General features: G+C 33.8%; 57 protein-coding genes and 2 pseudogenes (2 of these 59 only partly in view). 37 read left to right on the top strand and 22 right to left on the bottom strand.

What is annotated here, in order from left to right; translation table 11 throughout:
• From Q1A01_RS04035 to Q1A01_RS04060, 6 genes are all read left to right on the top strand, one after another.
• A protein-coding gene (locus tag Q1A01_RS04035) for an ATP-binding protein (protein WP_299676351.1) crosses the window boundary here: on the top strand, positions 1-117 show its end. It extends 2,424 nt beyond the left edge of the window; only the last 117 of its 2,541 coding nucleotides appear in the window; its start codon lies off the left edge, out of view; the stop codon is at positions 115-117.
• Positions 107-1,183: an ATP-binding protein gene (locus Q1A01_RS04040; protein ID WP_299676354.1), complete on the top strand. Its 1,077-nt coding sequence runs from the start codon at positions 107-109 to the stop codon at positions 1,181-1,183. Before Q1A01_RS04035 ends, Q1A01_RS04040 begins: the two co-directional genes overlap by 11 nt.
• Positions 1,184-1,252: 69 nt before the next feature.
• Positions 1,253-3,310: an ATP-binding protein gene (locus Q1A01_RS04045; RefSeq protein WP_299676357.1), complete on the top strand. Its 2,058-nt coding sequence runs from the start codon at positions 1,253-1,255 to the stop codon at positions 3,308-3,310.
• A gap of 150 nt (positions 3,311-3,460) precedes the next feature.
• Positions 3,461-4,282 carry a hypothetical protein gene (locus Q1A01_RS04050; RefSeq protein WP_299676360.1) on the top strand — a complete coding sequence of 274 codons (822 nt, stop codon included), beginning with the start codon at positions 3,461-3,463 and terminating at the stop codon, positions 4,280-4,282.
• A 413-nt stretch (positions 4,283-4,695) separates the two neighbouring features.
• Positions 4,696-5,526: a hypothetical protein gene (locus Q1A01_RS04055; protein ID WP_299676363.1), complete on the top strand. Its 831-nt coding sequence runs from the start codon at positions 4,696-4,698 to the stop codon at positions 5,524-5,526.
• A gap of 101 nt (positions 5,527-5,627) precedes the next feature.
• Positions 5,628-6,155, top strand: coding sequence for a lecithin retinol acyltransferase family protein (locus Q1A01_RS04060; RefSeq protein WP_299676366.1), 528 nt, complete (start codon positions 5,628-5,630; stop codon positions 6,153-6,155).
• Between the two features lie 5 nt (positions 6,156-6,160).
• On the opposite strand, the gene Q1A01_RS04065 is transcribed toward Q1A01_RS04060, so the two are convergent.
• Both Q1A01_RS04065 and Q1A01_RS04070 read right to left on the bottom strand, forming a co-directional pair.
• On the bottom strand, positions 6,161-6,454 hold the full coding sequence (locus tag Q1A01_RS04065) for a type II toxin-antitoxin system RelE/ParE family toxin (RefSeq protein ID WP_299676369.1): 294 nt from the start codon (positions 6,452-6,454) through the stop codon (positions 6,161-6,163).
• A gap of 6 nt (positions 6,455-6,460) precedes the next feature.
• Complete coding sequence (locus Q1A01_RS04070; protein ID WP_299676371.1) at positions 6,461-6,721, bottom strand: hypothetical protein; 261 nt, start codon at positions 6,719-6,721, stop codon at positions 6,461-6,463.
• A 167-nt stretch (positions 6,722-6,888) separates the two neighbouring features.
• On the opposite strand from Q1A01_RS04070, the gene Q1A01_RS04075 reads away from it, so the two are divergent.
• Positions 6,889-7,911, top strand: a complete 1,023-nt coding sequence (locus tag Q1A01_RS04075; protein ID WP_299676373.1) for an RHS repeat-associated core domain-containing protein — start codon at positions 6,889-6,891, stop codon at positions 7,909-7,911.
• A gap of 3 nt (positions 7,912-7,914) precedes the next feature.
• Positions 7,915-8,364 carry a hypothetical protein gene (locus tag Q1A01_RS04080; RefSeq protein ID WP_299676375.1) on the top strand — a complete coding sequence of 150 codons (450 nt, stop codon included), beginning with the start codon at positions 7,915-7,917 and terminating at the stop codon, positions 8,362-8,364.
• Between the two features lie 250 nt (positions 8,365-8,614).
• Here Q1A01_RS04080 and Q1A01_RS04085 read toward each other — a convergent pair whose 3' ends face one another.
• From Q1A01_RS04085 to Q1A01_RS04095, 3 genes are read right to left on the bottom strand one after another with little or no spacing between them, the layout of a single operon-like run.
• A complete protein-coding gene (locus Q1A01_RS04085) occupies positions 8,615-9,028 on the bottom strand; it encodes a hypothetical protein (RefSeq protein ID WP_299676377.1) in 414 nt (137 codons plus the stop codon).
• A complete protein-coding gene (locus tag Q1A01_RS04090) occupies positions 9,003-9,698 on the bottom strand; it encodes a hypothetical protein (protein WP_299676379.1) in 696 nt (231 codons plus the stop codon). Before Q1A01_RS04090 ends, Q1A01_RS04085 begins: the two co-directional genes overlap by 26 nt.
• Positions 9,699-9,736: 38 nt before the next feature.
• Positions 9,737-10,249: a DNA adenine methylase gene (locus tag Q1A01_RS04095; protein ID WP_299676381.1), complete on the bottom strand. Its 513-nt coding sequence runs from the start codon at positions 10,247-10,249 to the stop codon at positions 9,737-9,739.
• Positions 10,250-10,474: 225 nt separating this feature from the next.
• Between Q1A01_RS04095 and Q1A01_RS04100 the strand changes: the two genes are divergently transcribed.
• The 16 genes and pseudogenes from Q1A01_RS04100 to Q1A01_RS04175 all read left to right on the top strand — a co-directional run bounded on the left by Q1A01_RS04100 (position 10,475) and on the right by Q1A01_RS04175 (position 22,569).
• Positions 10,475-10,636: a DUF1328 family protein gene (locus Q1A01_RS04100; protein ID WP_299676383.1), complete on the top strand. Its 162-nt coding sequence runs from the start codon at positions 10,475-10,477 to the stop codon at positions 10,634-10,636.
• A gap of 174 nt (positions 10,637-10,810) precedes the next feature.
• On the top strand, positions 10,811-10,945 hold the full coding sequence (locus Q1A01_RS04105) for a hypothetical protein (RefSeq protein WP_299676385.1): 135 nt from the start codon (positions 10,811-10,813) through the stop codon (positions 10,943-10,945).
• 101 nt (positions 10,946-11,046) lie between these two features.
• Entirely contained in the window at positions 11,047-11,202 is a 156-nt protein-coding gene (locus Q1A01_RS04110; protein ID WP_299676386.1) for a hypothetical protein, read from the top strand.
• A gap of 41 nt (positions 11,203-11,243) precedes the next feature.
• Positions 11,244-11,708, top strand: coding sequence for a hypothetical protein (locus Q1A01_RS04115; RefSeq protein ID WP_299676388.1), 465 nt, complete (start codon positions 11,244-11,246; stop codon positions 11,706-11,708).
• A 32-nt stretch (positions 11,709-11,740) separates the two neighbouring features.
• The gene (locus Q1A01_RS04120) at positions 11,741-12,211 is read left to right on the top strand and encodes a hypothetical protein (protein ID WP_299676390.1); all 471 of its coding nucleotides are present in this window, start codon (positions 11,741-11,743) and stop codon (positions 12,209-12,211) included.
• 315 nt (positions 12,212-12,526) lie between these two features.
• A complete protein-coding gene (locus Q1A01_RS04125; protein ID WP_299676392.1) occupies positions 12,527-12,985 on the top strand; it encodes a lipocalin family protein in 459 nt (152 codons plus the stop codon).
• Positions 12,986-12,992: 7 nt separating this feature from the next.
• Entirely contained in the window at positions 12,993-13,691 is a 699-nt protein-coding gene (locus tag Q1A01_RS04130; RefSeq protein ID WP_299676395.1) for an OmpA family protein, read from the top strand.
• A 197-nt stretch (positions 13,692-13,888) separates the two neighbouring features.
• Positions 13,889-14,571: pseudogene (locus Q1A01_RS04135) on the top strand (type 1 glutamine amidotransferase domain-containing protein).
• A gap of 26 nt (positions 14,572-14,597) precedes the next feature.
• The gene (locus Q1A01_RS04140; protein WP_299676398.1) at positions 14,598-14,897 is read left to right on the top strand and encodes an HPF/RaiA family ribosome-associated protein; all 300 of its coding nucleotides are present in this window, start codon (positions 14,598-14,600) and stop codon (positions 14,895-14,897) included.
• An 82-nt stretch (positions 14,898-14,979) separates the two neighbouring features.
• A complete protein-coding gene (locus tag Q1A01_RS04145; RefSeq protein ID WP_299676401.1) occupies positions 14,980-15,132 on the top strand; it encodes a hypothetical protein in 153 nt (50 codons plus the stop codon).
• 139 nt (positions 15,133-15,271) lie between these two features.
• The gene (locus Q1A01_RS04150) at positions 15,272-15,859 is read left to right on the top strand and encodes a hypothetical protein (protein WP_299676404.1); all 588 of its coding nucleotides are present in this window, start codon (positions 15,272-15,274) and stop codon (positions 15,857-15,859) included.
• Between the two features lie 160 nt (positions 15,860-16,019).
• On the top strand, positions 16,020-16,907 hold the full coding sequence (locus Q1A01_RS04155; RefSeq protein ID WP_299676408.1) for a M20/M25/M40 family metallo-hydrolase: 888 nt from the start codon (positions 16,020-16,022) through the stop codon (positions 16,905-16,907).
• Between the two features lie 436 nt (positions 16,908-17,343).
• Positions 17,344-18,330: a ribonucleotide-diphosphate reductase subunit beta gene (locus Q1A01_RS04160; RefSeq protein ID WP_299676411.1), complete on the top strand. Its 987-nt coding sequence runs from the start codon at positions 17,344-17,346 to the stop codon at positions 18,328-18,330.
• Positions 18,331-18,535: 205 nt separating this feature from the next.
• Entirely contained in the window at positions 18,536-21,145 is a 2,610-nt protein-coding gene (locus Q1A01_RS04165) for a ribonucleoside-diphosphate reductase subunit alpha (RefSeq protein WP_299676414.1), read from the top strand.
• A 141-nt stretch (positions 21,146-21,286) separates the two neighbouring features.
• Complete coding sequence (locus Q1A01_RS04170; RefSeq protein WP_299676417.1) at positions 21,287-21,796, top strand: hypothetical protein; 510 nt, start codon at positions 21,287-21,289, stop codon at positions 21,794-21,796.
• Positions 21,796-22,569: a CPBP family intramembrane glutamic endopeptidase gene (locus Q1A01_RS04175; protein ID WP_299676420.1), complete on the top strand. Its 774-nt coding sequence runs from the start codon at positions 21,796-21,798 to the stop codon at positions 22,567-22,569. The genes Q1A01_RS04170 and Q1A01_RS04175 overlap by 1 nt, the downstream gene beginning before the upstream one ends.
• A gap of 117 nt (positions 22,570-22,686) precedes the next feature.
• Here the strand turns inward: Q1A01_RS04175 and chrA are convergent, their stop codons facing one another.
• Together chrA and Q1A01_RS04185 are read right to left on the bottom strand one after the other, a co-directional pair.
• Positions 22,687-23,838 (bottom strand): chromate efflux transporter, encoded by a 1,152-nt coding sequence (gene chrA, locus Q1A01_RS04180; protein ID WP_299676423.1) that lies wholly within the window; start codon positions 23,836-23,838, stop codon positions 22,687-22,689.
• Positions 23,839-23,908: 70 nt separating this feature from the next.
• Positions 23,909-26,149, bottom strand: coding sequence for an inorganic phosphate transporter (locus Q1A01_RS04185; protein WP_299676427.1), 2,241 nt, complete (start codon positions 26,147-26,149; stop codon positions 23,909-23,911).
• 350 nt (positions 26,150-26,499) lie between these two features.
• Here Q1A01_RS04185 and Q1A01_RS04190 point away from each other — a divergent pair, with 350 nt between their 5' ends.
• The gene (locus tag Q1A01_RS04190; RefSeq protein WP_299676430.1) at positions 26,500-26,865 is read left to right on the top strand and encodes a nicotinic acid mononucleotide adenyltransferase; all 366 of its coding nucleotides are present in this window, start codon (positions 26,500-26,502) and stop codon (positions 26,863-26,865) included.
• 102 nt (positions 26,866-26,967) lie between these two features.
• Here the strand turns inward: Q1A01_RS04190 and Q1A01_RS04195 are convergent, their stop codons facing one another.
• Entirely contained in the window at positions 26,968-29,796 is a 2,829-nt protein-coding gene (locus Q1A01_RS04195) for a TonB-dependent receptor (protein ID WP_299676433.1), read from the bottom strand.
• Between the two features lie 93 nt (positions 29,797-29,889).
• A complete protein-coding gene (locus Q1A01_RS04200; protein ID WP_299676436.1) occupies positions 29,890-31,158 on the bottom strand; it encodes a hypothetical protein in 1,269 nt (422 codons plus the stop codon).
• 244 nt (positions 31,159-31,402) lie between these two features.
• On the opposite strand from Q1A01_RS04200, the gene Q1A01_RS04205 reads away from it, so the two are divergent.
• Both Q1A01_RS04205 and Q1A01_RS04210 read left to right on the top strand, forming a co-directional pair.
• A complete protein-coding gene (locus Q1A01_RS04205) occupies positions 31,403-32,731 on the top strand; it encodes a deoxyguanosinetriphosphate triphosphohydrolase (protein ID WP_299676629.1) in 1,329 nt (442 codons plus the stop codon).
• A 337-nt stretch (positions 32,732-33,068) separates the two neighbouring features.
• On the top strand, positions 33,069-35,699 hold the full coding sequence (locus Q1A01_RS04210) for a T9SS-dependent M36 family metallopeptidase (protein WP_299676439.1): 2,631 nt from the start codon (positions 33,069-33,071) through the stop codon (positions 35,697-35,699).
• Positions 35,700-35,751: 52 nt separating this feature from the next.
• Here Q1A01_RS04210 and dxs read toward each other — a convergent pair whose 3' ends face one another.
• Entirely contained in the window at positions 35,752-37,506 is a 1,755-nt protein-coding gene (gene dxs / locus Q1A01_RS04215; protein WP_299676442.1) for a 1-deoxy-D-xylulose-5-phosphate synthase, read from the bottom strand.
• A 53-nt stretch (positions 37,507-37,559) separates the two neighbouring features.
• Here dxs and Q1A01_RS04220 point away from each other — a divergent pair, with 53 nt between their 5' ends.
• Entirely contained in the window at positions 37,560-38,009 is a 450-nt protein-coding gene (locus Q1A01_RS04220) for a nucleoside deaminase (protein WP_299676445.1), read from the top strand.
• A 61-nt stretch (positions 38,010-38,070) separates the two neighbouring features.
• On the opposite strand, the gene Q1A01_RS04225 is transcribed toward Q1A01_RS04220, so the two are convergent.
• The 5 genes from Q1A01_RS04225 to Q1A01_RS04245 form a co-directional block, all read right to left on the bottom strand.
• Entirely contained in the window at positions 38,071-38,262 is a 192-nt protein-coding gene (locus Q1A01_RS04225) for a cold-shock protein (protein ID WP_089369861.1), read from the bottom strand.
• 94 nt (positions 38,263-38,356) lie between these two features.
• On the bottom strand, positions 38,357-38,620 hold the full coding sequence (locus Q1A01_RS04230) for a hypothetical protein (RefSeq protein WP_299676450.1): 264 nt from the start codon (positions 38,618-38,620) through the stop codon (positions 38,357-38,359).
• Positions 38,613-40,361 carry an aspartate--tRNA ligase gene (gene aspS / locus Q1A01_RS04235; RefSeq protein WP_299676453.1) on the bottom strand — a complete coding sequence of 583 codons (1,749 nt, stop codon included), beginning with the start codon at positions 40,359-40,361 and terminating at the stop codon, positions 38,613-38,615. The genes Q1A01_RS04230 and aspS overlap by 8 nt, the downstream gene beginning before the upstream one ends.
• 297 nt (positions 40,362-40,658) lie before the next feature.
• Positions 40,659-41,405 carry a uroporphyrinogen-III synthase gene (locus Q1A01_RS04240; protein ID WP_299676456.1) on the bottom strand — a complete coding sequence of 249 codons (747 nt, stop codon included), beginning with the start codon at positions 41,403-41,405 and terminating at the stop codon, positions 40,659-40,661.
• A gap of 29 nt (positions 41,406-41,434) precedes the next feature.
• The gene (locus Q1A01_RS04245) at positions 41,435-42,085 is read right to left on the bottom strand and encodes a DUF4271 domain-containing protein (RefSeq protein WP_299676459.1); all 651 of its coding nucleotides are present in this window, start codon (positions 42,083-42,085) and stop codon (positions 41,435-41,437) included.
• 108 nt (positions 42,086-42,193) lie between these two features.
• Here Q1A01_RS04245 and Q1A01_RS04250 point away from each other — a divergent pair, with 108 nt between their 5' ends.
• From Q1A01_RS04250 to Q1A01_RS04260, 3 genes are read left to right on the top strand one after another with little or no spacing between them, the layout of a single operon-like run.
• Entirely contained in the window at positions 42,194-42,922 is a 729-nt protein-coding gene (locus Q1A01_RS04250; protein WP_299676462.1) for a polyprenol monophosphomannose synthase, read from the top strand.
• 1 nt (position 42,923) lies between these two features.
• Positions 42,924-44,264 (top strand): dihydroorotase, encoded by a 1,341-nt coding sequence (locus Q1A01_RS04255; RefSeq protein WP_299676465.1) that lies wholly within the window; start codon positions 42,924-42,926, stop codon positions 44,262-44,264.
• Positions 44,264-44,773, top strand: a complete 510-nt coding sequence (locus Q1A01_RS04260; protein WP_299676468.1) for a DUF4296 domain-containing protein — start codon at positions 44,264-44,266, stop codon at positions 44,771-44,773. The genes Q1A01_RS04255 and Q1A01_RS04260 overlap by 1 nt, the downstream gene beginning before the upstream one ends.
• On the opposite strand, the gene Q1A01_RS04265 is transcribed toward Q1A01_RS04260, so the two are convergent.
• Positions 44,757-45,758: an NAD-dependent epimerase/dehydratase family protein gene (locus Q1A01_RS04265; RefSeq protein ID WP_299676471.1), complete on the bottom strand. Its 1,002-nt coding sequence runs from the start codon at positions 45,756-45,758 to the stop codon at positions 44,757-44,759. The two genes, Q1A01_RS04260 and Q1A01_RS04265, sit on opposite strands and share 17 nt — an antisense overlap.
• A gap of 84 nt (positions 45,759-45,842) precedes the next feature.
• Between Q1A01_RS04265 and tyrS the strand changes: the two genes are divergently transcribed.
• Entirely contained in the window at positions 45,843-47,138 is a 1,296-nt protein-coding gene (tyrS, locus tag Q1A01_RS04270) for a tyrosine--tRNA ligase (RefSeq protein WP_299676474.1), read from the top strand.
• A 78-nt stretch (positions 47,139-47,216) separates the two neighbouring features.
• Here the strand turns inward: tyrS and Q1A01_RS04275 are convergent, their stop codons facing one another.
• The 4 genes from Q1A01_RS04275 to Q1A01_RS04290 form a co-directional block, all read right to left on the bottom strand.
• The gene (locus Q1A01_RS04275) at positions 47,217-47,669 is read right to left on the bottom strand and encodes a YHS domain-containing (seleno)protein (protein ID WP_299676477.1); all 453 of its coding nucleotides are present in this window, start codon (positions 47,667-47,669) and stop codon (positions 47,217-47,219) included.
• Positions 47,670-48,002: 333 nt separating this feature from the next.
• Positions 48,003-48,458 carry a YHS domain-containing (seleno)protein gene (locus Q1A01_RS04280; protein WP_299676482.1) on the bottom strand — a complete coding sequence of 152 codons (456 nt, stop codon included), beginning with the start codon at positions 48,456-48,458 and terminating at the stop codon, positions 48,003-48,005.
• A gap of 549 nt (positions 48,459-49,007) precedes the next feature.
• Positions 49,008-49,985 carry an acyl transferase gene (locus Q1A01_RS04285; protein ID WP_299676485.1) on the bottom strand — a complete coding sequence of 326 codons (978 nt, stop codon included), beginning with the start codon at positions 49,983-49,985 and terminating at the stop codon, positions 49,008-49,010.
• Between the two features lie 112 nt (positions 49,986-50,097).
• Complete coding sequence (locus tag Q1A01_RS04290) at positions 50,098-52,656, bottom strand: DUF5689 domain-containing protein (RefSeq protein WP_299676488.1); 2,559 nt, start codon at positions 52,654-52,656, stop codon at positions 50,098-50,100.
• Between the two features lie 199 nt (positions 52,657-52,855).
• Between Q1A01_RS04290 and Q1A01_RS04295 the strand changes: the two genes are divergently transcribed.
• Positions 52,856-53,539 carry a response regulator transcription factor gene (locus Q1A01_RS04295; RefSeq protein WP_299676491.1) on the top strand — a complete coding sequence of 228 codons (684 nt, stop codon included), beginning with the start codon at positions 52,856-52,858 and terminating at the stop codon, positions 53,537-53,539.
• Positions 53,539-54,591, top strand: a complete 1,053-nt coding sequence (locus Q1A01_RS04300; protein ID WP_299676494.1) for an ATP-binding protein — start codon at positions 53,539-53,541, stop codon at positions 54,589-54,591. Before Q1A01_RS04295 ends, Q1A01_RS04300 begins: the two co-directional genes overlap by 1 nt.
• A gap of 105 nt (positions 54,592-54,696) precedes the next feature.
• On the opposite strand, the pseudogene Q1A01_RS04305 reads toward Q1A01_RS04300, so the two are convergent.
• Positions 54,697-55,617 (bottom strand): annotated as a pseudogene (locus Q1A01_RS04305) (glycosyltransferase); the annotation flags it as partial.
• Positions 55,618-55,686: 69 nt separating this feature from the next.
• Here Q1A01_RS04305 and trmB point away from each other — a divergent pair.
• The 3 genes from trmB to Q1A01_RS04320 are packed head-to-tail and all read left to right on the top strand — an operon-like array spanning position 55,687 to position 57,345.
• Positions 55,687-56,361, top strand: coding sequence for a tRNA (guanosine(46)-N7)-methyltransferase TrmB (trmB, locus tag Q1A01_RS04310; protein ID WP_299676497.1), 675 nt, complete (start codon positions 55,687-55,689; stop codon positions 56,359-56,361).
• A gap of 10 nt (positions 56,362-56,371) precedes the next feature.
• Positions 56,372-57,001 (top strand): LysE family transporter, encoded by a 630-nt coding sequence (locus Q1A01_RS04315; RefSeq protein WP_299676500.1) that lies wholly within the window; start codon positions 56,372-56,374, stop codon positions 56,999-57,001.
• Entirely contained in the window at positions 56,998-57,345 is a 348-nt protein-coding gene (locus Q1A01_RS04320) for an MGMT family protein (protein ID WP_299676503.1), read from the top strand. The genes Q1A01_RS04315 and Q1A01_RS04320 overlap by 4 nt, the downstream gene beginning before the upstream one ends.
• Positions 57,346-57,384: 39 nt before the next feature.
• On the opposite strand, the gene Q1A01_RS04325 is transcribed toward Q1A01_RS04320, so the two are convergent.
• Positions 57,385-57,671: the end of a CPBP family intramembrane glutamic endopeptidase gene (locus Q1A01_RS04325; protein WP_299676506.1), read on the bottom strand. 562 nt of this gene lie beyond the right edge of the window; the window shows 287 of its 849 coding nt (coding positions 563-849); its start codon lies off the right edge, out of view — the gene reads right to left on this strand; the stop codon is at positions 57,385-57,387.

The raw sequence follows: 57,671 nt of genomic DNA on the forward strand, positions 1-57,671 counted from the left end.
GAAGATGGAAGTTCAGAATTATGGGTTGAAGATGGTATTAGTGCTCCGCTCAATCTTACTTTAGGTAAAATTTTAAAAAAGACTGGAATAACTAAAATTATGTTAGATGGAGATTGAAGAATTAAATAGTATTATAGGTAAACCTGAAAGTGAAGTTTTGGAATATAAGACTTCATTACCTCCATCAAAAAATATGGCTCAATTAATCTGTTCTTTCGCTAATACAAGTGGAGGCTATATTATTCTTGGAGTAACAAAAGAAAGCGGTAGGGTTGAAACTATCGGATTAAGCCAAGAATTTAGATCAAATGCAATTACTAGAAAAGCAATTGACCAATTAACCCCAAAGCCTGAGGTTAATTATGGATATGTTACATATAATGATAAAAACCTATTTGTTATTCAAGTAAAAAAGTCTGAATCTGAGCTTATCTTTTTTGATAATAAGGCATACCAACGAACTGGTTCAAGAACAACAGTTACTATAGTAGACGAAGCTTCTTTTGATCCTAATGGATATAAAGAATTAAATATTCTAAATAATAAACTAATAAACTCTTTTGATAATAGTACAAATTCAAAAATTGACCTATTAAATCATTACAAAAGTGTTTTAAAAATTATTGATAATTCGCGTTTATTACTTTATCCTGTATCTGCCGAACTACCTACTACAAATTCGGAAGGAAAAATATTAACAAGAATTTTATACTCATCTTATGTAGATACATTTGAAGGTTATTTATCAGATTTGCTATATGAAATATATATAACAAAACCAGATACTTTAAGAGAGCATCAAGAAGTTACTGTAAAAGAAGTTCTAAATTGCTCAGATATAGAGGAATTTGTTAGATATATTGCTAAAAAGAAAATAGGTAAACTCCAAAGAGGAAGTGTCAAGGGCTTTATTAAAGATAATATTCCTATTAGTAGTTTAAATATAATTACAGAAGATGATCAAGATACTATTGAGAAAATATTACAAATCAGACATCTTTTTTCTCACAGGAACGGGATAGTTGATGAAAAATTTCTAAAATATTTTCAAGGTAACTTCCAACTAAATTCAGAATTTGAACTTTCAATAAAACAAATTATTGAAAAAATGGAATACTTACTCAATATTATTGAAAAAATAGATAAGAAAGCAATAGATAAATTTAGACTTTCAACTCTTTAGAATATAGAATGATAATACCCTATGTTCCTTATATTAACAGTCGTAACCAATACGAAAAAAACAAACTGAATGTCATTACCACATAACTCAACAAATCTAAGGAACAGGGTAAAAAAACTTTATTTACCTAAAACGAAAGCATTATATCCTTTATTTGAGGTGATTAGTAATTCTATACACGCTATTCAAGAACAACAAATCTTAAAACCTGATTTTAAAGGAAAAATTAAAATAATGGCTATTCGTAATGGAGATGCTGAAGTTCTTAAACAAATTTCAAATATTGAAGAATACCCAATTAATTCATTTGAAATTATTGATAATGGAATTGGTCTAAACGAAGAAAATATTAAATCATTTTCGGAATTTGATTCTGAAAAAAAAGCAGAAATTGGTGGGAAAGGAGTCGGAAGACTTATTTGTTTAAAAGCTTTTAAAAAATTGTCTGTAGAGAGCATATACAAAAGCAATATGACTTTTAAAATGCTACATTTTGATTATAGAAAATCAAAAGAAGGATTTGATAATTTTAAAGATAATTTAAACACGACAAAAACAAGTACCGGAACAAAAGTTGTTTTGTCACAATATGAAGATAATTATGATAAATCTGTTCCAAAATCTTTACGAGAAATAGCAAGACAAATTATCACTCACTTTCAATTATATTTTATTCAAAAAATTGAACCAGAAATAATTATTGCAAACCAAGATGATGTAGAAATAAACTTAAATAATTTGTTTTTAAAGGATTTTGAAAAAGAAATATTAGAAGACGCTTTTGAAATCTCAAATCAAACTTTTAAAATATTTATTTCAAAATCTCACAAAGCAAAAAGTCATAAGATACATTATTGTGCACACGAAAGAACAGTAAAAGACGAAGGCTTATCTAAATATTTAGTGGATTTGAATAATAAAATTACTGGTGAAAATAAAGAAGGGTATTTTTTTCAAGTTTTTGTTATCGGAGACTATTTAAATAGGAATGTAAATGAAGCTAGAACAAGTTTTAATTTCACATTAGAGGAAGATGAGGAAGAAATCGATTTAAAAGAAATAACACTATCTAAAATCAGAAAACAAACTATTCTAAGTATTGAGAAACTTTTAAATGATTTTCTAAAAAAAGTTAGAACAGAGAAGTTAGAGACTTACTATCCCATAATTGAAGAAGAATACCCAAATTATCATAGTGTAATTCATTACAATAAAGAAAGAATAGAAAAGCTTCCAGCTGGTTTATCAAAGCACGAATTAGATTTGAAATTATATGAAATTGAAAGTGATTGGAGAATAGAGGTTAAAACAAAAGGGATTGATTTAATTGATAAGAAAAAAGACATAACTAATTTAGTAGAATATAAGGAACTCTATAGTGATTTTCTTACACAATTTAATGAAATAGGGCAGTCAGACTTAACTAGGTATGTAATACATAGACGTTCCGTAATTGACTTACTAGATAAATTAATCGAATTAAATGAGTTAGAGAAATTCGCTAATGAAGATATTGTTCATAGCTTATTTTTTCCCATAAGAGAAACAGGTAGAACAGTAACAACAGAAAAACAAAATCTTTGGTTATTGGACGAAAGACTTACTTATAATTCTCTACTTGCTTCGGATAAATTATTTCAGCAAATTGAAGGTATAAGTTCTGACTCCACTAAACGTTCTGATATTGTAATTAAAAAAGAAGAAGTATTTGAAAATGCTACTTTATTTTCAGAAGACAAATATCCTTTTGAATCTTTTACAATAGTAGAATTTAAAAAACCTGAAAGGGATAATTATAAACACGGAATCTATAAAGATGACCCAATCAAACAGGTAAGAACATATATTGAGAAAATTATAGAGGGAAATCAAAAAGTGAAAGGGAAAAGAATTGAAGCTAATAAACTTACTCCATTTTATTGCTATATAGTTGCGGACAAAACCCCAACTCTTGATAAGATTTTGGATTATGAAGGTTTCGATCCAACACCTGATGGTCTTGGTTCATTTAAGTTTTACGACACTAAAACTTCAAGAGCTTATATTGAGGTTTTACCATTCAAAAAAATAATTAAAGATTCAAAACAAAGGAATAAAATATTGTTTGATAAACTAAAATTGAGCTAGAGGTACTGGCTACAGAAGCTATGTAAAATCAGTTGTGACTTTAGTTTATTTATTAATTTTAGTGATTAAGCCACACAACTAATTTATAGAATAACATCATTTGCAAGCTTAAAAAAAAAATCATAATAAATAACTTAAATCAAGAATAAATTGACACTACGGCATAGAAGTAATATTAATAAAAAATATGTTGATGATTCAGAAGTGTATATCTATGAAGATCACAGAACGATACTTAATGTTCTTTACGTATTAAAAGATAAATCTCAAGCACCACTAGACATATTTATGTTTGATGACCACGATGATGCTTGCCATCCCTCTAAGGATATATTAGAAGTTGCTCAAGAGTTTGCTATCAATAATCCATCAGTTGAAGATTTCTGGTCATTTGTTGAGTTTAAATTAGGCGGTCTTGATGATGATTGGGTGATTACTGGAATGGAATTAGGTTTGATAAATAACGTGTTTCTTTTTCATTCGAGTCGCTCAAGTATATCGTTTGTAGAAAAATATGAAACCAAGCACTTTGGAACAAAAAAGATTTATAATATCGGTGATGTATGGGATGAATTAAGTCATAGAGGATGTCTTGAAGATATTGTTAAAATAGGTGAATATGGAGAACTCTGGAATGATATGGGATGGAATTATTCAAAAGAAGATTATAGATTCCATTTTGAGCCGAAAAATAACTTTATTGTTGATTTTGATCTTGATTGTTTTTCAACGACCATACTGGATAAATTAATGGCAATTCCGTCAGAGTTGTTGATTGAAAAATTTAAAGAAAACCTATACCCAGGTCATCATTGTTATTACACAAGTGAATCTTTTGTAAGGGATTTAATTAAAAAATCAGAATTTATAACTATGTGTTTTGAGAATGGTTGCTGTGGGGGTATACGAGAAAGTTATAAAATATTTGAAACAGTAGATTATCTGTTTTTTGATAATAAAATTGGCAATTAGTTATTTTGAAAAATCTAATACCAATTTTTAAAAAAATATCTTTTTCATTTAGGAAGGATTCGAACTCTATTTTCAAAATATTGATTATACGTGTATTATGACTTAATTTTATTTAATTGGTAAAAATTTAAACCAATTTAGATTTTTTTAAAAAGTCAAATATGGAAATTGCATCATTTTTTAAAAATGAATATATCCCAAAAAGAGAAGAGATAAAACCAATAAGTGAGACCACTAATTCCATTAGCTTAAATATACAAAAAATCAACGAAATATTTTTTAATATTCAAAATATCATTAATATCTCTCTGGTTTATTTGAAAATAATTTAATTTTGAATTATGTCATAATGTCCTGATTTTCAATTTGGAATGATCCTTGAAATCATATAATCTTTTAAAAGATTATATGGGATGACAAAATTACTTTTAACAATTGAGGAGATTTTAAGTGACGTTTATGGAGATGATACTGGAGGAGCTATAGAACTTCTTGATGAATATAATCTCCGAGAAGTCGTAAATGAAAAACTTCTATATCTAAAAAGAAAAACTAACTTTTTAGATATAGATCATATTTCAACATTCTCTTTTTCTTTATTAAAAGCAATTAATAATATTGTTTTGAAAGTTGAAAATGGTAAGGATAAGAGATTACTTAAATATACTCTAGCTGATATAGGGAATTATCTTATAAAGAAATTAATAGAGCAAGAAAAGATGACTTTTGAAGATTTTGAGGAACTTGGAAAATCCTTAAGGGAGTTTTGTGAATTGGAGGGATATAATTATCAAGATTTAGAAAGATTATTACAAATTGATCGTTCAATAAAAATAAAAACAAATCATAAGAATCTTTCAGTAATAAAAAACCAAATTAATGTCTATTATGAATGGAATGGAAATAAAGATCTCTTGGAATATATCATAGATAATTTGAAATCTGAAAAAATAATTGTACTGAAGTCTGAATTTGAAAAACTATTTTCTGTTACTCCTAAGCAGGTAAGAATTAAAAGAGATTCTAAGGACTTCATTATAGTATTATTTGATGTTTTAAAGAATAAAAAATTAATCACTCCAAGAGGTAATAAGGGACATTTTGTTCCTTTAAAGAGTTTTGCTATTGACTTTGATAAAAAAGTTTTATTTAAAAAAGAAATGAAATTATACAAACAAGCAATTAAGAAAAAAATAGCTAAGTATAATGAATATAGGATTAGAGCTGAAAAATGGATTGCTTGAAATCCAAGGTAAAATTTACCTTGGATTTACCTTGACCAAAGTTCTTTGAATACGCATTAGGGTTGATTATAACTTTGTAGATATAATCGTAAAAAACTATTATGAATACTAAAATGTTTATTAAAGAAAATCAACTTCGTCCAGCGGATGTAATTGTATTAAGAAAAAAAGTTTTTGGAATGTTTGATCATTTCGCTATTTATTTAGGAAATAATAGATTCGGCAAACCTGAATTTATAGCAAACTTTACAGAAGGAGTACAAATTATTCCTGAAGCAAAAATCAATGAGCAACTTCAGACCTACGTGCCAGAACGCATTGAAAAATTTGAAGGAAATTATATTGAACGTGATATTGCCGTAAGAAGAGCAAAATCAAAAATTGGGAAAACAGTATATAGTTTTTTAGGAAATAACTGTGAACATTTTAAAAATTGGGTGATTTTTGGAGAAAAATATAGTGAACAAGTAGATAGTGCAGGTACTGGTTTAACTGTAGCAGGAGGAGCACTTGTAGTTGGAGGTTTGTTAAAATCTAATTCTAAAGCTACTGGTTGGGGTCTTGCTGCTTTAGCTGTTGGTTTACTTTTAAAAGGACTCGCGTATAGAGAGGATGAAGAAGTAGATTAAGTATTTTAAATTCCTTCAGGATTTTTTTGAGTTGGATACACTCTAGTTACACGAACAGTTGTATCCTCTACCTTGTAATAAACTCGATATTTTCTTTTTACTATAACTCTTCTACAAGAAGGGTCATATTCATCGATCTGCCATTGTTCAGAAAAAACAGTTTGTTCTACAGCATCAATAATATCGTTAATGTGGATATATGCTTTTTCTGGAGAAACTTCTAGATAGTATTCTAAAATGTCATCTAGATCAACTTCCGATTGAGTAGACCAGATGATTTGATCGTAATTCTTTGCCATACTTCTTTAGTGTCTGGCGTACTTTTGACGGATTTCAGAGTGCGTCTTAAATTCTCCTCTTTCAATTGATTTTATTGCCTCATTATTATTCTCAACAATATCATTTTTAGTAAGAGCTTCTCCTTTTATAGTATAAGCAACGACTTCATCTTCATCAGAAATATCTTCTTTGTAGGTTTTATGAAGCGCATTAACCATTCTCAAAAAGCGCTCATCTGAGTTACTGATAATTTCTATTAATTTATTTCTAAGTTCTACTGCTCCCATAATTAGAGGTATTATATCACAAATATAACGAAAGTTCTTCCCGTTATGGTATGGGTATCAAAAATCTATCCAAAAGGATTATGACAGTATATGACAATTCAGTAGCTTCGTAGGTATTGCAAATGGGATGTCTACAATTACATATCGAGAATGAGCCAAGATTAAGATTGGCATACTCTAAAAAAGGTCAAAAGCTCTTAAAAATTAGCCTTAGTTACTATCCATTTGGATTACAGCAACAAGGGTACAACGACGTGGTAACATCCAATTCGAACAGCGTTGCGAACCGTTTTTCTTTCGGAGGAAAGGAGTTTGGAGAAGAACTTGGACTCGATTGGTATGATGTATCTGCTCGTAATTATGACCCTGCGATAGCAAGATGGATGAATCTTGATCCATTAGCAGAAGCAATGAGAAGGCATTCTCCATATAATTTTGCATTTGATAATCCTATTTATTTTACCGACCCTGATGGGATGAGTCCAAATGGATGTTGTGGAGGAGCCAAAGGAGGGCTTTTGGGGACAGGTCTATATGTATTAAATAGAGGCTTAGAAATTGTTAAAAAAGTATCAGAGGGAGAATCATTAACATCTGCTTATTATAGCACATATAAAAGTGATGCGAAACAAGTATTAAGATATGGAACTCCTGTAGAAGATGGTTATGGTGTTGTTACAGGAGAAAATTTCGATGGACAGCAATATAATAGAGCCGAAGCAGTTGCTTGGGGTCTTGCAAGTTTTATTCCTTTTGCCAAATTAGGTAAGTTAAGTAAAGTGGCTATTAAAGGCTTCAAACAAATGGATAATGTGGTAAAGTATTCAGATGAAGTTGCTGATTTGGTTCAGGGTACGGGAAAAATACAGGATGAAAGTGGAAAGCTAGGAAAAGAAATTGTGACGGCGCTTAAGGAAGGTAGTAATTCACTAAATGATGGTATAAAAGTTGCTGAAGATGTGATAGGTGGATTAGGCGATGATGCTGTCGAAAAATTAGGTAAATTTGGTAGTCAAGATGGCGTAAAAGTTGGTTATCAGTCTGCTAACGGCAAGAAAGGTTGGCGAGTTGATTACGATGGAACTAAAGGAGGTCATATCAATTGGTGGAATGGTAAAGAAAAAGGAGCTATTCTTATTAATTCAGGACAGAATCAAATAGACCAAATTATTAAAAATAGTACTTTTTAAATTATGAATAAAGAAGATATAAAAAACTGGAAATTAGTTGAACACATTGAAGATGTTGATATTATTGATAGTGATTCAAATAGCTATTTTAAAAGTTTAGCTAAAAAACTTGATATTCCTTTGACTAATTTTAAAGATGTTAATAGAGAAAACACCAATATAGATTGGCAAAAAATGTCTAATCATTTTAAATTTTTCTTTGATAATGAAGGAGAGGAAAATGAAATTGAGATAGCACTTAAAAAATCTAACTTGTCACAAAAAAAGAAAATAATCATTTTATATGGTACGAAAGAGGCGGCAATTACTATTCCTGTAAGTATTTTTATAAGTGAATGGGAGGATTTTATAGCCAGTACTCAATGGGAAACTTTAATCTTTAGTGATGATTATGAATTAATAATTGAAATTTCTAGAGATTATTTCATGCACAGTAATTTTAAAATAAAATAAAGCATAATAGGGTAATAGGTCAAACTGGGTAATGTCCCAAAATAGGTCATTGTTAAAGATGACAACTTAAATTATTAAAAAACAGTAGTTGGCTAAAAAGTTAATTACTGTTTTTCTTCGTTCATTGATATGTTGGTAAAAAAGAAAATCGCTTAGAGGTCTTAAAATAAGGATTCTTTAAATCGTCGTGTATCAAATTAGGTCATAAAAAAACACCAATCTCAAAAGAAAGGTGTTTAAAAATATGTAGTTATTCTAACCAAATCTCTTTGGCTTTGTTAAATCCAACCCATTTTTGATCTTTATCGTATCCACGAGCAGATAAACTGTAACGAATGAGTTTTTCAAGCGGGATATCATAGGCAAGGATAAATCGTAATAATTCTCCGTTTGCCGTAGAGAACATTCCTTGAAGTTCTTCCCAAAACCACAATGAATTACGATCTGCAAAGATTTCAGCAATCCGATCATAGGAAAGGGAAGCGTAACTATCGGGTAATATTTCAAAGGTTTCTCCTTCAACTGTCGGATGATTTTTTGGTATTACTAGATAATCGTGTTCTATGCTTTGTACAACACCATACTCCTTATTATCAGTACGATGTTCAAAATTGAGCCACATAGCGTGATCAAGAGCTTTACTTTTTTGTTCCTGTCGTATCATTCTTTTTATCTTTTTCTAACGTTCCTTTTTTAAGAGCAATCGTTTTAACAGGTTCTTTCTTTTCAGTTTTCGTTACATCACCTTTAGTATCAGAAGTATTTTTTACTTCCTCTACTCCTTTCTTTGATTCTTCTTTTTGAGGTTCGTCAACTTTTTTCTGAGTATCATCTTTTTCATCTTGTTGCTCCTTCTTTTTTACAGGCGTACCATTTAATGAAATGATATCTTCACGAGAAGACAATCCGTCTGCTGCTTTTTTACGTAATAATCTTTGGCTATTAAATAGTGGTCTACATTTAATATTAAAGGCGGTATAGTTTACTACCTCTTTAGAGTTTTTATGACTCCCTGCATAGATGGTATAGAGTTCATCATTCGTTAATGAATGATCTTTAGCCTCCATAATAATATTAAGTGCTCGTGTGGCCACATCATTTAATGAACTTCTAGTTTCAACAGTATCAAAACCTAATGCTTCAATCTGTTTCTTTTGTTCTGGATTAGCATACTTTAAAAAAACTTCTGCTTCTTTTCGATAGCCTTTGAGACGATCTGCAACAGTTGCTTTTTCTTCTTTGGCTTGAGTGATCTTTGCATCAGCATCTTTTAAGAGTTCTTGATCGGTAGTGATATTCTGTATCAGCGTATCAACAATACTGGGTGTTTCCATAATATTCAGTTTTAAAAATTAATAATTATTTGTTTGTATTATTCAATAGGGTAATTGGCGGTGAGTACTTCTACTTTTTTAGAAGTTCGAGCCTCTCCACTTTTACCAAGACTGGCATTGAGTGGTTTTTCAAATCGTTTGGTATACCATCCATTTTTCTGGATGTATTCATCCAAAATATTAGAAGGGTACGACGACAAGAGAAACTTGCCTTTGATGCTAGAAAGCATATCCAAGAGATTACGATAATCGTTTTCGGTATAACCTTCATATAATCCTTGATCAGAATTGATATATGGCGGGTCGATATAATGAAAAGCATCTACGGCATCACGACTAGCAATGACTTTGCAGGCATCATTATTTTCAACCTGAGTATTTTCTAATCGTTTGTAAACGGACTCATCAAAGGCAATCTTCTTATTCCTAAAAGCTTTAACCCGCTTACCATATTTATCATATCCCCACGATCCCACGTTACAGGCAAAACCCATATTGGTAGCGATGTAAAATGCCCAAGCTTGTTGTAGTTTGTTAAACAAGTGTGGCATTCGATACATTGCCAAGGCTACAGAATAGGTAGCCTTGCTGCTTTCTTTCTGCTCTTTTCTTCAAAGAGTAATGATCATTAGTACTACATCTTTTAATATTAGAATATTAAAAAAGAATTGTGTAACTGAAAAGCACACATCGAGCCGCATCTTTGTGGTGTGCAAAAAGAGAAGTGAAAATCACTACTTAAAAAAGAATTACTAACCACTATAAAATTTTACATTATGTTACGTTGGACTATTACATTTATTATTATTGCAATTATTGCAGCAGTATTAGGATTTGGAGGAATTGCTGGAGCAGCTTCAGGAATCGCAAAAATATTATTTTTCATATTTATTGTACTCTTTATATTCTCTTTAATTAGAGGAGGAATCAGAAAATAAATAAAAATATGAACCATAGTTTATGTATACAAACTATGGTTTTTTGTGCCTTGATGATACGTACCTATAGATGATTATGTAAAACTAGCAAAGAATTATATAATAGTAAATAAGCTAAGAAGATTCAAATTTGTATCAGAATTTAATCAATTGTATAACCATTTAATTTTTAAAATGATGACCAAGCAGTATGAAAAAGTAGGCAGAGTGTTTCCTGCGATAGTAAACACAGAAAATTTTGAAAATACCATAGGTGAACAAAATTTTGATACACTACCAGATGATACGGATTTAGTAGTAAATATATAACACATGATGAAAATTGTGTAATACAAAACATACACAATCATCGCATCTTTGTACTGTAAGAAATAAAACAGTAAGACAATAACATTTAAAATAACAAAACCATGAAAAAATCAATTTTTACAGCCATAGCATTAGCATTATTTACAATTTCTATTTCAAGTTGTAGAGAAAAAACAACAGCAGAAAAAGTAGGAGATGCAGTAGAAGAAAGTGTAGAGGAAGTAACAGATGAAATAGACGACGCAACAAAAAAATAAACTCCTAAAACATTTAAATAATAACTTAAAAAATAAAAATTATGAAAACGATATTAAAAACAATTGCATGTTCATTATTAATTGCAGGAACCGTAAATGCTCAATCAATTACAGACGAAGCAAATATTACAACCATAAAGGAATATGAGCTTAATAACAATGAAGTTGTCACTATAAAAACAATTAGTAAAGAGCGTAGAGATTTAAGTTTTAAAGTAGAAGATGCAGGAAAGTTAAATCAGAGCTTAGTAGATGCGCCTGTATATGTAGAAAAAATAATTATGATAGATCATGATAATGATACTAGCTACGATAAAGAAGTTTTGATTACATACCAAAAAGACGTGGAAGATAGTCTAAATTATACTGCTACTCCGGAAGGTGTATATATTACGTCATCAGATAGCACACCGCTATTCGTAATTGAAGAAGGTACGTATCAAGTAGATTCGCAGGATGTAGAAGATATTACCATTGTAGTAGAAGATCTTAATAAAACTAAATAATTAAAAGACCATAATCACAATACATTAGACATATGAAAACATATATTACAAGCATAGTAGCAATCATAGCTTTCGCATTTTCAGTAAACGCTCAAGAAATTTCTAAAAATGCAATCGGTTTAAGACTTGGAGATAATGACGGTTTTGGAGGTGAAGTATCTTATCAAAGATACCTTAATGAGAATAATCGTTTAGAATTTGACTTAGGTTGGAGAGATAGTAACAACGTAGAAGCATTTAAATTGGTAGGATTGTATCAATGGGTATTTCCACTAGATGGAAATTTTAACTGGTACGTAGGCGCTGGTGGTGGAATAGGTTCTTTTGATGCAGGAGAGGTAGACGGAACCTTTGGATTAGTAGCAGGTGATGTAGGGATAGAATATAATTTTGATATACCATTACTATTATCACTAGATTTTCGACCAGAACTAGGATTTAATGAAGATTTTAACGACGATGTTAACTTCGATATTGCACTCGGAATTAGATACCAATTTTAGAAATATATATGCTGTTTTATACGCTTTCGCGAAAGCGTATAACCCCTAAATCCCCATTGAAAGCCTCAGATTACAATATGTGATTTGAGGCTTTTTTCATATGTAAAATATTGATTGAATATGGATAAGTACTTCGTGTGGTAGAACTCTTTATGTGGAAATTCATAATTATATAATACTCCATAAAAATTGTGTAATACAAAACAACACAAACCTAATCATCTTTGTAACAGCAAAAAAGTAAATGATTTTATTCTAAAATCAACACATAAAACAATTTAAATTATTCTCATGAAAAACATATGGTTGATAGTTATGTGCACTATGATATTATCTAGTTGCGGAACATCAAAAACAATTAAAGAATCAAAAAAAACACTAAAAGGAAATTGGACGTTAAATGATATTACATACAATCGAGATGGAGTTTTTAATGTAACCATTTTTGGAGATACCTCTGCGGAATGTCTGGAAGGTTCTACTTGGCAATTTATACCTAATAATAATTTTGGAAACTATGAAATAACAAGTTCAAACTGTCCTGCAGGAAAGCGTTATTTTATCTGGGCTTTGCCGGGATCTGATCAAACTGATCCAACATATGATATCATTTTAAAACCTACAGACGAGAAAAAGAATTCGACGATGGATGAAAAAGGGTTTAGACTCTCTATCTCTTACTTGTCTGAAAATCAACTCCAATTTGAGCAAAAAGTACAACTAGAGGGAAAACCTTTTGTTATACGAATGAATTTTTCTAAAAACTTAAAATAAAAACAATATGAAATCAATAGTAAGAACAATAGCAATAGTTACAATTTGTGCAGTATTATCTGTAGGATGTGAAGCAACAAGAAATGCAAATAACAAGCAAAAAGGAGCTGTCATAGGAGCTACTACAGGGGCCATTTTAGGGGCTGTTATTGGAAACAATGTAGGTGATGGCGAAAACTCAGAATTAGGTGCTGTGATAGGTGGCGTAGTAGGTGGCGGAGCTGGTATTATTATAGGAAATGAAATGGACAAACAAGCTCAGAAAATAGAAGAAGAAATTCCAGGAGCAACGGTAGAACGTATAGACAATGGCATTGTAGTAACATTTGACGAAAACTCTGGAGTTTATTTTGATACGGCTAAATATAATATTAATAACGAATCCGAAGTATTGCTAAGTAAATTAGCAAATGTGATGAAAGAATATACACAAACAAATATTATTGTAGCTGGACATACAGACAACGTAGGTAGCGAATCTTCTAACTTATTATTATCACAGCGTAGAGCAAATGCAGTAACAGGATATTTAACCTCTAACGGAGTCTCTTCAGGACGTTTAACAACGGTTTGGTATGGAGAAACAGCGCCAGCAACTTCAAATGCGACTGCAGCAGGAAGAGCAGAAAATAGACGTGTAACATTGGCTATTGTGCCTAATGAAACCATGAAAACTAATGCTATGAGAGAGGCAAACTCAAAATAATTATTTAATAATAAAATGCTACCAAGGCTAGAGATTACTATCTCTAGCCTTGGTTTTTATATAGAAGTACGTACTTCTTGTAATCTTATAACAATGCTTCACAATTGTATAAGACATTTTCGTGCAAATCATGGCATATTTGTAATGTGTTAATAATGAGTGTAGTAACACTCATATTAAAGAGAAAATAAAAGAGCATGAAAAACATATTATTCGTATTGACCAGTCACGAAGATTTAGGAGATACAAAACAGAAGACAGGATTTTGGATTGAAGAATTTGCAAATCCATATTACATAGTGAGAGATGCTGGTCATTCTATTACGCTTGCTTCACCAAAAGGAGGATTACCTCCTATAGATCCAAAGAGCGATGCTCCAGATCAACAAACACCAGCAACGGTGAGATTCAAAAAAGATAAACAAGCCCAGAAAGAATTGTCAGAAACAATTCCCTTATCAAAAATAAACGGAGAAGCGTTTGATGCTGTTTTTTATCCTGGTGGACACGGACCTTTGTGGGATTTGACAGAAAATTATGATTCTATAACACTTATAGAGTCATTTTACAGAGAAGAAAAGCCTGTAAGTGCTGTATGCCATGCTCCAGCAATATTTAAACATACAAAAAAGAAGATGGGACTCCTTTGGTAAAAGATAAAAAAGTAACTGGCTTCTCAAATAGTGAAGAAGCTGCAGTAGCTCTTACAGATGTAGTGCCTTTTTTAGTTGAAGATATGCTGAAAAATCGAGGGAGTATATACTCTAAAAAAGAGGATTGGCAGCCCTACGCCATAGCAGATGGATTACTTATAACTGGTCAAAATCCAGCATCTTCAGAAAAAGTAGCACAACTACTCTTAGAAAAATTAGAAGCATAATTAATAATAACCATAATATAAAACATATGAATATAGTATTTGAATATCAAAATATAAGCGGAAGTAAACGTTTGGAAGGGTACACTGAAGAGTTACTTAGCAATTTAGAAAAAAAGTATCCATTTTTAATACGAGGAGATGTTTTCTTTAAAAAAGAAAACAAATCAGATGGGACAGGGCATGTTTGCAGTATACGATTAAGCGCCCCAGGACCAAGACTGTTTGCATCTTCAGACACCACAAGTTTTGAAGGCTCTATCTCGGAATGTTCGAGAGAGCTCGATCAACAATTAGAAAAACGTAAAAGTATGATGCAATCACACTAATATTTTAAACAAGTACTTAATATTCCCAAAACTCATTTAGAATTTTTGGGGATGAAATAATAATTAATTAAAAACACACATTATGAAATTTATAAAAGAAGAAGAAGAAAAAAGAGATGATTACATATTTCAAAAAAATGATATTACCGTAAACACTACTAGATTTATAGTAGGTGTACTGATAGCTCTTGCTATAGCAGTAGTAGCAACAGGATTTTATCTTGATGTGTTTTAATTTCAAATAAGTATATCAAATACCATTTATAGAAAATTTATACAATACATAGTGATAGTGGCATGATAACAAAGCTGTACATACACTATACTAAAAGTTTAATAACCATATAATTACAGCTTTAACCAAAATAAAAATTATGAAAAAGATAATAGGAATAACAGGATTAGCAGCGATTACATTATTAGTAACAAGTTGTGATATTTCTCAAAAAAAAGAAGCAGAACTTCCTGAAATAGATGTAGATGTTCAAACAGAAGCAGGACAATTGCCAAGCTTTGATGTTGATTGGGCAGAAGTAAACGTAGGAACTCGTACCAAAACAGTAACAATACCTAAAGTCGTGATTGTAACTGAAGAAGAAGAGATAGAAGTCCCTTATTTAGACGTAGATATGCCAAATACTACTGCCGATAAAGAAGAGCTCAATTTAGTTGTTGAAGCAGAAGTGACAGATAACGAACATTCTATCAAGATTAAAGAAATCATCGCTACAGATGATAAATTATTTGTAATTTCAGAATTGAAAGAAGGCTCAACTGCCATAGGAGATCAAAAAATGAGAATTTCTGACCAAGTGGTACTAAATGCGCCAGATTTGAATGTAAAACATATTATTGTAGGAGAAAAACCAGATAGAGTATTTAATGATCAATATAAGTATGTTGAAAATTTATCTTCTTTCAAATCAGATTTAGAAGATGCGACTGTAATTTATTCTAAATAATAAATAGTTAGATATAATAATTGAAAAAGATCTTTCCTTGAGGGAAGATTTTTTTTGCATATAAATGGTTTTCTTTCTTGGTGCGCTTTCGCGAAAGCGTATAAAATAAAATTTACGATGCGTTCAGTATCTTAGTCTTTTAATATCTAAAATCAAATAGATGAAAAAGAAAATCCCTTTTCTAGTATTATTAATTTTTATAGGATTTGCTAGTACTGCACAATCCTTTGATGAAGCAAAATTATTAGAGCGTGTTAAGACACTCTCTTCAGATAGCTTTGAGGGAAGAAAGACAGGTGAAAAAGGAGGATTGCTTGCAAGAGCTTATGTGGTCAAAACATTTGACAGTTTACAGGTAGCTCCTTTTGGTAGTAAGTATGAACATAAATTTACTTTTGAAATAAGGGGAAAAGAATACAATGCAGCAAACATTTTAGGACAGATTAAAGGAACGGATTATCCAGAGAAATATATTGTAGTAAGTGCGCATTATGATCATGTAGGAGTTGAAAAAGGAGAAATCTATAATGGTGCCGATGATGATGCTTCTGGAATAGCTGCCTTATTTGCCTTTGCAGAATATCTCGCTAAAAACCCTCCAAAACATACAGTTGTATTAGCTGCTTTTGATGCCGAAGAATTAGGTCTTAAAGGAGCCTATTATTTTGTAGATAAAATGAAGGGAGCTCATATTGTAGCAAACATCAATATGGATATGATAAGTCGCAGTGCTAAAAATGAACTCTATGTTGTAGGAACACCACATAACGAACAATTGAAATCTATCATAGAAAACTTTGAAAATCCTACTTCATCTAAACTTTTAATAGGACATGATGGGTTAGATAAAAAACAAAACTGGACAAATGCTTCAGATCATGCTGCTTTTCATAAAGAGAGAATTCCTTTTTTGTATTTTGGAAATGAAGATCACTCAGGATATCACCACCCTTCAGATGATTATGAAAATATCACTCCAGAATTTTATAAAAATTCTGTTCAAATAATCCTCTCTATTTTTATGGAAATTGACGCAAACGGACTTTAAAAACTAGTGTTATTTTTTGCTTTTCAGAGGTAAATACGATCTAAGTATTTGATAAAAAGATATGTTGTAAAAAATTGATACAAGTATAAAATAAATCTGTTTAATCTTTTTTTTTTGATTATACATAACTTTAATTCTCAATGTTATCAAAACGTTATCAAAAATAATTGGAATCAAGTGTAAAATCCCTTGGTGAGGCCGTTTTTACCTCTTATTTGGATGCTATTTTGTGTATAAAAGTTAAGAATTTATATATTTGATTATCAGTGTATTATGTGTTTTGTTTAACAAAAATATAAGAAAATTCGGTTTTAGCGAATGTTGAAAACTTTGTGGATAACCATAACGTTAAAACCTATAGCTCGCTCTCTTTTTTATTGATATTTGTTAGTCCCTAGTGGAATGAAAAAGAAATCAATTTAAATCATAACGGACAATGAGTGTAGTAGAGCCTATCTTAGCAGAAAATAAAGACAGATTTGTGATATTTCCTATCCAACACCATGATATTTGGGAGTGGTATAAGAAATCGGAAGCTAGTTTTTGGACTGCAGAAGAAATTGATTTGCATCAAGATCTTACAGATTGGGCGACAAAACTTAATGATGATGAACGTTATTTTATTAAACATATTCTAGCTTTTTTTGCCGCATCTGATGGAATTGTAAATGAAAATCTTGCTGAAAACTTTGTTAATGAAGTACAATACTCTGAAGCAAAATTCTTTTATGGATTCCAAATTATGATGGAGAATATCCATTCTGAAACCTACTCACTGCTTATCGATACCTATGTGAAAGATGAAGCAGAAAAAGATAAATTATTTAATGCCTTAGAAAACTTTCCTGCAATTAAGAAAAAAGCAGACTGGGCTCTAAAATGGATAGATAGTCCAAGCTTTGCTGAGCGTCTTATTGCATTTGCAGCCGTAGAAGGTATTTTCTTCTCTGGAGCTTTTTGTTCTATTTATTGGTTAAAGAAAAGAGGCCTAATGCCTGGACTTACTTTTTCTAATGAGTTAATCTCACGTGACGAAGGAGTGCATTGTGACTTTGCAGTTCACTTACACAATCATCACTTGATTAACAAAGTGCCTACAGAACGCATTAAAGAAATTATCGTAAACGCTTTAGATATAGAGCGTGAGTTTATTACCGAATCATTGCCTGTGAGCTTAATTGGTATGAACGCAACTTTAATGACACAATACTTAGAGTATGTGACAGACCGCTTACTGACAGAATTAAACTGTGAGAAAGTATACAATACAGCAAATCCTTTTGACTTCATGGATATGATTTCATTACAAGGGAAAACAAACTTCTTCGAAAAGAGAGTAGGAGAATATCAAAAAGCTGGTGTTGTAAAAGATAAGGATGACAATGGAGAAGGTCAAAAAATTAGTTTTGACGCTTCATTCTAAATAAGTATAAGCTTTTAGGTCTTTTTGTAATACGTTTTAAAGATCGCCTTTCGCAAAATGGTATAACTTGAAATGCCTTTTGTGAATTTCAATAATAACAAATCATAACTCATACAGTTTTTGGGAATAACTGTATGTATCAAATTAACAAACCTTTTTCTCAACAGGGGGAAGACTTTTTGGGGAAAATAAATATTTTAAGTGTATGTATGTAGTGAAAAGAGATGGCCGTCAGGAACCGGTCATGTTTGATAAAATTACCGCAAGAGTAAAAAAATTATGCTATGGGTTAAGTAATTTTGTGGATCCTGTAAAGATTTCGATGCGTGTTATCGAAGGTCTTTATGATGGAGTTACTACAAGTGAACTTGATAATCTTGCAGCAGAAACAGCAGCGTCAATGACCACAAGTCATCCTGATTATGCAAAACTTGCAGCGCGTATCTCTGTATCAAACCTACATAAAAATACAAAAAAGTCTTTCTCAGAAGTGATGACAGACTTATATGAGTATGTAAACCCTCGTACAGGGAAAGAAGCTCCAATGATTGCAGATGATGTTTATCAAGTAATGATGGACAATAAAGATGCAATTGATTCTATGATTATTTATAATCGTGATTTTGGATACGATTATTTTGGATTCAAAACATTAGAGCGTTCATACCTTTTAAAAATAAATGGTAAAATTGCCGAGCGTCCACAACATATGTTAATGCGTGTGTCTATAGGAATTCACTTGAATGACTTAGATGCAGCAAGAGAAACATATGAGTTGATGTCTAAAAAATATTTTACACACGCAACACCTACCTTGTTTAATTCAGGGACGCCAAAACCACAAATGTCATCTTGTTTCCTACTGACAATGAAAGAAGACAGTATAGATGGTATTTATGATACGCTTAAACAAACTGCAAAAATTTCGCAAAGTGCAGGAGGGATAGGATTATCTATTCATAATATCCGTGCAAAAGGATCGTATATAGGAGGAACTAATGGTACTTCTAATGGAATTGTTCCTATGCTTAAAGTATTTAATGATACAGCAAGATATGTAGATCAAGGAGGAGGAAAGCGTAAAGGTTCTTTTGCAATGTATATGGAACCATGGCATGCAGATATCTTTGATTTCTTAGACCTTAAGAAGAATCACGGAGCCGAAGAAATGAGAGCGCGTGATTTATTTTATGCAATGTGGATTTCAGATCTGTTCATGAAAAGAGTGCAAGAAGATGGGCCATGGACTTTGATGTGTCCAAACGAATGTCCTAATCTTTTTGACGTGTATGGAGATGAGTTTGAAGCGCTGTATACAAAATATGAAGAGGAAGGTAAAGGTCGTAGAACGATTAAGGCTCGCGAACTTTGGGAGAAAATTATGGAATCTCAAATTGAGACAGGAACTCCATATATGCTTTATAAGGATGCAGCAAACCGTAAATCTAATCAGAAGAATCTTGGAACAATACGTTCATCAAATTTATGTACAGAGATTCTTGAGTATACATCACCAGATGAGATAGCAGTATGTAACCTTGCTTCTATAGCGCTTCCTATGTTTATTAAAGATGGTGCTTTTGATCATCAAGAACTATATAACATTACAGTAAGAGCGACTAAAAACTTAAATACTGTTATAGATCGTAACTACTATCCAGTTAAAGAAGCAGAAAATTCAAATATGCGTCATCGTCCTATTGGATTAGGAGTGCAGGGATTAGCAGATACATTTATCAAACTGCGTTTGCCTTTTACAAGTGATGAAGCAAAAAAATTGAATCAAGAGATTTTTGAAACACTTTATTTTGCAGCAGTAACAGCTTCTAAAGATTTAGCGATCAAAGAAGGTGCATACTCATCATTTGAAGGGTCTCCAATATCAAAAGGAGAATTCCAATATAATCTTTGGAATATAAAAGATGAAGAATTAAGTGGTCGTTGGGATTGGGCATCACTGCGTAAAGAAGTGATGGAGTACGGAGTGCGTAACTCATTATTAGTTGCTCCTATGCCTACTGCCTCTACATCTCAAATTTTAGGGAATAACGAAGCGTTTGAGCCTTATACATCAAATATTTATACACGTCGTGTATTATCAGGAGAGTTTATTGTTGTAAATAAACACCTTCTTGAAGATCTAGTGTCACTTAATCTTTGGAATGATGATCTAAAAGCAGCGATCATGCGCGCTAATGGATCTATTCAAGGAATTGATGTAATTCCTCAAGAATTAAAAGAACTGTACAAAACAGTTTGGGAGATGAGTATGAAAGATATCATAGATATGTCTCGTCATAGAGGATACTTTATTGATCAGTCTCAATCACTGAACTTGTTTATGGAAGGTGCAAACTTTGCAAAACTGACATCAATGCATTTCTATGCATGGCAAAGCGGATTAAAAACAGGTATGTATTACCTACGTACAAAATCTGCTGTAGATGCTAAGAAATTTACACTGTCTGCAGAGAAGAAAAGTGCGCCAAAACCTGCACAGCAGCAAGTAGCCGCTAGAGCTGCTCAAAAGCTAACAGCAACGCAACAACCAGTAACGCCACTTCCGTCATCAAATACTACAAATGTATCATCACAAGTAGTAGAGCATGCGCAAGCAGCTGCTGAGATGCAAGTACAGATGAGTTTAGAGGAGCCATCAGCTTCTTATGAAGTACAACAATCAAATCTTCAAGGGCAAACACAAACTTCATCAGCGCCTAATACAGCGCCTATGACGCCAGAAGAGATGAAAGCAATTATAGCACAAGCAAAAGCATCTCAAGGAGATGATGACTGCTTAATGTGTGGTTCTTAATATCTCTTTTGCAAAAGCAAAAATAATACGAAGTGTTAATAGAAAAACCCAGTTTTCAAATTTGAAAACTGGGTTTTGTCATGTATACGACTAAGTGTATCTATTTTTATTATATATTGATCTAAAAAACAATGATAGCCTATGGAAGAAGATATTAAAGATATTTCTGAGTATTTACAATGCTCTTTATGTGCTTCGGCTATGGAAGAGCACTATATCTTTTGTATCTCTTGTGGGTATCCAGAAAAAGGATCAGAAGAAGAACAAACAAAATTTCATGCACGTCGTATACTAGATGTACGTAATTCTAGTGACGCACGACAAGGAATTACTGGGGCACGTAATATATTGTTTATTATTGCTGGGATAAATTTTCTCTGGGGGATTTATTATTTCTTCCAAAGTGATCAAGATCTCTCATTACTTATTTATTTTACAATCTTATCTGTTATTTATTTAGTGCTAGGGTATTGGTCACAGCAAAAATCATTGATAGCGTTAATCTTAGGGTTGCTCGTATATCTTACAGTGATTGTGCTCGGGGCTATTTATGAACCTTCATCTATCATAACTGGTTTGCTTTTGAAAGTTTTTGTAATTGTTTATTTGGCCAGAGGAATTAATGCAGCATTACAAATAAAAAATACCTAGTGGAAGAAACCCCAACACCTATAAATTATTGCCTTCATTGCTCAGCCTCGTTGCCAACTATTGCAAAATTTTGCTCTCAGTGTGGTACATCTGTTATTGTTCCTGTGCATAAAGGAGTTCAGAAGAGTGTCTATTACATCATCGCTTTTTATTTAGCATTTCTCTTATTGGCTATTATAAATGTTGCAGTCTTTAGTAATGGATTTAGCTTTCTCTCTGAGGTTGTTGTAGAGGCTATTTTTATCTTAATGACACTGGGGTTTTGCTTGTTAGATTGGAAAAATATCATGAAGTTATATCAACTACCACATATAGAGGTAAAAGGAGTGTTGATGATGTTTTTGGTTCCTATAGGAAGCGCTTTTCTGGTATATTATGGTATTGAGTGGTTAAATGATGCATTGGGTTGGTATGATGAAAATATATTTGGTGAATACATACGCTATAAAAACACCTTATTTTGGGCAATTTTATTTACAGCGATACTACCTCCTATTTTTGAGGAACTTGCCTTTAGAGGATTTTTATTTAATGAAATGCGTAAAGTAAGCTCTGTTCAAGTAACTATCATTGCTACTTCTTTTCTTTTTGCGCTCGTTCACTTCTCTTTTATTTCTTTTATCTGGATTTTTCCATTTGGATTGTTTTTGGGGTATTTGAGACAGCGGTACAATACTTTGTGGTTATCTATGGTAGTACATTTTATACATAATTTTATAGTATTAATGCTAGACTATGCATATTTCAATCCTAATATACTTGAAGCTTTTTGATGTAATATTCGGATGTATCCTCTAGCGCTTCGCTTTCCAAATGGTCGTGAATCTCATAAGTTCGCTTTCGCGAACCTGCCTGCCGGTAGGCAGGAGCATATATAACAGGCATTTCTTCTATATAAGTTGTAATAGATATCCAAGAATTGCGCCACCAGCAATAAGCCACATCACACTTATTTTCCATTTACTGAATATAAAGAAAGCACTGATACCAGCGATGACAAAAGCACGCCAATCAGTAAGGGTGTCTATACTCATGGTGATTAATACGGAAAGCATGACGGCAACAGCAGCAACATTTACAGTATCAAGAAAGTAACTTAATATTTTTGAAGAACGCATTTTAGATACAAAAGGATTCAGGATCAATACAAATAAGAAAGAAGGTAAGAAAATACCTGTGGTGGCAGCTAATGCTCCTCCAAACCCAGAAAGCTGATACCCTATAAAAGTAGCTGTAGAGAGTACGGGACCAGGTGTAAATTGACCAACAGCAATGGCATCTATAAGTTCGGTTCTGGTGAGCCAGCCTTTGGTGACGAGTTCTGCATCTAAATAGGCAAACAAGACATAACCACTTCCATAAAGAATAGCACCTACTTTAAGGAATGTCAAAAACACCTTAAATACAGGTGTTTTAAGAAGTAATGAAGAAGCTACTATTGGAAAAGGAATAATTGCCTTTGTTGTATTTGTTTTTGATTTTAGATAAAAATATAGAGTGCCTATAACGCCAGCACCTAATAACGCAAGTACTTCGTGTACGCCTAATAATGCTGCGATTAATACAAGTATTCCGATCACGACAAGATCTGTTGTTTTGATGGCTTTCTTTCCTAGTTTTAATATAGCTGAAGCTATAATTGCCAATACAGCGGGCTTTATTCCAAAAAGGAAAGGAGCGACCTCAGGTAATTCTCCATATGATACATATAAATAGGCAAGCAATGCGGTGATGATAACTGCAGGAATGATAAAAGCAATTCCAGCAACAAAGAGTCCTTTGCTTCCTGCACGTTCATGACCGCAGTGCATGGTCATTTCTGTTGAGTTAGGACCCGGAATAAGATTGGTAGCCCCTATAAGGTCTAAAAAGTGCGCTCTAGTCATCCATTTGCGCTTGGTGATGATTTCATCTTCCATCATCGCAATATGCGCTGCAGGTCCTCCAAAGGCAAAACACCCTAATTTAAAGAAGACCATCGCTACTTCTTTAAGTTTATTAGTGGGTTGTGGTTGTTTTGGTTTTCGCGAAAGCGTATTCATTGATTTATATAAAAAGACCTGATAAAGAATGGCTCTATCAGGTCTGAGATATTAAATATGTATATATGTTTTATGACTGCTGATGCTCATTGTGATATAAATCTAAAAGATTCATGATTTCTTCAATAAGATCTTTTGTCTCTAATAATAAACCAAAATATAAGGTTGTATTCTTAGGGCTTGATTCTTCAGAACGTGTGCGCGCTACTTGCTTTTGGATTTTTTCAGTTACATTATTGTACAATTCTTCTTTTTGTCCTAGTAACTCACCTATTTGAGCGTAATTACGATCATTAAAAGCAGCTTGTGTAGCTGTTAAGAACTCATCCAGTTTCTGATTGATCTCCTGAAGATCTCTAATTTGATTAAATCGTAACGGCTTATGATTGTTGTTTACGTGCTTGTAACTAGCTTTTGCGATATACTCTAGTGATTGTGTAATGTCTTCTAAGTATCCTAAAATCTGAATATAGAAATTACTTCCTCGTACACTAGTTTCTTCAAGATTTTTAATGAAGTAGAAGATGTTTCCGCGTAATTCATCAATTTCATCATTCAATTTTTCTACACCTGCACGACTCTTTTTAAGGCTACCTACTTTTCCTTTGGCAAGCCCTTTAAGCGTGCTTGTGTAAATTTTATTAGCACGAGATACGGTTTTGGCAATATTATCTGCGCTTTCTTCTATGATTCCAGAAATGGTTTGACTTTCTGCTTTGCGAAGATCTTCTTCTATTTTTGCTTCTTTGTTTTTCTTTTTACTAGACAGGTAATTTCGTACAAGCATTAGAATGGCAAGAAAGAATAATCCAATAACCGCATAATTACCTCCTAAGTGCATAATGTAGGCTAGAATACTTGCAGCAGTAAATGCACTTAGAGCAGTTAAAAACCAACCGCCTATTACATTTAATACTCCAGCAACACGATATACGGCACTCTCTGCTCCCCAAGCACGATCTGCTAGCGATGTACCCATTGCTACCATGAAAGTTACATAGGTAGTAGATAATGGTAATCTAAGTCCAGTTGCTATTGATATAAGTACACTAGCAATAATAAGATTTACAGAAGCTCTGACCATGTCAAAAGCAGGAAGTTCTGATTTTGGAATCGTAGCAGCGCTTTCAGAATCTATAAAACTATTATTGATCGTCTTTTTAATACTTTGAGGAAGTATTTTGTTGATACTTGCGTTGGCAACAATGACAGATCGAACTAAATTTTGAGATAGCCAATTCGGGCGAAAACGCTCTTTTACCTCGTCTTGGCGTGATAAGTCTACTGATGTTTTTACAACACGACGCGCTTTTTTACTAAACCATAGCGTAAGCACCATGACAAGGCCAGCAAATAATAAAAGTAATGGTTGTGCACGTACCTCAGCAGCTAAGCCTTCCATACTGTATAGTTTTGGATCTATTCCTGATGCTGACCAATCTATGAATGAATTATAAGCTGCCATAGGAACACCAATAAAGTTTACTAAATCATTACCGGCAAAGGCCATGGCTAAAGCAAAAGTTCCTAGGATAATAATGAGTTTATACACATTTATTTTTAATACGCTATGGAAAATAAAAGATATGATTGTCCATACAACAGCATTAAGGGCTAAAAACAGGAGTAAGTTATTGCTTGCCCAAGTGCTAAATCCGTCAGGTAAGATATCTGCTCCTTTAAGACCTTTTATGATGATGAAATATGCAATTCCTGTAATAGATAGACCGCCAAAAAGAGCGGCAGTCCAGCTAGGTTTCTTGTCAAAATTAAAAGTGAGTAATAAGCGTGTGATAAATTGTATCAGAGCTCCAACAGTAAAAGCTATAAATACGGAAAGTAAAATCCCTGAGATTATTTTTACGGCTTGTTCTGTATTTATATAATTTATAATAGAAGAATAAGCTTCTCCTTCTTTGGCAATTTTAACTAAGGAGATAGCTACTGCAGCGCCTAATAACTCAAAGACAATGGAAACTGTTGTGGAGGTAGGCATTCCCAGACTATTAAAAATGTCCAGTAAGATGATGTCTGTAATCATGACAGCCATAAAGATGATCATGATCTCATTAAAATAAAACTGACTGGGGTCAAAAATATCTTTACGAGCCACTTCCATCATTCCGCTAGAAGATAATGCTCCAAATGCAATACCTATACTAGCAACAATCATAATGGTTCTAAATGAAATTGCTTTAGAGCCTATTGCAGAATTCAAAAAATTTACGGCATCATTACTTACACCCACTACCAAATCTGCAATAGCGAGAATAGCTAACGCAGCAATCATAAAAATATATATGTTCTCCATATGTTATATGCTATAAAAAGCCCTTAAATGCAAAAGTCTCAAATTCTTATTGCCTGTATGTTATGTAAAGGTTATATCGGGACGAAAGATAAGAACTTTTGCTTGTTTCTAAGGTGTGGTTTGAGTATTAAGATATGAGTACGATTTTAATAAAATACGCTTAAATAACTGTTTTGAATACTGTTATGAGTTGTCGTGTGTTGTGAAATTATTGAAATACAAATAATTGATATACAATATATTATGGGTTTAATGTAAATTTAATGTAAATAAAAAGTTATCTAAACTTGTTTTAAATGTAAATTTTTAATTAACTTAGCGTTAAGTTTAATGATTAAAGTCCCAAAATTATGAAAAAGATATTGATGTTATTGGTTGCAGTTTTGATGATTACTTCTGTACAGGCACAAAAAGAAACAAAGAAAAATACATATATAAAAAATGGAGATTTGATAGAAGCAACATTATACCATGATAATGGTGTTGTGAGTCAAATTGGTTTTTTTACAAAAGATGGAAAAGTAACAGGTGAATGGATAAGTTATAATACAGAAGGTCAAAAAACAGCTACAGCACAATATGATAATGGTGCCAAAGTTGGAAAATGGTTTTTCTGGAATAATGATACACTAACAGAGGTAGATTATAAAGATTCTCGTATTGCTGCTGTAAATACATGGAAAAACGAGGGAACTCGTGTTGTAAGTAATAAGTAGTTTTCTACTATAGATTGATATTAAGCACCAAATAGTAAATTTGCTATCACAAAAAAAAGACCTTCCATTTGGAAGGTCTTTTTTATTGGCTAATTGATAAATTTAAAATTTAAAGCTATAACTTAAGCTAAAATTCTGTCCAGGACTCCACCTTGAGAATATTTGGTCTTCTGAACCAAAAGATTCAAATATGCTTTCTATGTCGTCATCCAATAAGTTGCTTACTTTTAGGGTAAGTGTTGAGTTTTTATCTTCTCCAAAACTTTTAGAGATATTAAACTTAAGATCGTTAAAAGGAAGTGTAAATACATCAGGAGTTTCTCTTGCTCCTACAATTTGTAGTGTTTTTCCTTGTACGTTATAGAACAATCCTGCTTTCCACCCTGTGTCACCAGAATCATAAGCTAATCCGGTGTTTAATAAGAATGGTGATTGCCCTTGTAATTGACGACCACTATCTAGTGTCTCGCCAGGTCTTAATACATTTTCTCTTGATTCACGTTCATCATCACTAAACTCTTCATCTGATTCTATAAGAGAAAAGTTAACGTTAAAAGAGAAATTGTTAAGGCCTATAAAAGCAAGATTTTTTCGCAATTCTATCTCTCCTCCAATGACATTTGCATCTCCTAAATTTAACCAAGTTACCTGACTTGGATCTGATATAAAGAATGCTTGTTCTATGGGATCCTTAAAGGTTTTATAGAAACCACTAATTGCAAAGAAGTCGCCAGCTTGAAATTTCTTTTCGTCTTCTCCATAAATCTCATAACGAAGGTCAAAATTGTTAATGTAAGAAGGTTCTAAGTCTAGATTACCTAATTCTGTAATTGCTTGAATAGGGTTGAATATAAATACCGAAGATGCTTCTTTAAATGAAGGTCTTGCTGTAGTACGAGAATATGAAGTTCTAATTTTTTGACTTCCCTCTTCATTTAAGTTAAAAATTAAATTGGCAGATGGGAAAAGATCGGCTTTGTCAATTAATTTTTCGTCATCAAGTTGTGTAGTGACACCATCAGTTAAAGTGCTACCTGTAAAATTCAAATCAAATTTTTCAAAACGTAAACCTACCACTGCAGTAAACCAGTCATTAGGATGGATCTCTTCACTTATGTATAGTGCAGCAATGTTTGCATTTGAATCAAATACATCTAAATCACTTGTGTTTCTTCTTACAAAAAATCCATTTCCAGTATCTGCGTCAAAAGCATTTTCTCCTAATACTTCGTTTGGATCTCCAGAGAATGTTATTGGGTTATTTGCTCTAAATGAGAATCTATCAGTTCTAAAATCACGTTGCTTGTAGGTGTAAGCTCCTCCAAATTTTAGTTTAGCATCGCCTTCAAATAATTGATGTTTACGAGTCACGTCAATTTTGTTTGCAACATTAATTTCATCTAATTCTCTGTAAAAACGAATAGGATCTCCAGTCTCACTAGAACTAACACTTAAATCTCCGTCATCTTCAATTAAGAAAGGAGTTACTCTGAAATCTTTATCATCTACATTTGAAATCGTAGGTGATACTTTCCATTCAGTAGTCCAGCTAGCATCATCATTAGAGTGTTTTCCGCTTAGAAGGAAATTTGTAATACTTCTTTGTGTGTATGTTAAGACATTACGAATACTTTCGTTACTATTTCCGATCCTATTTTCACGAGTACTAATAGCTGCTCCTGACTCTCCATTTTGTACGTGTAATACATTAAAACGATACTTTGATTTTTGAGTTTTATACGAAAGTCCTCCTAAAGCACTAATTAGGACATTATTTCTACCTCTTATACCTTGTTGTGTTCTGTCTATTTGTAATTCATTTGACTCCACATTATTAGGTGGTTTTCTAAACAATTGGCCATCAATATAGTCTTCATAAAAAGTAGTTTTGTTACTATAGCTTAATGAAGCTACATACCCTAATCTATTTTCACCAACATCATAAGAATTTCCTTGCGCATATGAAAAATTAAAATCATTCCCACTACTTCTGTTGATAGCAGCTAATTGAGGATTGAATCGTCCTGTTAGAAATTCAACGGTATTTGGGGCTTGCGTTGGTGAATCAGGAAATGTTTGATTAGGGTTTATAGGGTTGTCTCTTAAACCATCATCGAAGCCTAAAAAGTCTGTGTCACTATTTTCATTCTTAATATAATTTTCATTAAAGTGAAAATCTGGGTTGTAAGATGTTCCTATAGATGCACTTCGTTCTTTACGTGAAGGGATATCTTTGGTAACAATATCAACAACACCTCCCGTAAAATCTGCAGGCTGATCTGCTGTAGCAGATTTTACAACAATTACATTTTCTAAAATAGATGAAGGAAAAACATCTAGTTGAAGTGTATTACGGTCTGGATCTAATCCAGGTACATCAACACCATTAAGAATAGACTTTGTATAGCGATCTCCAAGACCACGAACATATACAAATTTACCTCCTTGAACAGAAACACCAGGCACATTTTTTATGGCTGTGGCAACGTTGCCAGCTCCTGTTTTTTTTATGTTCTCTAAAGATAATCCATCTAAGAGTTGAGCAGATTGTCTTTGTACATTTAATACAGACTGCTCCGTGTTTTTACGTATCGTAGTTGTTAAAACAATCTCCTCTAATGATTCTGATGATAATGTAACATTTACGATGGTAGTTTCATTTGCTTTAACAACTATCTCGCTAATAGCCTGTGGTTGATATCCTACAAATGAATATTCAAGTATATAGGTTCCGGGCTCTAATTCTAAGGTGTATTTTCCTTCAAAATCAGAAGTGGTTCCTTTTTGTGTTCCTTGTACAATGATATTAGCAAAAGGAAGAACATCATTAAATTGTCCATCATTTACTGTTCCAGAAACACTACCTGTTTGTGCTACTGCAAATGATATACTCAAAAACAATAAAAAAATTGAAGTAATTAGGGTTTTCATATGTGTTTATTTAATCATAAAATTGCCCACCTTTTAATTTTTAGGTGGGCAATAATATTTTATAAGTAGTTAATTATATATTAACGTTTTGTATTATAAAGATCCAGAGGCAGAAGCAAATGTCCATCCGAACACAGCTGTGTTAGCTCCTCCAGAAGTTCCAATAGTAGACCACATAGTAGCTCTTTCAGTGAAAGTAGGGTTTAAGATAATATCTGATTCACCATCTCCAGTTTTTTCATCAAAAATTGAATTTGCAGGATCAACACCTTCGATGATCCAGTTGCTAAATAATAAAGCACCGTCTAAGAAGTTTTGAGCAACCCCATTATTATCTAATTCAACATCTTTATCAGCTTGGAAGTTAGTCGCAAATACATTGTTAGTTGCTCCTTGAGCACCATCACGGTAATCAGCATATTCACCTCTAGAAGTATCTTGATCTCCAATTAAAGTAATTCCATCTAAAGTAAATCCTCCATTAGCTGAACCTTCAGGACCATCAATTTCTAATGCATGATCAGATACATTTCCAGCAATTACTACAGAGTTAGAAACAGTACCAGAATATGCTTGATCAATATCGATACCGTCATCTCCTTGAGCCCATACTACTAGGTTAGAAGCATTAACAGTACCTCCAAAGAATTCAATACCATCATCAACATTAGCTACTACTTCTATGTGGTCAATAGTGGTTCCAGTACCTACACCACCTAATGTAAGTCCGTTAATTTCGTTTCCTTCTCCAATATCAGTTCCTCCGTGACGAATAGAAACATAAGTAATAGTACCAGAGTTATCAGCAGGGTCATTACCTCCATATAATCCATTAGGATCGTTTGCAGGAATTCCTTCTATTTGTTGTTCAGTAACATCACCGTCTAAAGAACAAGGCGCATTACCTAATACAATAAGACCTCCCCATAATCCACGATCATTTTCTGTAAGTGTACCTACAGTTTCTCCTGCTTGAATACCATCTGCTGTAGAAGTCATGATGATTGGTTGTGCAGCAGTACCATTAGCATTAAGAGTAGCACCTCTTGCAATGATAAGAACAGATGCATTAGCTTCTTGTCCTCCTAAGGCTTTAATGATTGTTCCAGCTTCGATAGTAAGCGTAGCGCCATTAGTTACAGTAACACGTCCATCAAGTGTCCAAACTTGATCGGCAGTTAAAGTTCTATCTTCAGTGATTTGTCCTGATAATACAGAATTTGCTGTTGGATCTGGATCCGGAGTTGGGTCTGGATCTGGCTCTTCAGTTATAACGATTGGCGCATCATCATCATTACTACATGCCACAAATAGCGATCCCATTAATCCTATGAACAAAATGCTAAATAATACTTTTTTCATTTTTTCTAAATTGTTTGTTTTTTGACTTTTAAATATTCACTGCAAATATGCTACAGCTTTTCTAGTGTTTAATTAAGTGAATGTTATTGTTATTTTAGCAAGTTGTGATGTTTATGTAAGGTTAATGTTAACTAAAATGCGCTAATGTTTCCTCTGTGTTTCCTTCAAATTCAGATGTCTGTCATTACGCTTTCACGAAAGCGTAACAACACGTATCTTGCAATTATTAAATAGGACTATTATGATGCAATGGGAACGTCTATTATCTCTCAAAAGACAAGGGGATACCAATAAACGATTACGAAAAGAACAAGATGAGACGAGGCTCGGATTTGAAGTAGATTATGACCGTATTATTTTTTCTTCAGCGTTTAGAAGTCTGCAAGATAAAACACAAGTCATTCCTTTGTCAAAAACAGATTTTGTACATACGCGACTCACGCATAGTTTGGAAGTAGCTGTAGTAGGAAGGTCACTGGGGAGACAAGTAGGAAAGCAACTTTTGGAAAAGTATCCACACCTTTCTGAAGTGCACGGGTATCAGTTTAATGATTTTGGAGCCATTGTCGCAGCAGCGGCATTAGCACATGATATTGGAAACCCACCCTTTGGGCATTCGGGAGAAAAAGCCATAGGAGATTATTTTAAAAATGGAAATGGGAAGCGTTTTGCTTCGGAGCTTACCCCTAAAGAATATCAAGATTTATGTGCTTTTGAAGGAAATGCTAACGGCTTTAAAATACTAACAGAGTCTATGCCAGGAGCAGCAGGAGGATTACGATTGTCTTATGCAACCTTGGGTGCTTTTATGAAATACCCGAAAGAGTCACTTCCAGTAAAACCCACAAAGCATATTGCTGATAAGAAGTTTGGCTTTTTTCAGAGTGAAAAACAAGCTTTTCAGGATGTCGCCGAAGAATTGGGGTTGCTTCAAACGAGAAAAGGAAAAGATATAGGATATGCACGTCACCCTTTAACCTTTTTGGTGGAAGCGGCAGATGATATTTGTTATACCATTATAGATTTTGAAGATGGGATTAATTTAGGATTAATTTCTGAGGAGTATGCATTAGAATATATGGTAAAACTAGTGCCTAACATTAATACCAAAAAGTATTATGAATTGACTACAAAAGCTGCTCGGGTAGGATATTTACGAGCCTTGGCTATAGGTACACTGATAGATGAGGCGGTTACTATATTTATGAAAAATGAAGAGGCTATTCTAGAGGGCGCTTTCGCGAAAGCGTTATTAGATAAATCCAAATATGAAGCTCAGATAGATGATATCTTAAAGATTAGTGTTTCAAATATCTACCAAAGCCAAGAAGTAGTTGAGAAAGAAATAGCAGGATATGAAATTCTCTCTACACTCCTTGATAAACGTTGTAATGTGATTACGAATACACCAACACATTATGATACACTTGTATTAAAGTTATTTGAAAACTCAGATAGAGAGGAGATGTCTTTATATCAAGAATTGATGGAAGTGTGTAATTATGTGTCGGTTATGACGGATAGTAAGTCGTTGCGTATATTTCAAAAACTAAAAGGGCTTCACATACATTAATGCGGAGTGATGATAGTGTACTAACACTATATTGTGATATATTTTGAATATTGTTTAAAATCGAAAGCTTTGTGTGATTTGTAATACTTTATAGTTGTTACTGATATTTTGAACATTATTTAAAATATTAGTGATATATATAACATTTGTTGATGATAAATGTTAATTTATATATTAAAATTTCAAAATACATAAATTTGCAATACTTTTGATTTGATCAAGATATAATGAAATTTTAACGATAAAGTAGGAATTATGTGTTATACATTGTTATATGTATAGTATTAAGATATTAAGATTCTATTACTAATTTTTATTTATCACAGAAACCAAAAAAATGCTAAAACTTTACAAATTGACAGTATTTGTATGTGTGTTTGCTTTTGCATCCCTTACAAATGCCCAAGATTACGGCACGATTATTAGAGATCACTTAGATGCTAATAAATCTACGCTAGGAATTACTGATCAAGATATCTCAGGCTTGAGAGTTAAAGATGAGATCTTCTCACGAAAAAGTACAACAACACATGTACATGCTATTCAGACAATAAACAACATCGAAGTTTTTAATGGAGGTGTAAATGTTGCTTTTAAGGATGGTACTATTATTCATGTGGCAAGTAGCTTAGAAAAAGATATTGCTTCTAGAGTAAATGCAGTATCTCCTGTATTGACTCCTGTGCAAGCGGCTTCAAGTGCTGCAAGCTCATTAGGATTGGGAAGTGCTAACTTTTCTTTAAACCAAACAATATCTTCACAAGAATTTGTGCTTACACAAGGAGGTGTTTCTCTAGAAGAAGTACCTGTAAAACTTGTATATCAGGCAACAGAAGATAATGCGCTTAAATTAGCTTGGGATTTGAGTATTCATACAATAGACTCTAAACACTGGTACAGTGTGCGTGTAGATGCTCTTAATGGAGAACTTTTAAGTCAACATGACTGGGTGGTTAGCTGTACATTTGAAAATCATAGTCATGAAGCAATTGCATCTGCAAACGAAGATGCTGCTGGTTTTTCAATGGAGCAAAATATTACTGTAGCAAACGAGCTTTTAGCTGGAGAGCAATATAATGTATATGCAATGCCTGTAGAGAGCCCTAACCATGGAGGTCGTTCTATTGTTACTGAACCACAAGATTTAGTAGCTTCTCCTTTTGGATGGCATGATACAAATGGTGCTGAAGGTGCTGAATTTACAATTACAAGAGGAAATAACGTTTGGGCTCAAGAAGATGCAAACGGAAATAATGGAGTAGGTGATGCCCCTGATGGAGGTGCTGAATTAATATTTGACTTCCCATTAGACGAAAGTCAAGATGCTGCTACATTTACAGAAGCGGCAACTGTAAACCTTTTCTATTGGAATAACATCATGCATGATGTTTTCTATCAGTATGGTTTTGATGAAGAAAGCGGAAACTTCCAAGAAAATAACTATGGAAATGGAGGTACTGGGAGTGATTTTGTATTTGCAGATGCTCAAGACGGTAGTGGTGTAAACAACGCAACGTTTGGAACGCCACCAGATGGACAAAACCCAGGAATGACTATGTTCTTATGGAATACAGGAGGAACTCCTAATGTAAATATTCCTTCAGGAGATGTTGCAGGAGATTATCCTATTACTTCAAGTACATTTAGTGATGCTTGGCCTATTGAAGGAATTACAGGGGATTTAGTATTGGCAATGGATGATGACGCTTCAGATAGTGATGATCCTTTAGATATTTGTGATGCATTAACCAATCCTGGTGATATGGATGGTAAAATAGCAGTTGTGCGTAGAGGTAGTTGTAACTTTACTTTAAAAGTAGAAACTGTTCAGGCAGAAGGAGCGATTGCAGTTATTATTGTAAACAATGTAGCTGATGCTCCTATTAACCTAGGAGGCGATAGTGCTATTGCTACAATTCCAGCAGGAATGGTAACACAAGCGGTAGGAGAAGATATCATTGCAGCATTACAAAATGGAGATGCTATCAATGATGTCGTTATTACTGGAGCTAGACGTATCGATGGAGATTTAGATAACTTAATCATTGGTCATGAGTACGGTCACGGTATTTCTAACCGTTTAACAGGAGGTCGTTTTAACTCTGGATGTTTATCTAATGCAGAGCAAATGGGAGAAGGATGGTCTGATTATGTTGGATTAATGCTTACTATGACTGCAGATGATACTGCAGAAGAAGGAAGAGGTATTGGAACCTACGCGATTAATCAGCCTATTACAGGTTTAGGAATACGTCCTGCTAGATACAGTGTTGATTTTTCTGTAAATGCATTAACCTATGATGATGTAAATAATCCAAATATATCTCAACCACACGGTATTGGTACAGTATGGGCAACAATGTTATGGGATATGACATGGGCGTTTATTGATGAGTATGGTTTTGATGATGATTTTTATAATGGAACTGGAGGAAATAATATCGCAATGCAATTAGTGATAGATGGTTTAAAATTACAGCCATGTAGTCCTGGTTTTATAGATGGTAGAGATGCTATTATTGCTGCTGTAGCTATTAATGATCTTATTCCAGAGGGTCAGAAGGATTTTGCTAGATGTACAATTTGGAATGTATTCGCTACTCGTGGATTAGGATTTAGTGCAGAACAAGGAAGTTCTAATAATAGATTTGATCAAGTAGAGGCATTTGACCTTCCTGAAGATGTTCTTGAAGATTGTTCTTCACTTAGTGTAGATGAGAATTCGTTAGATTCTGTATTTAGTGTATTCCCGAATCCTTCAAACGGAGAGATTACAGTAAGTATTGCTGGTGCATTTGGAGATGGACAAATACGTATCTACGACATCAACGGTAGAGAAGTGTATAACAAGCCTGCAACTCTTGAAGGTAATGTATCTGTAAATGCAGCTGGATTATCTAGAGGAGTATATATTATGAATATTACTGGAGATAGTAATAGTTATACTACTAAGCTTATCATTGAGTAAGTAAAGTAGATCAACATATATGAAAAAGGCTGGTTTTTAAACCAGCCTTTTTTTATGCGATATATTTCTCAATTTCGGTAGTGATTCCTTTGGGTGAGATGCCAATCTCTTCTTGAAGTTCTTCTGTAGTACCATGCGTTATAAATTTGTCTGGTACTCCAAGTGATTTGATGGTGCCTTTATACGCTTTCGCGAAAGCGTAATCAGTAACACTACTTCCTAAACCGCCTTTAATGGTTCCATCTTCTAGTGTGATGATAATTTCATATGTTTTAAAAATTCTATCAAGAAGCATTGTGTCAAGGGGTTTTAAGAATCCCATATCGTAGATACTAACAGTGTATGGCTTATTCTGAGTGGCTTCTATGGCATTGTGTATTGTAGTTCCTATACAGAGGATGGCAATACGTTCTCCTTGTTGAATGTGCTGTCCTTTGCCGATAGCAATCTTTTGGAATGGTTGTTTCCAGTTGATGGTAACACCCCTGCCTCTAGGATATCGTATGGCAATAGGATGTGGTAGCCCTAATTGGGCAGTGTACATAATATTACGAAGTGTTATCTCGTCTTTTGGGGCGTAGATGATCATGTTTGGCACACAATTGAGGTATGCTAGATCAAAAGCACCGTGATGTGTGGGGCCATCTTGACCTACAAGCCCTGCTCTGTCTAGACAAAATATAACAGGTAAGTTTTGTAGTGCTACATCATGTATAATTTGATCATATGCGCGTTGTAAAAAGGTAGAGTAGATATTGCAAAACACTATCATCCCTTGCGTCGCCATTCCAGCAGACAGTGTTACGGCATGTTGCTCAGCAATTCCTACGTCAAATGCGCGGTCTGGGAATGTCTTTATCATATATTTAAGAGAGCTGCCGGTGGGCATTGCAGGTGTGATTCCAATAATTTTTTTATTGGTTGTTGCGAGCTCTACGATCGTATGTCCAAAAACATCTTGGTATTTAGGGGGTAGTTTGGTGGTGTCTTTTGGGTGACGTTCTCCAGTAATAGCGTCAAACTTTCCTGGTGCGTGATAGGTTACTTGGTGTTTTTCGGCTAGTGCTAGTCCTTTTCCCTTTGTAGTGATTACATGAAGAAATTTTGGGCCTTTGGTTTTTTGAAGTTTTTTTAATGTCTTTATAAGTGTAGGAAGGTCATGGCCATCTACAGGACCGTGATAATCAAAATTAAGTGCTTCAAAAATATTTTCTTCTCTAGCAGTTCCCTTTTTGACATTTGTAAGATATTTTTTTAAAGCACCTACACTGGGGTCAATGCCAATGGCGTTGTCATTTAAGATTACAAGCAAATTCGCATCTGTTACACCGGCGTGATTTAAGCCTTCAAATGCCATGCCGCTGGCAATAGAAGCATCTCCTATTACGGCAATGTGTTGTTGTTCTTTTTTGCCTTGTAAATTGGCGGCAATAGCCATGCCTAATGCTGCAGAAATCGAAGTGCTGCTATGTCCTACGCCAAAAGTGTCATATTCATTTTCAGAAATTTTAGGAAACCCACTAATACCTCCTTTTTGTCTATTGGTATGAAAAACAGCTTTTCTTTCTGTTAGGATTTTATGCCCATATGCTTGATGCCCTACATCCCAAATAAGTTTGTCTTCTGGAGTGTTGAATACATAATGTAATGCTATGGTAAGCTCTACGACGCCTAAACTAGCACCTAGATGTCCTTCTTTTGTAGAGAGGATGGTGATGATAAATTGACGTAATTCCTTACTTAATTTAGGTAATTGGTCAATAGTGAGTTGTCGTAATGCGTGTGGACTATCAATATGATCTAGCATATGACAAAGGTACGTCTTGATATTGTATTTTTGAATATTGAAATTCCATTCCTATGATAGAACCTTTTGATGATGCTTATTTTATGAAGCGAGCGCTCATGGAAGCTGAAACAGCTTATGAGCTTGGGGAAATTCCTGTAGGCGCTGTTGTGGTAGCAAATAATACTATCATAGCAAGAGCGCATAATCTTACAGAGCGTCTTACAGATGTTACTGCTCATGCAGAAATGCAGGCTATTACTGCTGCTGCAAATTATCTTGGGGGAAAATACCTCCATAAGTGTACGTTGTATGTGACATTAGAGCCTTGCCAAATGTGTGCAGGAGCTTTGTATTGGAGTCAGATAGATAGAGTGGTTTATGGTGCTGCAGATGCGCAACGCGGATGTATGGCTATGGGAACCAAGTTGCATCCTAAAACAAAAATAGAAGGTGGCGTACTTGCTGAGCAAGGAGAACGTCTTTTAAAACGCTTTTTTGTAGAGAAACGTAATTTAAATTAAAGGTATAAAAAAGCCTGCAATTGCAGGCTTTCATAATCGTAAAAAGATATTATCTATATCATTACAGTACACGTACTTGTGCAGCTGTCATTCCTTTTCTTCCTTCTTCTTCTACGTACTCAACTTTATCACCTTCAGAGATAGTCTCTCCGTTAAGACCTGTAACGTGTACAAAGATATCTTTACCGGTGTCGTCATTAGTTATAAAACCATAACCTTTTGACTCATTGAAAAATTTAACTGTTCCTTCCATTATAAAAAATAAAAATATTAATAAAGTACAAACTTACGCTTTAATTTTTAACATATTGTTTTCAAACCGTTTTATTTTTGTAAACTAATGGGATTCAGCGCTCTTTTGAGTCATTAAATTCCTTCATTTTAAGAATATTCTCCTTGGTAAGCATGTAATCGTGTATATTTTTGTCTTTCCATCGATGGTAGATAAACAGGGGCATGAGTACGAAAAAACCACCTGCAAGCGCAAAACCTATTAATTTATTACCCAGAATTTCTTGGCCTTCTTGAGATGTGTAGTAATATCCAAAGGCAAACAGCCCTATTAGAGCAAAAAATAAGATAATAATAAAGATTCGCCTTGTTTTATGCATGTACTTTTAGGTGTAATTCTTTAAGTTGATCTTCATCAATGGCTGCTGGAGCGTCAATCATGACGTCACGTCCACTGTTATTTTTAGGGAAGGCAATAAAATCTCGTATAGTTTCTTGACCTCCTAATATTGCTACAAGTCTATCAAGTCCAAATGCTAATCCACCATGTGGAGGTGCTCCATATTGGAAAGCATCCATTAAGAAACCAAATTGTGCTTTTGCTTCCTCAGGAGTGAATCCTAAGTAATCAAACATTAGTGCCTGTGTCTTTTTATCATGTATTCTGATAGATCCTCCACCTATTTCGTTTCCATTTAGGACAAGGTCATATGCATTTGCTTTTACAGCGCCCGGATCGGTAGCGAGTAATTCTATTTGTCCTGGTTTTGGAGAGGTGAATGGGTGGTGCATTGCGTGGTAATGGCCAGTTTCTTCATCGAGTTCTAGTAGTGGAAAATCAATGACCCATAAAGGTGCAAATACCTTAGGGTCTCTAAGTCCTAGTCTTTCTGCTAATTCCATACGTAAGGCGCTTAGTTGTGCTCTTACTTTGTTGGTGTCTCCAGATAGTACGCAGATAAGATCTCCTGGTTTTGCTCCAGTTACTTCTGCCCATTTAGCAAGGTCTTCTTGATCGTAAAACTTGTCTACAGAAGATTTGTAAGAGCCATCGTCATTGCAACGAGCATATACCATACCTAATGCACCTACTTGTGGACGTTTTACCCAGTCTATAAGCTTGTCTATTTCTTTTCTGGTATGACTGTTTCCGCCAGGTACTGCAATACCTACTACAAGTTCAGCGCTATTAAAGACTTTAAAATCTTTGTGTTGTGCAACCTCGTTTAATTCCCCAAATTCCATCCCGAAACGTATGTCTGGCTTGTCATTTCCATATAAACGCATCGCATCATCATATAACATTCTAGGAAATTTCTCTACATCAACACCATTTACTTCTTTGAGTAGGTGACGTGTTAGTCCTTCAAAAATATTTAAAATGTCTTCTTGCTCTACAAAAGCCATTTCGCAGTCTATTTGTGTGAACTCAGGTTGGCGATCTGCTCTTAAATCTTCATCTCTAAAACATTTTACAATCTGGAAGTATTTATCCATTCCTCCTACCATAAGGAGTTGTTTAAACGTTTGTGGTGATTGTGGTAAGGCGTAAAACTGTCCTTCATTCATACGAGAAGGTACTACAAAATCACGAGCTCCTTCTGGTGTAGATTTGATTAAGTAAGGTGTTTCTACTTCTATAAAATCTTCATTAGAAAGATACTTTCGTACTTCCATAGCTACTTTATGGCGAAAGATTAAACTGTCTTTAACAGGGTTTCTTCGTATGTCTAAGTATCGGTACTTCATGCGTACATCTTCACCTCCATCAGTTTCATCTTCAATAGTGAAAGGAGGTGTTAGTGCTTCATTAAGAACAGTAAGCTCTGATACTAAAATCTCAATATCTCCTGTAGGGATATTAGGATTTTTAGAAGCGCGTTCAATAACAGCTCCTTTTACTTGGATGACAAACTCTCTTCCTAAGGTGCGCGCTTGTTCCATAATGTCTTTTGAAGTGCGCTCTTCATCAAAAATAAGCTGTGTGATTCCATAGCGATCACGTAAATCTACCCAGATCATAAATCCTTTGTCTCTAGATTTTTGAACCCATCCTGATAGGGTAACTTCTGTATTAATATCGCTTGCTCTTAGGCTTCCGTTGTTGTGACTTCTGTACATGTATTTGGTACTTTTTACTCGATTGTCGAGATTCAAATGTTTCGAGGTTTATTTCGAAATCAAAAAATTAGTTTTAGCAAACGCCTTACGGGATATCCCAGAGGTTTTTGCTTGGTTGCAAAAATAGGAAGATATCCTGTGTTACCAGCTATCTCCTGTTATTTTTTGGTAACTGTGTATGCGCTTTAACGCTACGCTCTCCCTTTTGGTCGTGAATCTCGCAAGCTCGATTTCGCGAAAGCGTATAAAAAAACCCACAACATATAATCTTGTGGGTTTATTATGGGTAAAAAAAGGTTATTTCTTATTAACCTCTTTAATGTATTTTTCTAAAGCCATTGTCATAGACGGAGTCTGTGGTGTAGGTGCTTGAATATTAATTTTAAGACCTGCTTTCTCGGCTGCTTTTATCGTTGTGTTTCCAAAAACGGCGATACGTGTATCGTTTTGCTTAAAATTTGGGAAATTATGAAGCAATGATTCTATGCCGCTAGGACTAAAGAATACAAGGATATCATAAAATACATTTTCTAAGTTAGATAAATCGCTTACGACTGTTTTGTAAAATATAGATTGTTTCCAGTTTACACCTAATTCATCCAATGTTTGTGGGACGATAGCTTTTAATTTATCTGAAGAAGGTAATAAGAACTTTTCAGTTTTATGTTTCTTGATAAGTGGTGTCATTTCTACAAATGTGCGTTTCCCTACATAGATTTTACGCTTACGGTATACGACATATTTTTGCAAATAAAAGGCTACAGCTTCACTTTGGCAGAAATACTTCATAGTATCTGGCACTTTAAAACGCATTTCTTCTGCGATTCTAAAGAAATGATCTACAGCATTACGACTTGTTAGGATAATGGCAGTGTAGTCATTTAGATCTACTTTTTGTAACCGAACCTCTTTGCTAGAGACTCCTTCCACATGAATAAATGGAATGAAATCTATCTTTACGCGTTGTCTTTGTTCTAGTTCAAAGTACGGCGAGTTTTCAACCTTTGGCTTAGGTTGTGAGACTAAAATAGTTTTCACTTTCATAGATGCTCTTTTTCTAAAACCCTATCTATTTATGTAGCTATATGATACAAAATATAGTAGGGTGCTATTTCGAGAGTGCAAAAATACAAAATAAAATAAGACGGAAGCGAAAGAATTTGATCTTGATATTTACTTATTGTTATAGCGAGTGAAATGAAGTATAATCCAATAATTGACCATAGACTTACTTGTAGGAGTTGAACGGTAACAAAATCACTATAAACTACATAAAAGCAAAGGGCTAAGACAAGAATACTTAACATATTTTTAAAATGTAGCCTCCTGCTTATATAGAGCTGCATGACCCCTTGAATATTTAATAAATATCCAATTATTTTATCGATAAGGGTCTTTATTACCTCGAAAGTTAAATATCCAATAAGTATTTTGAGGTATAAATCAGGTAATTGTGTGTATTCTTTTCCTAAGGATATGGCATACCATAAAAAGAGAAATAAAGATAGTATGGTGATTTGATGTATGGATAAAAGTATTGTAAAAGGGTGGAATGATTTTTTTTCTTTTGCTCTAGAAGCATATTTGTCTGAACCTAGAAATGGGAGGAGTCCTTGAAATTGTTGTGCATAAAAAAATTTCCCTATAACGAGTGCTAAAAAAGAGAGTACTAAAAGTAGTGTAATCCAGTCTTTATTAATGATTGTCTTTAAGGTGGTTTCCAATAGTATAGTTTAAGATGCGTTAAAAATACCATAAAATACCTGTAAAAGCCACCAACTTCATATTTTCTACACCTAGAAAATAAGTACATTTGCCGAAAGCAATAGTTCATGGCAAACGCTTTAGTAGTTATACCTACATATAATGAAATTGAAAATATAGAACGACTCGTGCGTAATATCTTTGCATTGCAACGTGCTTTTGATATTCTAGTTGTAGATGATGGGTCACCAGATGGCACTGCTAGTAAGATAAAAGACTTGCAGCTGGATTATAAAGACCGGTTGTTTATTTTAGAACGAGAAAAGAAACTTGGATTAGGCACAGCGTATATTGCAGGGTTTAAATGGGCATTGACTAGGGAATATGATTATATTTTTGAAATGGATGCTGATTTTTCGCATAATCCAAATGATCTCATTCGATTGTATAATGCGTGTGCAAAAAATCAAGCAGATGTCGCTATAGGGTCTCGTTATGTAACTGGGGTGAATGTTGTAAATTGGCCTATGGGTAGGGTGTTGCTTTCTTGGGGAGCTTCAAAATATGTTCGTTTAATAACGGGCATGGATATACATGATACAACAGCAGGTTTTATTTGTTATAGAAAAGAAGTACTTAAAGCCATAAACCTAGATAAAATTCGTTTTGTAGGATATGCATTTCAAATAGAAATGAAATATAAAGCGTATATTAAAAAGTTTACTATTGCAGAGATACCGGTTGTTTTTACAGATCGGACAAAAGGACAAAGTAAAATGAGCAAAGGAATTATTTCAGAAGCTGTTTTTGGAGTAATACGATTACGATTAAACCATCTTTTTAAGGGGAAAAACTGATATGGAAAAAATATTAATAAAAGATGTACACATAGTAAATGAAGGTACTATTACACATGGGGATATCCTTGTGCATCATGGAATTATTCAGGAAATAGGAGAGAGTATAAGTGCAAAATCTTCAGATGTACATGTTTTTGATGCCGAAGGAAAATATTTATTACCAGGCATTATAGATGATCAGGTGCACTTTAGGGAGCCAGGTCTTACGCATAAGGCAGATATTAAAAGTGAATCTAGAGCAGCAGTTGCAGGAGGGATTACTTCTTTTATGGAAATGCCTAATACAAGCCCGCAAACCACTACGATTGAAAAGTTAGAAGAGAAATTTGCAATTGCTAAAGAGAATGCTCATGCAAATTATTCTTTTATGTTTGGGGGAACTAATGATAATTTGGAGGAGATTCTTAAAGTCGATAAGAAAAATGTTGCAGGACTTAAATTATTTTTAGGAAGTTCTACCGGAAACATGCTTGTAGATAATGAAGAGGTGTTAGAAAAAATATTTTCTTCTACAGACTTGAGGATTTCGGTACATTGTGAAGATGAAGGGACTATCAAAGATAATCTGGCGATTTATACAGAACGTTACGGAGATGATATTCCTATTCATTTGCACCCAATTATTCGTAGTGAAGACGCGTGTTATATTTCTTCTTCTAAAGCTATAGAACTTGCAAAAAAGACAGGAGCCAATTTACATGTGTTCCATCTTTCTACGGCTAAAGAAACACATCTCTTTGATAATACAATTCCATTAGAAAAAAAGAAGGTTACTTCTGAAGTGTGTATTCATCATTTGTGGTTTTCAGACCAAGATTATGAAGATAAAGGGACGCATATTAAATGGAACCCTGCTGTAAAAACAGCAGCTGATAGGGATGAGCTTTTTAAAGCGCTATTAGATGATAGAATAGATGTGATCGCAACAGATCATGCGCCTCATACATTGGAGGAAAAAGATCAAGTATATACAAAAGCACCTAGTGGAGGACCTTTGGTACAGCATGCATTACCTGCGATGTTAGAGTTTTATCATCAGGGACGTATTACTTTAGAAAAAATTGTCGAAAAGATGTGTCATAACCCTGCTATTTTATTTCAAGTAGAAAAACGAGGATATATAAGAGAAGGGTATAAGGCAGATTTAGTGCTTGTAGATTTGAATGCACCTTGGACAGTACAAAAGGAAAATATCTTATATAAATGTGGTTGGTCTCCTTTTGAAGGAACAACTTTTAAATCACGTATTACACATACTTTTGTAAATGGTAGATTGGCATATAAGAATTTTAAAGTGTATGAAGATACTTTTGGAGAGCGATTAACTTTTGATAGATAATGAGATCATTTGCATACATACTTTTTGGGTTGTTTGTCATAGGCTGTCAGGATATCCCACCTGTAGAAAAGCCAACAAACCTTATAGAGAGGTCTAAAATGGAAGCCATTATTTATGAGATATCTGTCATGAATGGAGCGAGGAGTTATGATATGAAAAGCTTGAGCAAGTATGATGTAAATCCTGAAACGTATATTTTTGAAAAGTTTGATATCGATAGTTTGCAATATGCAAATAGTGTTTCTTACTACGCTTCAGATATCGAATTATATAAAGAAATGTATGAATCTATTCAGAAACGAGTAGATGTAGAATTTTCTAATTATGACTCTCTAGCAAAAATAGAAAAGAAGGTGAAGGACTCTTTACGTACGTTACGAGCAAAAGAAATACAACGAGAAAAAGATAGCATTAAAAGAGCAGATAGTATTGCAGGTAAAAAAGAAAAACCTCGTACTTCCCGTAATCCTGTTAGAGTATCTAAAGAAATTCTTATAGATTCTTTGTAGTGGCTATGTGATGTTGTATTCTTTTTAATGTCTCATCTATAGGGGTGGGAATGTATGATAATTGTTGTTTTGCTTTTTCTGAGCTAAAGACTTTAGTGTCTTGAATAGAGGCAGCACTGATGCGGGTGATTTTTCGCTTACGAGTAAATAATCCTATAAAACGATCCCCTAGAATAAGTATAGTAAGAATGCCATTGGAAAGTGGTTTTTTAGGAGGTCTTTTAGAAAACTGTTGTGCCATGCGATGTAAGATATCTTTGTAAGAAGTGTTTTCTCCTACCAGAATATAACGTTCTTTTGTTATGGTGCTGTTAAGGCCTTTTATCATAAGCGTTACAACATCTTTTACATCTATGAAACCATTGCTTCCTTTTGAATAAAACTTTTTTTCTTTTAGTGCATAGTTGCATAATACACCACTGCCTTTTGTATAATCTCCTTCCCCTAAAATGATGACAGGATTAAAGATAATGGCCTTTAATCCCTCTTGTGTGCCTCGCCAAACCTCCATCTCGGCGCCATATTTTGAAATGCCATATACAGAGTTGGCTTCATTAGGATCCCAGATATTTTCTTCATTAATAGGATTGTTTGGTAACTTGCTCAATGCAGCAATAGAACTTAAGTAGCATAATTTTTCTATTTGATTTGCTATGCATAAATTCACAACATTAGCAGTTCCTTCAACATTTGTTTTTAGTAGTTTTTGAAAATCATAAGGATCAAATGAGATGAGTGCTGCACAGTGATATACATATGTGATATCTTTAAATGCCAGTTCTAAGGAAGGTATGTCTGTGATGTCTGCTTGTATCCAATCTATGGGTTTAAATTGTTTTTCCGCTTTCGCGAAAGCAAAAAAAGCTTCGACTTCTTTTACTTTTTCCAAAGATCTGAACGTCGCGCGCACAGGTTTGTTTTCTTGCGTAAGGGCAAGTAATAAATGCATTCCAACGAGTCCTGTGCCTCCAGTAACTAAAATCATGAGTATAAATATAATCTACTCTGTCCAAGTACCCCAATAACGCCACTTTAATTTTTATATTTGCATCTTCAAAAAGAAATTTCAATGAGTAAAAATTTTGTTCAAGAATTGCAATGGAGAGGTATGGTGCATGATGCGATGCCTAATACAGAAGAACACCTTATGGAAGCAATGCGAAGTGCTTATGTAGGGTTTGATCCAACAGCAGATTCTTTGCATATAGGAAATTTAGTTCCCATAATGTTACTTGCGCATTTTCAAAGAGCAGGACACAGACCTGTAGCCCTTGTAGGTGGTGCTACTGGTATGATTGGGGATCCTTCAGGAAAATCTTCAGAGCGTAATTTGTTAGATGAGAAAACACTTCGTCATAATCAAGAATGTGTACGTGCGCAATTGTCGCAGTTTTTAGATTTTACATCAGGTGCAGAAAATGAAGCGGTCATGGTTAATAATTATGACTGGATGAAAGAATTTTCATTTTTAGATTTTATCCGTGATGTTGGAAAGCATATTACGGTTAATTATATGATGGCAAAAGATTCTGTAAAGAATCGTTTATCAGGAGAATCAGCCGATGGAATGTCTTTTACGGAGTTTACATATCAGCTAGTACAAGGGTATGATTTCTTGCATTTGTATCAAAATAATGATTGCTCACTTCAAATGGGAGGAAGTGATCAATGGGGTAATATAACCACAGGAACAGAATTAATACGTCGTATAGGTGGAGGAAAAGGGTATGCGCTTACGTGTCCTTTGATTACAAAATCTGATGGAAGTAAATTTGGTAAAAGTGAAGGAGGGAATGTATGGCTAGACGCAAAACGTACTTCTCCGTATAAGTTTTATCAATATTGGTTAAATACAAGTGATGAAGATGCTGAAAAGTATATCAAGATTTTTACATTTTTAAACCAGGAAGAGATTGAGGCGCTTATTGAAGTGCATAAAGAAGCGCCACACCAACGTGCACTTCAGAAAAAATTAGCAGAGGAAGTAACGGTTACAGTACATAGTGAAGAAGCTTTAGAAAATGCAGTAAAAGCATCTAATATTCTTTTTGGAAAATCTACGGGAGATGATTTAAAAGCATTAGATGAAGCTACGTTTTTAGATGTTTTTGATGGAGTTCCTCAAGCTGAGGTTGCTACCTCAGAAATTGCTGATGGTCTTGATATGATTGGGGCACTTGCAGAAAAGACAGGATTTTTAAATTCAAACGGAGAGGCAAGACGTGCGCTTAAGGAAAATTCAGTATCTGTAAATAAAGAAAAAGTTACTGAAGATTTTAAAATTACAAAAGAGCATTTGATTAATAATCGTTTTGTTTTGTTGCAAAGAGGAAAGAGAAATAAATTCCTGATAAAAGTTGTTTAAAACAATATTTTATATGAAAAGCGAACAGCCCATTAGATTTTAAACTGATGGGCTGTTCTGGTTTGCAGGGGTGAAAAACTAACTTTTGTATTTTACGTTTTCCCAGTTTCTATCTGCTTTGGGCTTTAATGTAGATGGTCCTTCTTTTTTCCAACTTTTTAAGGTGTTTTTTCCCCAAGAGTTATAGAACATATATAATTTTCCATCTCTTATTTCGAAGGTTTCTGGATCTGCATCTACTTTCTTTCCGTTCGTAGCTAGTGCATATGCACAATACCCACCATATTGAGGAACATATTTATCAGGATTTGCTTTAAAGGTGTCTAAGTTGGCTTGTGAAGTAAATTTATATTTTGCGCCGTCATGGGTGGTTACATAGCTTTTGCTTCCTTCTACAGTTTTGTTGTTAAAATATTCAGTAACATCATATCCTTCGGCAATATATCCACTGTCTAAGTAATAGTCAATTTGCTGTGCTTGTGAAGATAAACTGATGAGTATTGTTGTTATTAGTATGGTTAATTTTTTCATCTTAGTGCTTTTATAGTGTTGATTATTAATTTTATAAGCACTAGGTCGAGATAAAAATAGATACTTACATATAAATGTCAATTTTTCTAAAAAATATTTTTTTTGACAAAATTAAAATCATTTAAATTGAGTTGTATACTTACTTAGGTATCTAAATAATTATAAGTTAGATCCTTTTTTGAAACTTGATTTGGAATTCGGTTTTTGACAACGATGTAAAATTGAATAGAATTCAATATGTTATAAAGTAAAGTGTGTGCATGTAAAAACCCTAGTGGCAAGATGCGCTACTAGGGTTTTCTAACTAACTAACCAATCAATTATGAATATCTTCTATTTATTATGTTTTACTTTACTCCAAGCAGCATCTGCTTGCCCTCTTAATTTTTCTGGACCTTCTTCTTGCCACTTTTCTAGTGTATTTACTCCCCAAGAATTATAAAAGAGGTACAATTTGCCGTCTCTTATTTCAAATGTTTTTGGATCAACACTTATTTTTTTTCCTTTGTCGGCTACTGCATATGCACAATATCCACCATATTGAGGAACATATTTGCTGGGATTTGCCTTGAACTTATCAAGATTTGCCTGACTTACAAACTTGAATTTGACTCCGTCATATTCTGTTGTAAATTTTTTATCGCCTTCTACTGCTTTATTATTAAAGTATTCAGTGACGTCGTATCCTTCTGCAACGTATCCTTTTTTAAGGTAATAGTCTGTTTGTTGTGCTTGAATTGAAACTCCAACAAGTAGTAATCCTATTAATATGATGAATGATTTTTTCATGAGTACGTCTTTATTGTTGATGTATTACAAGGACTCAGTCGGTGTTTTTAAATAAGCTTACAGAAAATTGTCAATTGTTCCTTATTTATTTTTTAAGACCTAGTTTAAGTTCTGTTTAATGGAGATGGTATTATCAAAAATACATAAAAAACAAAAACCCTAGTGGCAAGATGCTCTACTAGGGTTTTCTAACTAACTAACCAATCAATTATGAATATTTTCTAATTTTATATTTTCAAGTAGTAACTACTTGTGATGTTATAATTCTTTTTTATTAAAGTATTTAGTAATTATACTTTCTTTAATACTATTTATTTGTTGTTCTAAAGTTTAAAAACTTACAAAGACATTTTATTTATTTTAAAATTCTTTACTATATAAACTTTACAAACGTTAGGTCGTTAAAAATGTATAACATTACATTTTTAACATAATTATAATATTTTATTGATATTGCTAAAAGGTTCAATACTCCGAGGCTTGCCTCGAAATTAAAATTCAGTTTGGTATAAATGCCTGTTAGACTTGTCTCGAGGTAGTGCTTGAATGTTAAAGGACCATGAGGTTGCATCCTCGAATATCAGAATTATCGAATCTGCCTACAATAGAAAAAGTGCCGTCTTGATATGTAGTTCCTAAATCTTGTGTTGCTATAAAAGCACATGAATGAATATTAGCTAGATCTATAATGTTGAGCCCTCCTGTTCTTGAATTAGAAAATATGGTAAATGGGTCTTCTGGATCTCGGGCTATTATTTTCATCCATGGGGGTGTTGTAAATAGTCCTTTGCCTTTTGAATATGCTTGTGATAGGAGTTCTGTCATTCCATATTCGCTATGTATTTCTGAGACTCCAAAACCTTTAGAAAGTACTTCATGAAGTTCTTCTCGTATCATTTCTTTTCGCTTTCCTTTCATACCACCCGTTTCCATGATGATGGTATTTTGTAAAGAAAAAGTATATGTTTCAATAAGATCTAATAGCGCAAAACTAACTCCTATGAGAAGTACTTTTTGTCCAGAGGAGTCTAGGCTTTTTAATTTTTCGCTTAAAGCGAAATAATTATTAAGATAAAACCCACTGTCTTCATGTTTACTTGCTTTCATAAGATGATCTACCATATATACTAATGAAGATCCTGTACGTTCAAGATATGAAGGCAATAAAGCTAGAACAACATAATCTTCTATGTTTCCGTAAAACTGAGTAAACCCTTTTAGAAAGCTTGTTTCATATATAGCAAGATCTTTTACATAATGTTTACTTGTAGTACTCCCTGTGGTACCGCTACTTGTAAAAGTAGCTTCTGTTGTTTTTTGAGAAGACACCACTTCGTGTGATTTGAAAAATGAAATAGGTAAGAATGGGATGTCTTCTATTTGTTTTATATCACTTGGGTGTTTGTAAAGAAGATCACAAAAAGAACGATATATTGTATTGTGTTCAAATTGATATTGAAATACTTCAAGTGCTTTTTGCTCAAATTCTTGAGGAGTTTGTATGGCAAAAATATCTTGATATTTCATATGCTTAATTTAAAACAAAGGTATTAATCCCTGTTGAATATAAATATCTATATAAAACAAAAAGCGCCCTTTCAAAAGAGCGCTTTTTTAAAATGCTATAATGATTATGAGATTATCTTACGATCAACTTTGCTGTTGCTGTCGCATCATTCTCTTTAATAGTCATTAAATAGATTCCTGTTTCTAGTGTTTGTACATTAATGGTATTTATTGTGGTAGTACGTAGTACTAGTTTTCCTGTGATGTCAAATACAGTTACTTCTTTTTGAGTATTAGAGGCTGTTGTAATTGTTACAACATCTTGTGCAGGATTAGGGTAGATAGATAATCCATCAATGCTGTTTTCTCCTACGGAAAGTGTGATGTCGATATCTGCAGCAAATCTTGGTGTGATTTGATATGTATCATTAAACTGCCCAACAAGACCTGCTATATTTATTTCAGTAGTAGGTACTGCGTCAGGGTTTACTACGTAATCAGCTTCATCAAAGTTAGTACGTAAAGTAAACGTACCATCTGTGTTTGTGATATCATAGTTTGTATCCATAAGCCAGTTGGTATCTCCTGTTGTGTTTGTTACGGTAACCCCTGCGATTGCGATATACTCAGACTCGTATGCTTCACCATCTGCATTAAGATCTGTAATAGATACCACTTGTGGTGTGATATCATTTCCAGTAGACGTAGCTGCTCCAGGATCTTGAGATGGAGAGAATTGTAGAAGCCCACTAAAAGAACCTAATGTACCTCTTATTCCTGTGATTCCGTCTCCTATTGTATAGGTAGTTGTGATAACTCCAGCAGGATCATCAATTACGATAGCTCCAGTAGCATCTTCGATCCATTTTTGGTTACGTTGTGTTTGTTGGAACGTTAAGATAGCTTCTGCACTTAAGACAAACTCTTCACCTTCAGTTTGTGCTCTTAATTCTGCAATAGTAGCAACTTCAGGAGTTTCCTCACAAGCAGGTGTTGTAATATCTACAGCGATATTACAGTTAGGGCTTGTGATTTCAAGCGTTACAGTAGTCGCTTCAGACACTGCAATAATAGTAATGGTACCTTCTGCAACTGTAGAAGGATTGTCTCCAGAGATTGCTCCTCCTCCTATAACTTCTAGATTGTATGTTTCGTTACCACCACCTGTGTAGTCTATAGTGATTGTTGTTCCGTCTTGACCAGATGTTTCAGTGTCGCAAGTAGCTACTGCTGTATCTAATATTAATGTACAAGATGATGTGTTTTCTATATCATTTAAGTCACGAGCAGTAATAAAGTAATCTCCGTTGTTACGCTCTGTGATGATACCAGCAATGGTAGCCTCTGTAGGAACGTTTTCTCCAATATAGTCAGCGTCAAAAAATGAAGTTCTGAATACGTAATCTCCATCTGTATTTGAGATTGGATATTCTGTACCTGTTACCCATGTCATGTTTGCAGAATTGTCTACAGTAAGATCTGCTAATTGTACATACTCAGATTCAAAGTCATTTGGATTTGCATTAAGTGCTGTGATTGTAACCATTTGTGGTACAACTGCATTTCCGTTTGAAGAAGCTGCTCCAGGATCTTCAGAAGGAACAAATTGTGTCATTCCATTAAAAGAACCTAGTGTTCCTAATATTCCAGTGATTCCGTCTCCAATCGTGTACATCGTGGTAATTGTACCTGCAGAGTCATCTATAAGAATTGCTCCTGTTGCATCTTCGATAAATTTTTGATTTCTAAAACTTTGTTGAAATGTAAGTACGGCTTCTCCAGTAAGTAAGTATTCTACACCTTCTACACCTGCTCTAAGCTCAGCGATCGTTGCTACTTCAGAAGTTGGGATACAGTTTACAGCAAATAAATCGATAGATACATCGCATGTGGTACCTGTAGCTGTTAAAGCAAAATCTACGCCTTCGCTTACATTTATAGAGATAGTTCCGGTAGCATCTGAGCTAGGATCATCTCCTCCAATAGTTCCTGAAGTTCCATCAAGTGCTAATGTTACCATTTCTGCACCACCTCCAGTAAAATCTACTAAATAAGTAACACCATCTTGTCCGTCTGTTACATCATCACACGTTGAATCATTAAAACTGAAAGAAAGTGTACATGCAGAACATCCGTTTGTTGCGCGTAATGTAGGGGTTGCTGTACAGTAAGTACCATCATCACGACGTTGTAATGATTCTACATCTGCATCTACATTATCTTCATTGTACTGTACTGTCTCACCTAATGCAGCTAAAAGATCTGTGTCATCAGCATCATTTGTTCCGTAAACGATAGCGTCTACAAGGTTTGCAGTTGTTGCAGGCGTGTCATTTGGAAAATCATCAATGTTTCCTGTGTAAACTCCTACGGCATCAGCTCCGTTTTGAATGGTATTATTAGCACCTATCATAATGTCTGCGCCCATAACCTCATCACCTCCTACAATAAAAAACCCATTGGCATCTGTAGAAAAACCTGTTAAATCTATTGCATTATAGCTAGCATCATCAGATCCATTAAAAAGAACAAGAACAAGACCGTCAAGTGATTGGTTTGGCGTCTCAGAAAAGAGCTCGACAAACTCCATGGTGTCTGTTCCTGATTGATCTGCATCGACTTCATTGATCACTACCTGTCCAAAAGAAAGGCAAGAGATGAATAATGCAATTAAAAGAGTAATTTTTTTCATAATCATTAATTAGTTTAGTAATAAGGTGCAAAAATACAAAATGTAATAGTGGGAGCTGTTTTTGCTTTCGCGAAAGCGTAAATATTTAACCCATTCTTAATATTGATAGTATCTACGTAACGTGAAGAATAAATTACTTTAGTGATTTAATAAAGAATATATAATAAGTATATTTATAACATTAAATCGTGATACACTCATGAAGAATAAAGACATCAAAATATTATTAGTAGATGATGAGCCAGATATCTTAGAAATTGTAGGATATAACTTGTCTAATGAAGGATATAATGTAATTACAGGATCTAATGGTGTAGAAGCGGTTAAATTAGGTAAGAAACACAAACCACATCTTGTCATACTAGATGTAATGATGCCAGAGATGGATGGAATTGAAGCGTGTGAGTTATTGCGTAAAAATCCAGACCTTTCTGATACCATCATTACTTTTTTTACTGCACGAGGAGAAGATTACTCTCAAGTTGCTGGATTTGATGCAGGCGCAGATGATTATATTACAAAACCTATTAAGCCAAAAGTGCTTATCAGTAAGGTGAAAGCTTTATTACGTAGATTAAAGGAGAAAGATGAGTCTTCTGAAGTTATTAAGGTAGGGCATATTGTAATAGATAGAGAAGAGTATAAAATTGTAAAAGGGAAAGAAGAGATTGTACTGCCTAGAAAAGAATTTGAATTACTTTCTTTATTAGCATCAAAACCTGGGAAAGTTTTCAAAAGAGAAGATATCTTAGATAGAGTGTGGGGTAATGAAGTTGTTGTAGGTGGTCGTACTATCGATGTTCATATTCGTAAGTTGAGAGAAAAAATAGGCGACGAATCTTTTAAAACAATAAAAGGAGTAGGGTATAAATTTGTAGTTTAATGACAGACGACTTTAGAAGGTCATACGGTTTTTCCATAGTTACAGCACTTTATGTAACGCTCTTTTTTTTAGGAATACTAGTAGGTATTGGATATTGGCAAGGTAGTATAGACTGGGGTCTAATTGCTATAGTTGCTGTTTTTTGCTTTGTTTTTCTTTTTGTTATTATCTACTATCGCACCAAGATATTTATTTATCAAAGGGTGAAAAATATATATGATGAAGTAACATTGCTGGAAGATGCCGATCTGAAGCCTGGTAGAATTACAACAGACTTAAAATCACTCACAGATGAGGTAGGGCGTTATGCAACACGTAAAAAATTAGAGATAGAGTCTCTTAGGATTAAGGATGAATATCGTAAAGATTTTTTAGGAAATGTGGCGCATGAGCTCAAAACGCCTTTGTTTACTGTACAAAGTTATATCCTCACATTACTAGATGGAGCTATTAAAGATAAGTCAGTGCGAAAAAAATATTTACAACGGGCAGATAAAGGAGTAGAACGTCTTATCTATTTGGTGAATGATTTAGATATGATTACGAAATTAGAAGTAGGGGATTTAAATCTTAATTATACTTATTTTGATATTGTAGCACTAGTAAAAAGTACATTTGAGTTGTTGGAAATGAAAGCCGCAAAAAAGAATGTTACCTTAACTTTTGATGTTGATTATGAAGAGCCTATTCTGGTAAATGCTGACGAAGAGCGTATTCAGCAATTATTGACAAATATTATAGAAAATTCTGTTAAGTACGGTAAAAATGATGGTACTACAGAGGTAAGTATACAGGACTTAATCCAGAATAAAGTACTTATTCGTGTCACAGATAATGGTGAAGGAATAGAAAGCGAACATATACCACGTCTTTTTGAGCGTTTTTATCGTGTGGATAAATCTGGAAATCGTAAAGTGGGCGGTTCAGGGTTAGGCCTTTCTATTGTCAAGCATATTATTGAAGCGCATGATGAGAAGATCTATGTTGAAAGCGAATTTGGCGTTGGATCTGAGTTTTCGTTCACCCTTGAAAAGGCTGAAAAATTGCCTTAAGTTAATAGCTTCTTTAGGTTGTTCAAACCCCTTGTAAACACTTAGTTTAGCAAGATCTTTTACCTTGAAACTTTCTTGTTTTGAATAAGGAGCGATACCTTTTTCTTTTAATCTTTTAGCTAGGTATTCTTGTTCTGTTTGTCCAGGTGTTGGAATAAAAAATACTTTCTTTTGTAAAGCTGCAAGATCCATAATAGAGGTATAGCCAGATCGTGAAATGATGCAGTCAGCACTATTAATTGCTTTGGCGAGACTGTCTGAGGTTAAGAAGTTTACAATCTCTATGTTTTTTTTCTTTTTTCTAATTTCCTCTTCTTCTACCACTCCTCTTACTAGTAAAACAGCACCATTGTATTTTTTTAACTCTGCTAGTAATATTGTTTCTAGTATAGAGCGTTGAGGTTCTGGGCCAGATAAAATAACAAGAATATCATAACGAGTAGGTAATGCTTTCTTTTCCATTCTACTCAATGGACCTATGTATTTTACAGGGAGTTTTGTTTGTTTTGGATGTCCTAGTATGCCACTTAAGTTTGTGCTTCCTTCGTAATCTGGCACCCAGCACTCGTCAAAACGTTGTATAAAACGTTTGTGTAAAAAGGTGGCAATACCTGTAGTCTTACCGCTTAATACTTGTAATTGATGCGTTATAAAAACAGTAGGTACTTTTGAGGTATACAATCCTAATCTATTATCTGAAATGACACCATCAATGTTGTGAAGCTCCAAAATATCTTTTAATGCTTTATGTTCTTTGCGTATAGCTTTTGCGATATTAGGAATATTAGATAACATTTTTCGTTTAAAATGTGCTCCTTTTTTTGCGTATTCTATATTGTATGAAGGGAGTTTTGCAGTCTGTAAACTTGGAAACTCTTTTTGTAATAACTCTAGAGCAATACCGTCACTAGCAATAATTACACGGTGTCCATCATCTTGTAATGCGTGTATTATTGGGATACAGCGTGTTGCGTGTCCTAACCCCCAATTAAGAGGTGCTACAAGTATATTTACAGGTGTATTCATAAATGCAAATTTCAAACACTTATATCTACTAAAAGTTTCCTTAATTTTACCAAAACATTAAATAGTACTTTGGGAAGTAAAAATAAATTAAAGCGTTTTCGTGAAAACGAAACCTTCAGCAACGTCATTCAGCCTACACGTGAAGAGCTAGTTGATGGCAGTTTTCCACTTAAAGGTAAGTGGAAAACAGACTTTTTCAAAAATAATAAGCCTATTGTTTTGGAGTTAGGTTGTGGTAAGGGAGAATATTCTGTAGGATTAGCACAACGATATCCAGACAAAAACTTTTTAGGAATTGATATTAAAGGCGCTCGATTCTGGAGAGGAGCAAAAACAGCACTAGAAGAAGGATTGTCTAATGTGGGCTTTATGCGTACACAAATAGAGTTAGTTGATTGCGCTTTCGCGAAAGCTGAAATAGCAGAAATATGGATTACTTTTCCAGACCCACAAATTAAGTATAAACGTACTAAACATAGAATGACCAATACGGATTTTCTTCAAAAGTATAAACATATTTTAGTGCCTGAAGGAACTGTTAATCTAAAGACAGATTCAGAGTTTATGCATGGATATACACTTGGACTATTGCATGGAGAAGGTCATGAGATTCTGCATGCAAATCATAATGTGTATAAAAATGAATATTCTCCAGAAGAAGTAGTGGGAATACAAACATTTTATGAAAAACAATATCTTGAGCAAGGAAAACCGATAACTTATATTAAATTTAGAGTCAAATAGTTCACAGCTTTTGGAAACAACCAAACTCTTCTTTATTACTTATTTTGCTGCACTGGCAGGAGTGATTCCTCCTGGACTTATCAATATGTCTGTTGCAAAAACGTGTGTGCAACACGGTAAAAAGAATGGGACGTTAGTGGCTATTGGGGCATCATTAGTTGTTGCATTTCAAGCGCTTATTGCGATTTTGCTAGCGCGATATATTTTTGGAAATCCTTATGTGCGTAATATGTTACTTCGTACAGGGTTAGTTATTTTCTTAATCATGGCTATTTTCTTTTTTGTAAAAGCAAAACGTAGCCGTGTAAAGAAAGTAAAGGTTCCAAAACATGCAGGCATTAGAAGTTTAGGCAAAGGAATGATGGTTTCTGTACTTAATGTACTACCCATTCCTTATTTCTGTGCATTAGGTGCTGCGCTTAATGTAAGTGGTAAAGTAGAATATGATGTTATGGCTATAAGTATCTTTATTGCTGCTGCAGTATTAGGGACATTTACTACCTTATATCTTTATGTAGTCTTCTTTGCAAAAATTGAAAATAAGAGTGCTTCTTTCGCAAAGTATTCTAATTATTTTATGGCAGGTTTAATGCTTGTTTTGGTGATCATTACATTAATAAGAACCGTTTACTTTGAATGAAATACTCAGAAGAAACAGAAAACTTTTTTGATAAAGTATACGTAGTGACAAAATGTATTCCGTACGGTCGTGTTACGAGTTATGGTGCTATTGCTAAATATTTAGGCGCAGCACGTAGTAGTCGTATGGTAGGATGGGCTATGAATGGTGCTGGGAAATACCCCGACGTGCCAGCACATCGCGTAGTAAATAGAGTAGGGATCCTTACAGGTAAAATGCATTTTGGGAGTAGTAATGCGATGGCGCAAATGCTAGCAGAAGAAGGGATTCAGGTAGAAGATGATCAAGTAGTAAATTTTAAAAAAATCTTCTGGGATCCTGTTGTAGAACTAGGGATGGAGTAATGTGCTTCTTGATAGAATCATCACTTAAAAAAACACGAATTACAATTTTATTACTTTTTGATTGCCTTGTGTAGGTAATTTTTTAAGCGTTACCTCTCTATTTATTTTTCTTGAAATTATAAGCCCTATAATCAATAATGGAAAAAATAAAAGAATAGAAGGTAATGCTCCTGCTATTTGATCGGTCAGGTTTTGTGTAATCACTTCAGAATTATTGTTTATGGCTGGTAAAGTTCTAAAAAGGAAAAAGAAATTGATAAGTCCATGTGTTATAGCTATTGGAATTAACTTATTTGTTTTTATTAATACCGACGCAAAAAATATTC

The sequence above is a fragment of the uncultured Dokdonia sp. genome, assembly GCF_947492815.1.
In the GTDB taxonomy this organism is placed as follows: Bacteria; Bacteroidota; Bacteroidia; order Flavobacteriales; family Flavobacteriaceae; genus Dokdonia.

Coding starts and splice junctions, on each gene's coding strand:
- Q1A01_RS04040 (WP_299676354.1), top strand. CDS start 107: ATGGAGATTGAAGAATTAAATAGTATTATAGGTAAACCTGAAAGTGAA.
- Q1A01_RS04045 (WP_299676357.1), top strand. CDS start 1,253: ATGTCATTACCACATAACTCAACAAATCTAAGGAACAGGGTAAAAAAA.
- Q1A01_RS04055 (WP_299676363.1), top strand. CDS start 4,696: ATGACAAAATTACTTTTAACAATTGAGGAGATTTTAAGTGACGTTTAT.
- Q1A01_RS04060 (WP_299676366.1), top strand. CDS start 5,628: ATGAATACTAAAATGTTTATTAAAGAAAATCAACTTCGTCCAGCGGAT.
- Q1A01_RS04065 (WP_299676369.1), bottom strand. CDS start 6,454: ATGGCAAAGAATTACGATCAAATCATCTGGTCTACTCAATCGGAAGTT.
- Q1A01_RS04070 (WP_299676371.1), bottom strand. CDS start 6,721: ATGGGAGCAGTAGAACTTAGAAATAAATTAATAGAAATTATCAGTAAC.
- Q1A01_RS04080 (WP_299676375.1), top strand. CDS start 7,915: ATGAATAAAGAAGATATAAAAAACTGGAAATTAGTTGAACACATTGAA.
- Q1A01_RS04085 (WP_299676377.1), bottom strand. CDS start 9,028: ATGATACGACAGGAACAAAAAAGTAAAGCTCTTGATCACGCTATGTGG.
- Q1A01_RS04090 (WP_299676379.1), bottom strand. CDS start 9,698: ATGGAAACACCCAGTATTGTTGATACGCTGATACAGAATATCACTACC.
- Q1A01_RS04095 (WP_299676381.1), bottom strand. CDS start 10,249: ATGCCACACTTGTTTAACAAACTACAACAAGCTTGGGCATTTTACATC.
- Q1A01_RS04100 (WP_299676383.1), top strand. CDS start 10,475: ATGTTACGTTGGACTATTACATTTATTATTATTGCAATTATTGCAGCA.
- Q1A01_RS04105 (WP_299676385.1), top strand. CDS start 10,811: ATGATGACCAAGCAGTATGAAAAAGTAGGCAGAGTGTTTCCTGCGATA.
- Q1A01_RS04110 (WP_299676386.1), top strand. CDS start 11,047: ATGAAAAAATCAATTTTTACAGCCATAGCATTAGCATTATTTACAATT.
- Q1A01_RS04115 (WP_299676388.1), top strand. CDS start 11,244: ATGAAAACGATATTAAAAACAATTGCATGTTCATTATTAATTGCAGGA.
- Q1A01_RS04120 (WP_299676390.1), top strand. CDS start 11,741: ATGAAAACATATATTACAAGCATAGTAGCAATCATAGCTTTCGCATTT.
- Q1A01_RS04125 (WP_299676392.1), top strand. CDS start 12,527: ATGTGCACTATGATATTATCTAGTTGCGGAACATCAAAAACAATTAAA.
- Q1A01_RS04130 (WP_299676395.1), top strand. CDS start 12,993: ATGAAATCAATAGTAAGAACAATAGCAATAGTTACAATTTGTGCAGTA.
- Q1A01_RS04140 (WP_299676398.1), top strand. CDS start 14,598: ATGAATATAGTATTTGAATATCAAAATATAAGCGGAAGTAAACGTTTG.
- Q1A01_RS04145 (WP_299676401.1), top strand. CDS start 14,980: ATGAAATTTATAAAAGAAGAAGAAGAAAAAAGAGATGATTACATATTT.
- Q1A01_RS04150 (WP_299676404.1), top strand. CDS start 15,272: ATGAAAAAGATAATAGGAATAACAGGATTAGCAGCGATTACATTATTA.
- Q1A01_RS04155 (WP_299676408.1), top strand. CDS start 16,020: ATGAAAAAGAAAATCCCTTTTCTAGTATTATTAATTTTTATAGGATTT.
- Q1A01_RS04160 (WP_299676411.1), top strand. CDS start 17,344: ATGAGTGTAGTAGAGCCTATCTTAGCAGAAAATAAAGACAGATTTGTG.
- Q1A01_RS04165 (WP_299676414.1), top strand. CDS start 18,536: ATGTATGTAGTGAAAAGAGATGGCCGTCAGGAACCGGTCATGTTTGAT.
- Q1A01_RS04170 (WP_299676417.1), top strand. CDS start 21,287: ATGGAAGAAGATATTAAAGATATTTCTGAGTATTTACAATGCTCTTTA.
- chrA (WP_299676423.1), bottom strand. CDS start 23,838: ATGAATACGCTTTCGCGAAAACCAAAACAACCACAACCCACTAATAAA.
- Q1A01_RS04185 (WP_299676427.1), bottom strand. CDS start 26,149: ATGGAGAACATATATATTTTTATGATTGCTGCGTTAGCTATTCTCGCT.
- Q1A01_RS04190 (WP_299676430.1), top strand. CDS start 26,500: ATGAAAAAGATATTGATGTTATTGGTTGCAGTTTTGATGATTACTTCT.
- Q1A01_RS04195 (WP_299676433.1), bottom strand. CDS start 29,796: ATGAAAACCCTAATTACTTCAATTTTTTTATTGTTTTTGAGTATATCA.
- Q1A01_RS04200 (WP_299676436.1), bottom strand. CDS start 31,158: ATGAAAAAAGTATTATTTAGCATTTTGTTCATAGGATTAATGGGATCG.
- Q1A01_RS04205 (WP_299676629.1), top strand. CDS start 31,403: ATGCAATGGGAACGTCTATTATCTCTCAAAAGACAAGGGGATACCAAT.
- Q1A01_RS04210 (WP_299676439.1), top strand. CDS start 33,069: ATGCTAAAACTTTACAAATTGACAGTATTTGTATGTGTGTTTGCTTTT.
- dxs (WP_299676442.1), bottom strand. CDS start 37,506: ATGCTAGATCATATTGATAGTCCACACGCATTACGACAACTCACTATT.
- Q1A01_RS04220 (WP_299676445.1), top strand. CDS start 37,560: ATGATAGAACCTTTTGATGATGCTTATTTTATGAAGCGAGCGCTCATG.
- Q1A01_RS04225 (WP_089369861.1), bottom strand. CDS start 38,262: ATGGAAGGAACAGTTAAATTTTTCAATGAGTCAAAAGGTTATGGTTTT.
- Q1A01_RS04230 (WP_299676450.1), bottom strand. CDS start 38,620: ATGCATAAAACAAGGCGAATCTTTATTATTATCTTATTTTTTGCTCTA.
- aspS (WP_299676453.1), bottom strand. CDS start 40,361: ATGTACAGAAGTCACAACAACGGAAGCCTAAGAGCAAGCGATATTAAT.
- Q1A01_RS04240 (WP_299676456.1), bottom strand. CDS start 41,405: ATGAAAGTGAAAACTATTTTAGTCTCACAACCTAAGCCAAAGGTTGAA.
- Q1A01_RS04250 (WP_299676462.1), top strand. CDS start 42,194: ATGGCAAACGCTTTAGTAGTTATACCTACATATAATGAAATTGAAAAT.
- Q1A01_RS04255 (WP_299676465.1), top strand. CDS start 42,924: ATGGAAAAAATATTAATAAAAGATGTACACATAGTAAATGAAGGTACT.
- Q1A01_RS04260 (WP_299676468.1), top strand. CDS start 44,264: ATGAGATCATTTGCATACATACTTTTTGGGTTGTTTGTCATAGGCTGT.
- Q1A01_RS04265 (WP_299676471.1), bottom strand. CDS start 45,758: ATGATTTTAGTTACTGGAGGCACAGGACTCGTTGGAATGCATTTATTA.
- tyrS (WP_299676474.1), top strand. CDS start 45,843: ATGAGTAAAAATTTTGTTCAAGAATTGCAATGGAGAGGTATGGTGCAT.
- Q1A01_RS04275 (WP_299676477.1), bottom strand. CDS start 47,669: ATGAAAAAATTAACCATACTAATAACAACAATACTCATCAGTTTATCT.
- Q1A01_RS04280 (WP_299676482.1), bottom strand. CDS start 48,458: ATGAAAAAATCATTCATCATATTAATAGGATTACTACTTGTTGGAGTT.
- Q1A01_RS04285 (WP_299676485.1), bottom strand. CDS start 49,985: ATGAAATATCAAGATATTTTTGCCATACAAACTCCTCAAGAATTTGAG.
- Q1A01_RS04290 (WP_299676488.1), bottom strand. CDS start 52,656: ATGAAAAAAATTACTCTTTTAATTGCATTATTCATCTCTTGCCTTTCT.
- Q1A01_RS04295 (WP_299676491.1), top strand. CDS start 52,856: ATGAAGAATAAAGACATCAAAATATTATTAGTAGATGATGAGCCAGAT.
- Q1A01_RS04300 (WP_299676494.1), top strand. CDS start 53,539: ATGACAGACGACTTTAGAAGGTCATACGGTTTTTCCATAGTTACAGCA.
- Q1A01_RS04320 (WP_299676503.1), top strand. CDS start 56,998: ATGAAATACTCAGAAGAAACAGAAAACTTTTTTGATAAAGTATACGTA.